This window comes from Arachnia rubra, from assembly GCF_019973735.1.
GTDB classification, from domain to species: Bacteria; Actinomycetota; Actinomycetes; order Propionibacteriales; family Propionibacteriaceae; genus Arachnia; species Arachnia rubra.
The window spans coordinates 967,402-1,022,070 of record NZ_AP024463.1; the positions used below are offsets into that span (position 1 = coordinate 967,402).

Annotated in this window: 57 protein-coding genes and 1 pseudogene (2 of these 58 cut by a window edge); 40 read left to right on the forward strand and 18 right to left on the reverse strand. The window is 63.0% G+C overall.

Annotated elements, in window-relative coordinates:
• Positions 1-260 carry the 5' end (the start) of an amino acid ABC transporter ATP-binding/permease protein gene (locus SK1NUM_RS04270; protein WP_212325760.1) on the reverse strand. It extends 1,405 nt beyond the left edge of the window, so 260 of the gene's 1,665 nt are visible here — the first part of the coding sequence; it begins with the start codon at positions 258-260; the stop codon falls past the left edge of the window.
• Positions 257-2,002 carry an ABC transporter ATP-binding protein/permease gene (locus SK1NUM_RS04275; protein ID WP_212325762.1) on the reverse strand — a complete coding sequence of 582 codons (1,746 nt, stop codon included), beginning with the start codon at positions 2,000-2,002 and terminating at the stop codon, positions 257-259. Before SK1NUM_RS04275 ends, SK1NUM_RS04270 begins: the two co-directional genes overlap by 4 nt.
• Before the next feature lie 290 nt (positions 2,003-2,292).
• Here SK1NUM_RS04275 and rplJ point away from each other — a divergent pair, with 290 nt between their 5' ends.
• Positions 2,293-2,904 (forward strand): 50S ribosomal protein L10, encoded by a 612-nt coding sequence (gene rplJ / locus SK1NUM_RS04280; RefSeq protein ID WP_212325764.1) that lies wholly within the window; start codon positions 2,293-2,295, stop codon positions 2,902-2,904.
• 74 nt (positions 2,905-2,978) lie between these two features.
• Positions 2,979-3,377 carry a 50S ribosomal protein L7/L12 gene (gene rplL, locus SK1NUM_RS04285; protein WP_212325766.1) on the forward strand — a complete coding sequence of 133 codons (399 nt, stop codon included), beginning with the start codon at positions 2,979-2,981 and terminating at the stop codon, positions 3,375-3,377.
• Positions 3,378-4,173: 796 nt separating this feature from the next.
• On the opposite strand, the gene SK1NUM_RS04290 is transcribed toward rplL, so the two are convergent.
• Complete coding sequence (locus SK1NUM_RS04290) at positions 4,174-4,440, reverse strand: transposase family protein (RefSeq protein ID WP_212325768.1); 267 nt, start codon at positions 4,438-4,440, stop codon at positions 4,174-4,176.
• A gap of 20 nt (positions 4,441-4,460) precedes the next feature.
• Positions 4,461-4,904, reverse strand: a complete 444-nt coding sequence (locus tag SK1NUM_RS04295; protein WP_212325771.1) for a transposase family protein — start codon at positions 4,902-4,904, stop codon at positions 4,461-4,463.
• 822 nt (positions 4,905-5,726) lie between these two features.
• Between SK1NUM_RS04295 and SK1NUM_RS15415 the strand changes: the two genes are divergently transcribed.
• Positions 5,727-6,260, forward strand: a complete 534-nt coding sequence (locus tag SK1NUM_RS15415; protein WP_223927940.1) for a YdcF family protein — start codon at positions 5,727-5,729, stop codon at positions 6,258-6,260.
• A gap of 225 nt (positions 6,261-6,485) precedes the next feature.
• Here the strand turns inward: SK1NUM_RS15415 and SK1NUM_RS15420 are convergent, their stop codons facing one another.
• Positions 6,486-7,388 carry an endonuclease domain-containing protein gene (locus SK1NUM_RS15420; RefSeq protein ID WP_396020928.1) on the reverse strand — a complete coding sequence of 301 codons (903 nt, stop codon included), beginning with the start codon at positions 7,386-7,388 and terminating at the stop codon, positions 6,486-6,488.
• Between the two features lie 1,488 nt (positions 7,389-8,876).
• On the opposite strand from SK1NUM_RS15420, the pseudogene rpoB reads away from it, so the two are divergent.
• The 5 genes and pseudogenes from rpoB to fusA all read left to right on the forward strand — a co-directional run bounded on the left by rpoB (position 8,877) and on the right by fusA (position 19,701).
• Positions 8,877-12,351, forward strand: a pseudogene (gene rpoB / locus SK1NUM_RS04310) (DNA-directed RNA polymerase subunit beta).
• Positions 12,352-12,442: 91 nt separating this feature from the next.
• Positions 12,443-16,393 (forward strand): DNA-directed RNA polymerase subunit beta', encoded by a 3,951-nt coding sequence (locus tag SK1NUM_RS04315; protein ID WP_212325783.1) that lies wholly within the window; start codon positions 12,443-12,445, stop codon positions 16,391-16,393.
• Between the two features lie 296 nt (positions 16,394-16,689).
• On the forward strand, positions 16,690-17,061 hold the full coding sequence (rpsL, locus tag SK1NUM_RS04320) for a 30S ribosomal protein S12 (RefSeq protein WP_014847273.1): 372 nt from the start codon (positions 16,690-16,692) through the stop codon (positions 17,059-17,061).
• Positions 17,061-17,531, forward strand: a complete 471-nt coding sequence (rpsG, locus tag SK1NUM_RS04325; RefSeq protein WP_014847272.1) for a 30S ribosomal protein S7 — start codon at positions 17,061-17,063, stop codon at positions 17,529-17,531. The genes rpsL and rpsG overlap by 1 nt, the downstream gene beginning before the upstream one ends.
• A gap of 70 nt (positions 17,532-17,601) precedes the next feature.
• Complete coding sequence (fusA, locus tag SK1NUM_RS04330) at positions 17,602-19,701, forward strand: elongation factor G (protein WP_212325785.1); 2,100 nt, start codon at positions 17,602-17,604, stop codon at positions 19,699-19,701.
• A gap of 197 nt (positions 19,702-19,898) precedes the next feature.
• On the opposite strand, the gene SK1NUM_RS04335 is transcribed toward fusA, so the two are convergent.
• A complete protein-coding gene (locus SK1NUM_RS04335; RefSeq protein ID WP_212325787.1) occupies positions 19,899-20,285 on the reverse strand; it encodes a tetratricopeptide repeat protein in 387 nt (128 codons plus the stop codon).
• A 234-nt stretch (positions 20,286-20,519) separates the two neighbouring features.
• Here SK1NUM_RS04335 and rpiB point away from each other — a divergent pair, with 234 nt between their 5' ends.
• A complete protein-coding gene (rpiB, locus tag SK1NUM_RS04340; RefSeq protein WP_212325789.1) occupies positions 20,520-20,990 on the forward strand; it encodes a ribose 5-phosphate isomerase B in 471 nt (156 codons plus the stop codon).
• A 175-nt stretch (positions 20,991-21,165) separates the two neighbouring features.
• Complete coding sequence (tuf, locus tag SK1NUM_RS04345) at positions 21,166-22,365, forward strand: elongation factor Tu (RefSeq protein ID WP_212325791.1); 1,200 nt, start codon at positions 21,166-21,168, stop codon at positions 22,363-22,365.
• Between the two features lie 63 nt (positions 22,366-22,428).
• Here the strand turns inward: tuf and SK1NUM_RS04350 are convergent, their stop codons facing one another.
• From SK1NUM_RS04350 to SK1NUM_RS04360, 3 genes are read right to left on the reverse strand one after another with little or no spacing between them, the layout of a single operon-like run.
• On the reverse strand, positions 22,429-23,688 hold the full coding sequence (locus SK1NUM_RS04350; RefSeq protein WP_212325799.1) for a mechanosensitive ion channel family protein: 1,260 nt from the start codon (positions 23,686-23,688) through the stop codon (positions 22,429-22,431).
• A gap of 38 nt (positions 23,689-23,726) precedes the next feature.
• A complete protein-coding gene (locus tag SK1NUM_RS04355) occupies positions 23,727-25,406 on the reverse strand; it encodes a glutamine--tRNA ligase/YqeY domain fusion protein (RefSeq protein ID WP_212325801.1) in 1,680 nt (559 codons plus the stop codon).
• A 13-nt stretch (positions 25,407-25,419) separates the two neighbouring features.
• Positions 25,420-25,944: a DUF4112 domain-containing protein gene (locus tag SK1NUM_RS04360; RefSeq protein WP_212325803.1), complete on the reverse strand. Its 525-nt coding sequence runs from the start codon at positions 25,942-25,944 to the stop codon at positions 25,420-25,422.
• Positions 25,945-26,106: 162 nt separating this feature from the next.
• On the opposite strand from SK1NUM_RS04360, the gene gltX reads away from it, so the two are divergent.
• Entirely contained in the window at positions 26,107-27,486 is a 1,380-nt protein-coding gene (gene gltX / locus SK1NUM_RS04365; protein WP_244980205.1) for a glutamate--tRNA ligase, read from the forward strand.
• A gap of 9 nt (positions 27,487-27,495) precedes the next feature.
• On the opposite strand, the gene SK1NUM_RS04370 is transcribed toward gltX, so the two are convergent.
• The 4 genes from SK1NUM_RS04370 to SK1NUM_RS04385 are packed head-to-tail and all read right to left on the reverse strand — an operon-like array spanning position 27,496 to position 30,487.
• Positions 27,496-28,254 carry an amino acid ABC transporter ATP-binding protein gene (locus SK1NUM_RS04370; RefSeq protein ID WP_280526537.1) on the reverse strand — a complete coding sequence of 253 codons (759 nt, stop codon included), beginning with the start codon at positions 28,252-28,254 and terminating at the stop codon, positions 27,496-27,498.
• A complete protein-coding gene (locus tag SK1NUM_RS04375; protein ID WP_212325807.1) occupies positions 28,251-28,931 on the reverse strand; it encodes an amino acid ABC transporter permease in 681 nt (226 codons plus the stop codon). Before SK1NUM_RS04375 ends, SK1NUM_RS04370 begins: the two co-directional genes overlap by 4 nt.
• Positions 28,912-29,571 carry an amino acid ABC transporter permease gene (locus tag SK1NUM_RS04380; protein ID WP_212325809.1) on the reverse strand — a complete coding sequence of 220 codons (660 nt, stop codon included), beginning with the start codon at positions 29,569-29,571 and terminating at the stop codon, positions 28,912-28,914. The genes SK1NUM_RS04375 and SK1NUM_RS04380 overlap by 20 nt, the downstream gene beginning before the upstream one ends.
• A gap of 28 nt (positions 29,572-29,599) precedes the next feature.
• Positions 29,600-30,487 (reverse strand): cysteine ABC transporter substrate-binding protein, encoded by an 888-nt coding sequence (locus SK1NUM_RS04385; RefSeq protein WP_212325811.1) that lies wholly within the window; start codon positions 30,485-30,487, stop codon positions 29,600-29,602.
• A 646-nt stretch (positions 30,488-31,133) separates the two neighbouring features.
• On the opposite strand from SK1NUM_RS04385, the gene SK1NUM_RS04390 reads away from it, so the two are divergent.
• On the forward strand, positions 31,134-31,619 hold the full coding sequence (locus SK1NUM_RS04390; RefSeq protein WP_212325813.1) for a hypothetical protein: 486 nt from the start codon (positions 31,134-31,136) through the stop codon (positions 31,617-31,619).
• Between the two features lie 347 nt (positions 31,620-31,966).
• A complete protein-coding gene (locus tag SK1NUM_RS04395; protein ID WP_223927810.1) occupies positions 31,967-32,563 on the forward strand; it encodes a hypothetical protein in 597 nt (198 codons plus the stop codon).
• A 219-nt stretch (positions 32,564-32,782) separates the two neighbouring features.
• Here the strand turns inward: SK1NUM_RS04395 and SK1NUM_RS04400 are convergent, their stop codons facing one another.
• Positions 32,783-33,295, reverse strand: coding sequence for a MarR family winged helix-turn-helix transcriptional regulator (locus tag SK1NUM_RS04400; RefSeq protein WP_223927812.1), 513 nt, complete (start codon positions 33,293-33,295; stop codon positions 32,783-32,785).
• A gap of 87 nt (positions 33,296-33,382) precedes the next feature.
• On the opposite strand from SK1NUM_RS04400, the gene SK1NUM_RS04405 reads away from it, so the two are divergent.
• Positions 33,383-34,378 (forward strand): NADP-dependent oxidoreductase, encoded by a 996-nt coding sequence (locus SK1NUM_RS04405; protein ID WP_212325817.1) that lies wholly within the window; start codon positions 33,383-33,385, stop codon positions 34,376-34,378.
• 100 nt (positions 34,379-34,478) lie between these two features.
• Here the strand turns inward: SK1NUM_RS04405 and SK1NUM_RS04410 are convergent, their stop codons facing one another.
• Both SK1NUM_RS04410 and SK1NUM_RS04415 read right to left on the reverse strand, forming a co-directional pair.
• On the reverse strand, positions 34,479-35,891 hold the full coding sequence (locus tag SK1NUM_RS04410) for an FtsX-like permease family protein (protein WP_212325819.1): 1,413 nt from the start codon (positions 35,889-35,891) through the stop codon (positions 34,479-34,481).
• Positions 35,888-36,598 (reverse strand): ABC transporter ATP-binding protein, encoded by a 711-nt coding sequence (locus SK1NUM_RS04415; RefSeq protein ID WP_126378901.1) that lies wholly within the window; start codon positions 36,596-36,598, stop codon positions 35,888-35,890. The genes SK1NUM_RS04410 and SK1NUM_RS04415 overlap by 4 nt, the downstream gene beginning before the upstream one ends.
• A 473-nt stretch (positions 36,599-37,071) precedes the next feature.
• Here SK1NUM_RS04415 and SK1NUM_RS04420 point away from each other — a divergent pair, with 473 nt between their 5' ends.
• The 13 genes from SK1NUM_RS04420 (at position 37,072) to rpsQ (ending at position 44,547) form a co-directional block, all read left to right on the forward strand.
• Positions 37,072-37,785 (forward strand): sensor histidine kinase, encoded by a 714-nt coding sequence (locus SK1NUM_RS04420; RefSeq protein WP_212325826.1) that lies wholly within the window; start codon positions 37,072-37,074, stop codon positions 37,783-37,785.
• Positions 37,782-38,453, forward strand: coding sequence for a response regulator transcription factor (locus tag SK1NUM_RS04425; RefSeq protein ID WP_212325833.1), 672 nt, complete (start codon positions 37,782-37,784; stop codon positions 38,451-38,453). The genes SK1NUM_RS04420 and SK1NUM_RS04425 overlap by 4 nt, the downstream gene beginning before the upstream one ends.
• A gap of 610 nt (positions 38,454-39,063) precedes the next feature.
• Entirely contained in the window at positions 39,064-39,375 is a 312-nt protein-coding gene (gene rpsJ, locus SK1NUM_RS04430; RefSeq protein WP_015071250.1) for a 30S ribosomal protein S10, read from the forward strand.
• An 8-nt stretch (positions 39,376-39,383) separates the two neighbouring features.
• On the forward strand, positions 39,384-40,046 hold the full coding sequence (gene rplC, locus SK1NUM_RS04435) for a 50S ribosomal protein L3 (protein WP_212325835.1): 663 nt from the start codon (positions 39,384-39,386) through the stop codon (positions 40,044-40,046).
• The gene (gene rplD, locus SK1NUM_RS04440; RefSeq protein ID WP_212325843.1) at positions 40,043-40,915 is read left to right on the forward strand and encodes a 50S ribosomal protein L4, sunset domain variant; all 873 of its coding nucleotides are present in this window, start codon (positions 40,043-40,045) and stop codon (positions 40,913-40,915) included. The genes rplC and rplD overlap by 4 nt, the downstream gene beginning before the upstream one ends.
• Positions 40,912-41,220 carry a 50S ribosomal protein L23 gene (gene rplW, locus SK1NUM_RS04445; protein ID WP_212325845.1) on the forward strand — a complete coding sequence of 103 codons (309 nt, stop codon included), beginning with the start codon at positions 40,912-40,914 and terminating at the stop codon, positions 41,218-41,220. Before rplD ends, rplW begins: the two co-directional genes overlap by 4 nt.
• A 17-nt stretch (positions 41,221-41,237) precedes the next feature.
• Positions 41,238-42,074 carry a 50S ribosomal protein L2 gene (gene rplB / locus SK1NUM_RS04450; RefSeq protein ID WP_212325847.1) on the forward strand — a complete coding sequence of 279 codons (837 nt, stop codon included), beginning with the start codon at positions 41,238-41,240 and terminating at the stop codon, positions 42,072-42,074.
• A gap of 18 nt (positions 42,075-42,092) precedes the next feature.
• Positions 42,093-42,374, forward strand: a complete 282-nt coding sequence (gene rpsS / locus SK1NUM_RS04455) for a 30S ribosomal protein S19 (RefSeq protein ID WP_130873482.1) — start codon at positions 42,093-42,095, stop codon at positions 42,372-42,374.
• Between the two features lie 25 nt (positions 42,375-42,399).
• Complete coding sequence (rplV, locus tag SK1NUM_RS04460; protein ID WP_212325849.1) at positions 42,400-42,801, forward strand: 50S ribosomal protein L22; 402 nt, start codon at positions 42,400-42,402, stop codon at positions 42,799-42,801.
• A 2-nt stretch (positions 42,802-42,803) separates the two neighbouring features.
• Complete coding sequence (rpsC, locus tag SK1NUM_RS04465) at positions 42,804-43,616, forward strand: 30S ribosomal protein S3 (RefSeq protein WP_212325851.1); 813 nt, start codon at positions 42,804-42,806, stop codon at positions 43,614-43,616.
• A 3-nt stretch (positions 43,617-43,619) separates the two neighbouring features.
• Entirely contained in the window at positions 43,620-44,039 is a 420-nt protein-coding gene (gene rplP, locus SK1NUM_RS04470; RefSeq protein WP_212325853.1) for a 50S ribosomal protein L16, read from the forward strand.
• Complete coding sequence (gene rpmC / locus SK1NUM_RS04475) at positions 44,039-44,272, forward strand: 50S ribosomal protein L29 (protein ID WP_212325855.1); 234 nt, start codon at positions 44,039-44,041, stop codon at positions 44,270-44,272. Before rplP ends, rpmC begins: the two co-directional genes overlap by 1 nt.
• 2 nt (positions 44,273-44,274) lie before the next feature.
• Complete coding sequence (rpsQ, locus tag SK1NUM_RS04480; RefSeq protein WP_212325857.1) at positions 44,275-44,547, forward strand: 30S ribosomal protein S17; 273 nt, start codon at positions 44,275-44,277, stop codon at positions 44,545-44,547.
• Between the two features lie 88 nt (positions 44,548-44,635).
• Here the strand turns inward: rpsQ and SK1NUM_RS04485 are convergent, their stop codons facing one another.
• Positions 44,636-45,139: a ferritin gene (locus SK1NUM_RS04485; protein WP_212325859.1), complete on the reverse strand. Its 504-nt coding sequence runs from the start codon at positions 45,137-45,139 to the stop codon at positions 44,636-44,638.
• Between the two features lie 199 nt (positions 45,140-45,338).
• Here SK1NUM_RS04485 and SK1NUM_RS04490 point away from each other — a divergent pair, with 199 nt between their 5' ends.
• From SK1NUM_RS04490 to rplO, 11 genes are all read left to right on the forward strand, one after another.
• On the forward strand, positions 45,339-46,790 hold the full coding sequence (locus SK1NUM_RS04490) for a PQQ-binding-like beta-propeller repeat protein (RefSeq protein WP_212325861.1): 1,452 nt from the start codon (positions 45,339-45,341) through the stop codon (positions 46,788-46,790).
• Positions 46,791-47,159: 369 nt separating this feature from the next.
• Positions 47,160-47,528 (forward strand): 50S ribosomal protein L14, encoded by a 369-nt coding sequence (rplN, locus tag SK1NUM_RS04495; protein ID WP_212325863.1) that lies wholly within the window; start codon positions 47,160-47,162, stop codon positions 47,526-47,528.
• Between the two features lie 2 nt (positions 47,529-47,530).
• Entirely contained in the window at positions 47,531-47,917 is a 387-nt protein-coding gene (gene rplX, locus SK1NUM_RS04500; protein ID WP_212325866.1) for a 50S ribosomal protein L24, read from the forward strand.
• On the forward strand, positions 47,917-48,537 hold the full coding sequence (rplE, locus tag SK1NUM_RS04505; RefSeq protein WP_212325873.1) for a 50S ribosomal protein L5: 621 nt from the start codon (positions 47,917-47,919) through the stop codon (positions 48,535-48,537). Before rplX ends, rplE begins: the two co-directional genes overlap by 1 nt.
• A gap of 9 nt (positions 48,538-48,546) precedes the next feature.
• Positions 48,547-48,732, forward strand: a complete 186-nt coding sequence (locus SK1NUM_RS04510; protein ID WP_130873492.1) for a type Z 30S ribosomal protein S14 — start codon at positions 48,547-48,549, stop codon at positions 48,730-48,732.
• A gap of 90 nt (positions 48,733-48,822) precedes the next feature.
• The gene (gene rpsH / locus SK1NUM_RS04515; RefSeq protein ID WP_014847226.1) at positions 48,823-49,227 is read left to right on the forward strand and encodes a 30S ribosomal protein S8; all 405 of its coding nucleotides are present in this window, start codon (positions 48,823-48,825) and stop codon (positions 49,225-49,227) included.
• A 28-nt stretch (positions 49,228-49,255) separates the two neighbouring features.
• A complete protein-coding gene (gene rplF / locus SK1NUM_RS04520; protein WP_212325878.1) occupies positions 49,256-49,798 on the forward strand; it encodes a 50S ribosomal protein L6 in 543 nt (180 codons plus the stop codon).
• Entirely contained in the window at positions 49,798-50,181 is a 384-nt protein-coding gene (rplR, locus tag SK1NUM_RS04525; RefSeq protein WP_212325880.1) for a 50S ribosomal protein L18, read from the forward strand. The genes rplF and rplR overlap by 1 nt, the downstream gene beginning before the upstream one ends.
• Positions 50,182-50,205: 24 nt before the next feature.
• Positions 50,206-50,811: a 30S ribosomal protein S5 gene (rpsE, locus tag SK1NUM_RS04530; protein ID WP_212325887.1), complete on the forward strand. Its 606-nt coding sequence runs from the start codon at positions 50,206-50,208 to the stop codon at positions 50,809-50,811.
• Positions 50,811-50,993, forward strand: a complete 183-nt coding sequence (rpmD, locus tag SK1NUM_RS04535; protein ID WP_212325889.1) for a 50S ribosomal protein L30 — start codon at positions 50,811-50,813, stop codon at positions 50,991-50,993. The genes rpsE and rpmD overlap by 1 nt, the downstream gene beginning before the upstream one ends.
• A complete protein-coding gene (gene rplO, locus SK1NUM_RS04540; protein ID WP_212325891.1) occupies positions 50,993-51,433 on the forward strand; it encodes a 50S ribosomal protein L15 in 441 nt (146 codons plus the stop codon). Before rpmD ends, rplO begins: the two co-directional genes overlap by 1 nt.
• 77 nt (positions 51,434-51,510) lie before the next feature.
• Here the strand turns inward: rplO and wecB are convergent, their stop codons facing one another.
• Positions 51,511-52,692, reverse strand: coding sequence for a non-hydrolyzing UDP-N-acetylglucosamine 2-epimerase (gene wecB / locus SK1NUM_RS04545; protein WP_244980187.1), 1,182 nt, complete (start codon positions 52,690-52,692; stop codon positions 51,511-51,513).
• 262 nt (positions 52,693-52,954) lie between these two features.
• On the opposite strand from wecB, the gene secY reads away from it, so the two are divergent.
• Entirely contained in the window at positions 52,955-54,256 is a 1,302-nt protein-coding gene (gene secY / locus SK1NUM_RS04550) for a preprotein translocase subunit SecY (protein WP_212325896.1), read from the forward strand.
• On the forward strand, positions 54,253-54,669 hold the 5' portion of the coding sequence (locus tag SK1NUM_RS04555; protein WP_212325898.1) for an adenylate kinase. Its footprint extends 156 nt past the window's final position; 417 of the gene's 573 nt are visible here — the first part of the coding sequence; the start codon lies at positions 54,253-54,255; its stop codon lies off the right edge, out of view. The genes secY and SK1NUM_RS04555 overlap by 4 nt, the downstream gene beginning before the upstream one ends.

Below are 54,669 nucleotides of genomic sequence, written 5' to 3' on the forward strand. Positions count from 1 at the left end.
GCGACGTAGTGGCCGGTGAACTGCTCCGCATAGTAGGCCAGCGCCTTTCCCACGGCGGCCACGATGATCCAGAGCATCAGGCCATTGAGAGGATGTCCGGACGCGGAGGACGCGACTATCGCACCGGTGAGACCGAACAGCACAAGCTCAAGACCGAGGTTGATGCAGCGCAGTATGGCAGAGATCAGAAGAGGGGTATGAACCGGGCGGGTGATGCCGGTCAGCCAGCGGATCAGGTCAGGGGTGCTGGGGGTTTTCATCGGGTGCCCGCCGTCTCGAGTGGAAGGAGAACGCCGTCGCGCAGCTGGTGGGCTGAATCGGCGACAGCCAGGAGCGAATGGCGATGAGTGACCACCAGCACCGTCCAGTTAGGGCCGATCTCCTTCAAGGCGTCGATGATGGCAGCCTCCGAGACTGCGTCGACCTGGCTGATCGGCTCGTCGAGCAGGAGGATTCGGCGGTCTGAGAGGAATGCCCGCGCCAGGGACAGGCGCTGTGCCTGCCCGCCCGAGATCAGCTGGCCCCGCTCGCCGACGTCGGAATCCAGTCCGCGAGGCATCCGCCTCACCTCTTCTGCCACGTGGGCGCGGCGTAGCGCCGTCCACAGCTCCTCCTCGCTAGCCTCGGGCTTCGCCATGCGGAGGTTGTCGGCGACGGTGCCTGAGAACAGCCATGTGGCCTGGGCGACGGATGCCGAGAGCTGACAGGCCTGCTCGGGTGTGATTGCGCCGAGGTCCTGGCCGTCGAGCACGATCGCTCCTTGCTGGATGGGCAGGGTCCCGCGCAGCAGAGACAGCAGCGTCGATTTTCCAGCCCCTGAGGACCCCATGATCGCGACCTTTGCTCCACGTGGTACGTCCAGATCGAGGCCTTTGAGGACAGGTCCCCGGCCGTGGTCGTGGTGGATTCCCTGAATGCTGATTGCTGCTTCGGTGGGTTTCGCCACGGCTGTGGCGGGGCGGTCCGCTGGGATACGCGACAGCTGCCGTGCGATGGCACGTTGCGACGCCTTGCCGCTCATACCAATGTAGAAAAAGCCCGCTACCTGCAACATAGGCTCTAGCATCAGGGTGAGTAGCAGGGCGACAGACATTGCCTCCCCCGGCGTGATTGCCCCGGCCGCCAGCCGGGAGCCGATGAGGTACACAGCCCAACAGATCAGCAGCAGCGAGAAGGCGCCGTCGAGGACAATGATTACCACCTGGTTGCCCGCCAGCAGACGCATGATGGCCCGGCGATTGGCTTCACCCTGAGCCCTCAGCCGGTCTTCGATCCGCTTGCCCGCCCCCAGCAGCCGGATCGGAATGAGATTGCGCAGCGCGTCCAAATACTGCACCGACAGGCGAGCCCGCTCTCTTCTGGAATTTGCCGAGACCTTGCGGAACAGGCGCATGAAAGCCCAGACGGCCAACGGCACCAGAGGGCAGGCCGCCATGATTCCTAGTCCCAGTAACGGATCTAGGAGGGCAACATAGCCGAGTGTGAGAAAAGGGACGCCTATCGCAGCGATGGTCGCGCCCAGATAGACCTGCCGGTACTCGGACATGCGCTCCACGTTGTCGGTCATCAGGGTCACCAGCTGACCAGACGAGGTCTTCTCTGAGGTAGCGTGGGAGTGCCCATGCCCCCGCTGGGCATTGGATGTTGCGTGGGCAGTTGGTGCTGCGACGGCACCAGGAGTCATGGGGCGGACGATCGTGCGGAAATACGCGTCGAGCAGCCGGGCTCTGAGGTGGCGTTCTTCCTGGCGGGCTGAATACCCGCCGAGCAGTATTTCGGCGAAGGCGCTGGCCCCGGCGATCAAGGCGGCGAGAACCAGCCACAACCAGTTTGCGCCATCTGGGGGAGTCTGTTCGAGCATCCCACCCCAGGTGTGTCCGAGTATCACGAGTACCACCCCGAGGAACGTCGCGGAACCCATCCGGAGGATGCCGACGAGCAGCATTGACCGCCTCCCGAATTCCGATACGGGTGCGTTGCTCATATTCTGCTTCTTAGGCATGATTAATCTCCTGCAACACAGTGTCTCAAAGATAGCTCATGTCGACGTCCGTGCCAATACCCACCCAGGCCGAGTGACCAACGGCGGATTTGTGGACGGCGACGTCGTCGCGTAGACTCTCACGAGCCGAAGACCGCAGGTGACCGAAGTCTCAATTCCCTCAAGCGGGGGAGCCCGCGCAGGTGATCGCAAGCCAACCGGGTGTGCCCGTTCTGGTCCCGCGCCACCGGCGTCGGGGCTTCTTTCATGTGCTGGGGTCGAAGGCGACAACAGTTATGGAAGGAGACCCAATGGCGAGGCCGGACAAGGCTGCCAAGGTTGCGGAGCTGGGGCACAAGTTCACCGACTCCGCTGCCGTGGTGCTGACCGAGTACCGCGGTCTCACCGTCAAGGACCTGCAGGAGCTGCGTCGGTCCTTCGGTGGAGAGGCCACCTACGCCGTTGCGAAGAACACCCTGGCCCTGCTCGCGGCCAGGGAAGCGGGTATCGAGGGCATCGATTCGACGCTCACGGGGCCGACCGCCTTCACCTTCATCACGGGCGATATCGCCAAGGTGACCAAAGGGCTGCGCGACTTCGCAAAGGCACATCCGTTCCTGGCTATCAAGGGTGGTGTTCTTGAGGGCAAGTTCCTCGACGCCAAGGCGGTCCTGAAGCTTGCTGACCTCGAATCCCGCGAGGTCCTGCTGTCCAAGATGGCTGGCGCCATGAAGGGCAGCCTTGCGAAGGCCGCTGGCACCCTGGCAGCTCCGCTGTCCAAGAGTGCGCGCCTGTTCGGTGCTCTGCAGAGTGCCGCCGAGGCGAACCCGGACCTGATCGGTGGAGTCGGCTCCGTGCCGGCCGCCGAGGCCACGAACGAGGACGCCGCCGCTGGCGACGTCACCCCGGCCGAAGAGGCCTGAGCAGCAGCCGCTGCGGAAAAGAAATCCGTCGCAGCTTGACTGCTTGCGATGCTTAACCGAAAGGAACGCCCATTATGGCGAAGCTCACCAAGGAAGAGCTCCTTGATGCCTTCAAGGAGATGACCCTCATCGAACTGTCCGAGTTCGTGAAGCTGTTCGAGGAGACCTTCGACGTCACCGCTGCTGCTCCGGTTGCCGCCGTGGTTCCCGGTGCCCCGGCTGCCGGTGGTGGTGACGCCGGCGCGGCTGAGGAGGCTGACTCCGGCAAGGTCGACGTCATCCTCACCTCGGGTGGCGACAAGAAGATCGCTGTCATCAAGGAGGTGCGCACCCTCACCAGCCTCGGCCTGAAGGACGCCAAGGATCTGGTGGAGTCCGCTCCGAAGCCTGTTCTCGAGCAGGTTGAGAAGGACGTCGCCGAGAAGGCCAAGGAAGCACTCGAGGCCGCCGGCGGCTCTGTCGAGATCAAGTGATTCCTGCCGGTCACCCGGAAGTCGCAGCTGGTCCGTCCCAAAGGGCGGGCCAGCTTGCTTTTACCTGGTGTCGCGTGCCGTGCGCCAGTTTCTGGCTCCAGATGCGGCATGCTGAGGTCCACCTCGCTGTGTTGCCTGCGTCCAGCTTGGCTGTCTCGGTCCAGCGTCTGTCCTGGAACCGCCCACTGAAGGACTTCCGGCACGAATTTCACGAGCGGCTTTTAGTCCAGCAGAATCCTTGTTAACGCAGCGTTGGTAAGGGATTTTGCTGCTCCCAGGCTTCCCTCGAATAATCCTCTTTGTTGTTTGGAAGCTTACTCATAGGGCGGCTGATAAACAGTAAAACTCCTTGCCAGAGTAGGTCGATTGCGGCTGTAAATAAGCCTCTTGGTGCTGGATGCTTCGTCTGTCTTGCGGTATAGAGCCGGCTCCAGCAGCCTTTGGATCCGTTCGCCCCAACAGTATTTGGTGAGTGATTTCCACGCCCCGGATGCGCACGAAACGCCCTGTCCGGTTGATTCCAAGGCATACGACGTCGTCTGATAGGCACAGGCCGGCGTTTCATGTCCGTGATCCACTACAACTTACCGTTTCCGGCGGTGTAGACGATGAATCCGGCGGACCTGGAGGCTTAATCACGGCTTGAATAACTTGGTCTGACAAGGAGGGTTACTCACAGTCAGCCCGCAGAATGATAAAACTCCTTGTCGGCACGAGTTTCTCGTGACCGTAAATAAGCCCTAAGGATTTCTGTCCCTTCGGGGGCTGCCTGTGATTAACTCTCCTAGAGGCTTATTCATGGGGTGTAGGTGAATATGATTCCGAGGACGGCGTTGATGGTGGTAGTGAAGGTTGCGTAGGGGCGGCGGTAGTCGGTGTGAAGGATGCGCCAGGTTTTCAATTGCGCGATACTTCGTTCTATGAGGTAGCGGATAGTGTTGATTTTCTTGTTGAACTCCTTTTCACTGTCGTATAATTCATGACCGGCTGGTTTCTTGACCGGGGTAATCATCCCGGCACCGGCATAGCCTTTATCACCAATATGGATGGTCTGATTAATCATGTCGAGGAGTCGGGAGTCTTTTAGTGCTGTAAGGTCATAGGGTGCTTGTCTGGGAAGGGGTGCGAGACCCAGGCAAGCCTTCCTGTCAGGGTGCAGGCCACCTGGATGGTGACTCCGGTGGTGTGGTGTTTACCTGAGTACAGCTCTGGATGCCGCCGCCAGGACCAGCAGGGCAGGAGAGTACCATCAATGATCAACTGCTGGGTCGGGTCAAGGTCCTCCACGGTAGGGATCTGGGCTTGAAGATTCCCGGCGATCAGTGGGACGTAGGCGTTGATAATCCTACTGACCGTGGGTTGAGAAATCTCAAAGATCTCCGCGAGGAGTTCTTGTGTGAGGTTATGGCGCAACGCTAAAAGTATGAGGCGGATACTGGTGAAGAGCCCGAGGGTTCGTGAGCCAGCCAGCAGGTAGCTGGCCTTTGGTGTGGGTGTGGATGCCTGCGCACAAGTCGAGGACTTCACTGGTGTCGAGTTTTGTGCTAGCATTCCCTACGGACGGCTTGTTCTTGTGATGATTTGTTTTCACACCCAATTATCTCAAAAGAGCAAGCCGTCCCTTACGTCTTCTAACGCGTGTCAACAAACCCCATGAATAAGCCTCCTAGAACCGGCACGTGAAAAACCGGCTGAGCGGGTGGCCACATCCTTGGTCTTTGAAGTGCGTCTGTATCTACGAGGGCAGCGCCGTGACCTGCGACTTCGTCATCAACGAGTAGCGACTCAACCTATGCCGAATCGCTGAAGCCACGTTCATGCATGCTGAGAGGATTAATCACAGGCACAGACAACTTGGCGTTGACGGCGAGTGTTGCCACAGTGGAAGCCGACTATGAATAACATCCTGACCCTGTGCTTACGATGCGTCGCTGAGGAAGCTATTCACAACCGTAAGCAATCCTGGACTGACAAGGTGCTTACCGGGCCGAAAATTCCTCGAGAATAGTCTCTTGAGTCGCGTTTGTGACTCAACGCTGACCCTGTGTTTGCGACGTACCAGCCCGCAGTTGCGATTGGCTGTATCGACATCTACGACCGTCCTGGTGCGCACGAAACGCCGTTTCTTGCAGAGGAGCGGGAGTGAGAAGAGGCATGGCGGTAGACGCACGGCGTTTCGTGCACGCGTTCGGTCCGGATTCAGCAATGCTATGGAGGTGCGCGTCAGCGGTCACGTACTGACGGGGGAGATCGGCAGGTAGTTTTGAAGATATGAAAAAGAGCCTCTGGATGGCTTTGCTGGGCGCCTGGGCTTTTGCCGAGTGCCTGGAAGCCGTCGCTTCTCGACTGATGACCCGGCGCTATGACGGAGTAGCGGTTACGGTGGTCGTACCTGGTTTCCGGAACTCAGATCCTCACCATCCCAATGCCGTGAATCGGTGGCGGGCTAGGACCGCGTATCGTACTGCTCAACGCTGCGGCACGCAGGCACGGATTCTTGCATGCGGGGGCGACCCTGCTGGTTCTGGAATACCGGAGGCTGACTTGCTGACGCGTGAACTGCGGCGTCTGGGGTTTCCAGGAACTATTGTCGTAGAGCGCGCGTCCCGGAGTACGTTTGAGAACGCATTGTATGCCGCCCCGCTGCTGGCTGACGCTGAACGGATCGCCATTGCATCAAATCCATTGCATGGTCTGAAACTCAGAATCTACCTGACGTGTGAGGACAAGTTGCTGCGGCATCGGTTCATTCCGTCACAGGACTTTCAACTGGGGGAGTGGGGGCTGCTCCGAATGCTCACTGCTATCGTCGGTACATTCGACTTGCTCCGTGTATTGTCTAGGGATTTCACCAAAAGACGCCGTTTAGATGGGAACAGCTAGGACTTTCGAAGGGTGACATATTGAACTCGTGTCCACGATGAGTCAGCGGAGCCAGGTGATGCAAGGGAGGCAGCAGCGTCAATCCCTGCTGGCCGGGTTCCTGATAGATTCCGCGGACAGGGGGCGTAGCCGATGCGAGCAGCAAGGTGAAGGAGAACGGATCCGTGCGTTGACGACGGTGGCGTCTCATGCTGCGACCTGGCTGATTCCTATCTAACAGTATTTCTACGGCCCAGTTCGCGACCATAAGTACTCGCGTGCCTGGCGCAACCATTGGCGGATAGAGCTAGGTGAGTCTTTTGTTCTGGGGTTCATCTGGGCAGCTGATTTTCGCAGGGATCTGCCTCTCGAGATTCTTTCGGGCGCTCGCAGATGTGTCCGGCATCGCACTAGGTCACGGATCAGGCCAAGCACGCTCGCCCAATCGTCCTGTAGCTGCCGCCAGGTCACTCTGATCACCACATACCCCAGCGAAAGTGCCATTTGGTCTCGTTTGCGGTCGTTTTCGAAGTGATCGGGATCATTATGAAATGCGGCTCCGTCAGCTTCTATGATCAAACGTCTTCCGATGAGGAAGTCAACTCGGCCGATCCCAGGGATCTTCACCTGGGAACGGGGATGGACGCCACGACGTTTAAGCCGGAGTCGCAGGACGCTTTCTAGGGGCGATTCACACCTTGAATCGGCTTCGGATAACAGCCTTTGAGCTCGACTGCTGATGCTCTGCATCACAGATGCCAGCTCTGCTCGGGTACGCAGGTGCTGGTGCAGAATGCTGTCGAGCGCCATGACGACAGCTTCGTCATCATGATTCCGGATCAGGCATTCCAGAGCGGTCTCCAGCGGGTCGATCGGGCGTCCGGCAGAGTTGTTAGGGATCCTGCACAGGAGTGTTCCGGACGGAAGCCCCCGAGTTCGCCGACAGTAGCGACGCTGCCTCATGTGGAGGGCTTTCCCGGGTGGAACCGCCACTCCCAGCTTCTGCAGTGCAGAGACACAGGTCAACGAGGCCCCAGCACGAGCTGCCTTAATGGCGTCAGGATCGGCATTGCGCTTGGCCAAACGACATCGGTCGATCTTGACCAAGTCGCCGGCCTGGACTGCGGCATCGATCTGACGACGTGTCATACCGGCCTGACGCAGATCCTTGCGTGATGTTACGCCGGCACCAGCCAGCGACTTGTAGATCCTCACGCCTTCATGCTGGGCAGGACGCGGTCATTATCTACCGACCTGCTGCCGCATACCCGTCGCTGTGGAAAACTTCAGGCTCTACCCATGGGGAATCGCTGACTTGTATCCCTAGCCACCCTCCCGGTTGCGGACCATCGTCAACGTACATGTACCCGCGTTTTGAGCAGGGTGCCTAGATGCCCCTCGCAGCATCTGCGCATCCGCCAGCTAACTCTCGGCACGAAACGCCGTCGCTTGTACTGACGCCGTACATGGACGTCACAGTCGATGCGATGCATGGCGTTTCGTGCCAGCTCGGGGGAGGGGGAGCGGCGCTAGAAGTCCGGGCCACCGGTCACCCGTCAGGTCACCGACTTTGTGTCTTCCTACGGAGCGACTCCAGAAAATTGTCTGCGGTTTCCCAGGAGGCTGTTCCGTGTCCTCTGAGACGGCGGTACGCCACGCCAGATGTTGAGTTTTGTGGCTGTTTGAAGCCGGAGCACCTGCCCAAGAGTGTGGAGCTCCCTGTTCTTGTGAGGTTCCTCTGCTGGTCCAGTCTCATGAAGCGGGATGCCTGGCGGCGACTAGGCCGGATGAAGCACCCACTTGCCTCGCAGTTTGCGGTTTTAGACCGGTACCGGCTGCTGAGACGGTTTCCTCCGTTGCCGTGGAGACAGCGGTCCGGGGCCAGCGGGAACAGGGTGAGGGAAGCCAGCAGCTCTGGGGCTTTGGAGCTCACGCCGTCGGCACGAAACGCCGCATCCAGGGCCCCAGGCGGAGCGCAGCGACGGCGTAAAGTTCCGCTTCGGCGTTTCGTGCACGGTGGGTGGAGCGGGGAAGGAGAGCAAAGGGTCCGGAGAGCAAAGAAGAACAAAGCAGTGTCTATCACCGCGACGGCCTTCAGCCATGCGGGAGAAGGACGTGGCTGCGTAGTTCCTGGGACGAGCGCCGTCAGGCTGGCCTTAGCACAGAGCCCTGCTGGAGTAGTGGAGTCTGCAAAGACTAGTGTATCCGTGCCATTAGTTCGCCGGTGTTTTCGGCCCCGGGTGCGGCGTCTCACTTCGTTCAACCCGGTAGCGCTTCACTTGGTTACCTTGGCGCACCATCCGCCCCGGAACCGCCTCCCTCTGAGGAACTCCGCACACACGACACCAGGTGTGTCCGGAGAATGTCGTTGCCTACGACGACCGGCTACTGAAGGAGTCTGCAGAGGCCAGCTGTGTAGTGAGGGTTGGGCGCCGTCAGTAGGGGCGGGACGCGCTCCCGTTGCGTCAGGGTTCAAGTCCGCTACCATGTTGACTGCTGGAACTTTGCATCGTGGCTTGCGTCTGGCATCTCCAGGGCCTATAGTGGTTTGTTGCCCTGCTCTGCAATCGTGCCCGTGATTTGACGCGGGTCCTTTGTTGTGCGACGAACCAGCCGCGTTCCCGGAAGGACCGAATCTTGGCCGCCTCGCGCTCTGCGTTGAAGAACACCAATGTTGTCTTGCCCAGTGGTCGGATCTCATTCGCGAAGATCCATGAGCCACTCGAGGTCCCCAATCTGCTCGATCTACAGATCAATTCCTACAACTGGCTTATCGGCAATGAGGCCTGGCGGGCCGATGTGGAGGAGCGTCTGGCCGCCGGCCGTACCGACGTGAACACGCGCTCCGGACTGGAGGAGATCTTCTCCGAGATTTCGCCCATCGAGGATTTCAACGAGACGATGTCGCTCTCCTTCCGCGACCATCGTTTCGAGGAGCCCAAGCACTCCATCGAGGAGTGCAAAGACCGTGACGTCACCTACGCTGCCCCCTTGTTCGTGACGGCGGAGTTCGTCAACAATGACACGGGCGAGATCAAGTCGCAGACCGTGTTCATCGGTGACTTCCCCCTGATGACTGACAAGGGCACCTTCATCATCAATGGTACTGAGCGCGTGGTTGTCTCCCAGCTCGTCCGTTCCCCTGGCGTCTACTTCGAGGTGACCCCCGACAAGGGCTCCGACAAGGACATCTACTCCTGCAAGGTGATCCCGTCGCGTGGCGCATGGCTGGAGTTCGAGATCGACAAGCGCGACATGGTCTTCGTGCGCCTCGACCGCAAGCGTAAGCAGAATGTCACCGTCCTGCTCAAGGCCCTCGGCTGGAGCGAGGACCGCATCCTTGAGGAGTTCGGGGAGTTCGAGTCCATGCGCATGACGTTGGAGAAGGACACCGTCAACACCCAGGACGAGGCTCTGCTCGACATCTACCGCAAGCTGCGTCCCGGCGAGCCTCCGGCCCGTGATGCCGCCCAGGCGCTACTGGAGAACTACTACTTCAATCCGAAGCGCTATGACCTAGCAAAGGTCGGCCGCTACAAGATCAACAAGAAGCTTGGCCTAGAGCTGCCATTCGACAGCCAGGTTCTCACCATGGAGGACATCGTTGCGGCCATCAAATACGTCGTCGCCCTCCATGAGCACAAGGAGGACCTGGATGGCCTGCCCATCGAGGCCGACGACATCGACCACTTCGGCAACCGCCGGCTCCGCACTGTCGGTGAGCTGATCCAAAACCAGTTGCGCACCGGCCTGGGGCGTATGGAGCGCGTCGTCCGCGACCGCATGACCACCCAGGACATCGAGGCGATCACCCCGCAGACCCTGATCAACATCCGTCCCGTGACAGCAGCGCTGAAGGAGTTCTTCGGCACCTCGCAGCTGTCGCAGTTCATGGACCAGAACAACCCCCTCGCGGGGCTGACCCACAAGCGGCGCCTCTCCGCGCTCGGTCCCGGCGGCCTCTCTCGTGACCGTGCGGGCATGGAGGTGCGTGACGTCCACAGCTCGCACTACGGGCGGATGTGCCCCATCGAGACCCCCGAGGGGCCGAACATCGGTCTCATCGGGTCCCTCGCGTCTTTCGCGCGCGTGAACGCCTTCGGCTTCATCGAGACCCCGTACCGACGCGTCATCGACGGCAAGGTGACCGACCAGATCGACTACCTGACCGCCGACGAGGAGGACCGCTTCTCCATCGCCCAGGCCAACGCAGCTATGGACTCCGAGGGCCGTCTGACCGAGGAACGCGTCCTGGTGCGCATCAAGCACGGCGACGTCGACACCATCCCGGCCGCGGACGTCGAGTACATGGACGTCTCCCCCCCGCCAGATGGTTTCGGTGGCCACCGCGCTGATCCCGTTCCTCGAGCACGACGACGCTTCCCGGGCTCTGATGGGTGCGAACATGCAGCGCCAGGCTGTGCCGCTGATCCGTAACGAGGCCCCGTTTGTCGGCACCGGCATGGAGTACCGCGCGGCCGTGGACGTCGGCGACGTGACGCTTGCGAAGAAGGCCGGCGTGGTCTCCTCCGTCACCGCGGACATCATCGAGGTCGCCAACGACGATGCCACCTACTCCTCGTACCGCCTGGAGAAGTTCGTGCGGTCCAACGCGGGAACCTGCATCAACCAGCGCCCGCTGGTGGCTGCTGGTGATCGTGTGGAGGTCGGAACTCCGCTTGCTGACGGGCCCTGCACCGATCAGGGTGAACTCGCCCTCGGCAAGAACCTCCTGGTGGCGTTCATGCCCTGGGAAGGCCTCAACTACGAGGACGCCATCATCCTGTCGCAGCGTCTTGTGCAGGACGACGTCCTCACCTCGATTCACATCGAGGAACACGAGGTCGATGCCCGTGACACCAAGCTTGGCGCGGAGGAGATCACCCGCGACATCCCGAACGTGTCCGACGAGATGCTGGCGGACCTCGACGAGCGCGGTATCGTCCGCATTGGCGCTGAGGTTTCCGCCGGCGACATCCTCGTCGGGAAGGTCACCCCGAAGGGTGAGACGGAGCTCACTCCCGAGGAGCGCCTGCTGCGCGCGATCTTTGGTGAGAAGGCCCGTGAGGTCCGTGACACCTCCCTGAAGGTGCCGCACGGTGAGTCGGGCACTGTCATCGGTGTGCGGGTCTTCGACATCCGCGACGACGACGAGCTGCCGCCTGGGGTCAATCAGCTGGTGCGGGTCCATGTTGCCCAGAAGCGCAAGATCAGCGATGGCGACAAGCTGGCCGGCCGGCACGGCAACAAGGGCGTCATCTCGAAGATCCTGCCCGTGGAGGACATGCCCTTCCTGGCAGACGGTACCCCGGTCGATATCGTCCTCAACCCCCTCGGCGTCCCGTCCCGGATGAACATCGGGCAGGTGCTGGAGAACCACCTTGGGTGGATTGCCAAGACCGGCTGGGACATCACGGGCATCGAAGAGGCCTGGGCGGACCGGCTGCGTGACGTGGGCCTTGGCCGTGTTGAGGCTGACTCGCGCGTCGCTACACCAGTCTTCGATGGCGCAGATGAGCACGAGATCACGGGCCTACTGGAGAATTCCCTGACCACCAGGGACGGGGAGCGGCTCATCGATGGTGGTGGCAAGACGCAGCTGTTCGACGGGCGCTCCGGCGAGCCCTATCCGGAGAAGACCGGTGTCGGCTACATGTACATGCTGAAGCTGCACCACCTCGTCGACGACAAGATCCACGCCCGCTCTACGGGCCCGTACTCGATGATCACCCAGCAGCCGCTGGGCGGTAAGGCGCAGTTCGGTGGCCAGCGTTTCGGCGAAATGGAGGTGTGGGCTCTTGAGGCCTACGGCGCTGCCTGGGCGCTCCAGGAACTGCTGACCATCAAGTCCGATGACGTTCCCGGCCGGGTGAAGGTCTATGAGGCCATCGTCAAGGGAGAGAACATTCCCGAGCCCGGCATCCCCGAGTCCTTCAAGGTGCTCGTCAAGGAGATGCAGTCGCTGTGTCTGAACGTCGAGGTCCTCTCCGGGGACGGGCGCGTCATCGACCTGCGGGACTCGGAGGACGACCTGCGCAACGCCGAGGACTTCGGCATCGATCTCGGACGGCGTCCCGGAGGCGACCACTTCCTTGACGTCAGCGAAGTCTGAGTCTGACTCAGTCACGCCGGTTGCCGGCACCAGTTAAAACCTCAGATTTCAGGCACAGGCACCCGCCGGGGCGGCGGGGGAAAGAGAACCAATGCTGGACGTGAACGTCTACGACAAGCTCTGCATCGGGCTGGCGAGCGCCGACCAGATCCGCGAGTGGAGTCATGGTGAGGTCAAGAAGCCCGAGACCATCAACTACCGGACCCTAAAGCCGGAGCGCGACGGCCTCTTCTGCGAGAAGATCTTCGGTCCTACCCGGGACTGGGAGTGCTACTGCGGCAAGTACAAGCGCGTGCGCTTCAAGGGAATTATCTGCGAGCGCTGCGGCGTCGAGGTGACCCGCTCCAACGTGCGCCGTGAGCGCATGGGGCACATCGAGCTGGCGGCGCCCGTCACCCACATCTGGTACTTCAAGGGCGTGCCATCGCGCCTCGGGTACCTGCTCGACATCGCGCCGAAGGACCTTGAGAAGGTCATCTACTTCGCCGCGCACATGATCACCGACGTGGATGAGGAGGCCCGTCACCGCGACCTTCCGAGCCTTCAGGCCCGTCACGAGACCTTCATCAAGCAGCTGGAGAAGAACCGGGACGCGGACATCGAGAGCCGGATGGCGAAGCTGGAGGAGGACCTCGCCCAGCTTGAGGCCGAGGGCGCCAAGGCGGACATCAAGCGTAAGGTCTCCGACGGTGCCCAGAAGGAGACTGGCCAGATCCGCAACCAGTACCAGCGCCGCATCGACCGTGCCCAGGCCGTCTGGGACCGGTTCAAGTCGCTGAAGGTACAGGACCTGGAGGGCGACGAGATCCTCTACCGGGACATGAAGCAGCGATACGGCAAGTACTTCACCGGGTACATGGGCGCGGAGGCCATCAAGAAGCGCCTGGAGACCTTCGATCTCCAGGCCGAGGCCGAGAAGCTTCGCGAGATCATCGCCAACGGCAAGGGGCAGCGCAAAACCCGTGCCCTGAAGCGTCTGAAGGTGGTCGCCGCCTTCCTGAGCGGTAACAACGACCCCTCGGGGATGGTGCTCGACGCGGTTCCGGTGATCCCGCCGGACCTGCGTCCCATGGTGCAACTCGACGGTGGCCGGTTCGCCACATCGGACCTCAACGACCTCTACCGGCGTGTCATCAACCGCAACAACCGCCTGAAGCGGCTCCTTGACCTCGGTGCCCCTGAGATCATCGTGAACAACGAGAAGCGCATGCTGCAGGAGGCCGTTGACTCGCTGTTCGACAACGGGCGCCGCGGACGTCCCGTCACCGGGCCGGGTAACCGTCCGCTGAAGTCGATCTCGGACATGCTCAAGGGCAAGCAGGGCCGGTTCCGTCAGAACCTGCTCGGCAAGCGCGTCGACTACTCAGGTCGTTCCGTGATCGTGGTTGGTCCCCAGCTGAAGCTGCACCAGTGCGGCCTACCCAAGGCGATGGCGCTGGAGCTGTTCAAGCCGTTTGTGATGAAGCGTCTCGACGACCTGAACCATGCTCAGAACATCAAGGCGGCCAAGCGTATGGTGGAGCGGCAGCGCCCCATCGTCTGGGATGTGCTCGAAGAGGTCATCGCCGAGCACCCGGTGCTGCTGAACCGTGCGCCAACGCTGCACCGTCTCGGCATCCAGGCTTTCGAGCCGCAGCTGATCGAGGGCAAGGCCATCCAGCTTCACCCGCTCGTCTGTGCGGCGTTCAACGCCGACTTCGACGGCGACCAGATGGCTGTCCATCTGCCGTTGTCCGCTGAGGCCCAGGCCGAGGCACGAGTGCTGATGCTCTCGACCAACAACATCCTCAAGCCGGCCGATGGACGTCCCGTCACCGTCCCCAGCCACGAGATGATCATCGGCATGTACTGGCTGACGATGCTCCAGGAGGGGCGGGAAGGCTCCGGCCATGCCTTCTCCTCCGTGGCGGAGGCGATCATGGCCCACGATCGTGGTGAACTGCACGTCGGGGCTCCCATCAAGCTGCGGCTGACCGGCATCGTGCCCCCTGCGGAGTACGCCGACAAGGTGCGCGCCGACGGGTCGGTCATCCTTGAGACCTCGCTTGGACGGGCACTGTTCAACGAGGCCTTGCCGGCGGACTTCCCGTTCGTCAATGAGCGGGTCGGTAAGAAGCAAATCGGCCAGATCGTCAACGACCTCGCCGAGCGTTACCCGTTGATTGACACTGTCCGCACCCTCGACGGACTGAAGGACCTCGGCTTCGAGTGGGGATCCCGTTCCGGCGTCACCGTCTCCATCGCCGACGTCCAGACCCCGCCGAGCAAGCCGGAGATCCTGGCCTCCTACGACGCCCGGGCCGCCAAGATCGACACCCTGTACGAGCGTGGTTCGGTCACGGAGGACGAGCGGCGCCAGGAGCTGATCGAGCTCTGGACCGACGCAACCGCGGAGCTGACGGATGCGATGAAGGAGAACTTCTCGCAGACCAACCCGATCTTCGTGATGGTCAACTCGGGTGCCCGTGGCAACATGACGCAGATGCGCCAGATCGCGGCCATGCGGGGCCTGGTGGCCAACCCGAAGGGTGACATCATCGCCCGGCCCATCAAGTCGAACTTCCGCGAGGGCCTGTCGGTGCTGGAGTACTTTATCTCCACCCACGGTGGCCGTAAGGGCCAGGCCGACACCGCACTGCGGACCGCCGACTCGGGTTACCTGACCCGGCGCCTGGTGGACGTCTCGCAGGACGTCATCATTCGTGAGGAGGACTGCCAGACCGAGCGCGGCCTGACCAAGACCATCGCGGTGTGGACCAAGATCGCCCAGGACGAGGAGGGCAAGAGGGTCCAGGTACCTGCCGAGCCTCTGGAGGAGGGGGCGGTGATGTCCATTGCCCCTGATGTGGAGACCGCCGTCTATGCGCGGACCGCGGCCACGGACATCACTGATGCCCAGGGCAATGTTCTCGTGCCCGCTGGCACTGACTTGGGCGATGCCGAGATCGAGCGGCTAGCCGCCGTCGGGGTTACCAAGGTCAAGGTGCGCTCGGTGCTGACCTGTGAGGCTGCCACCGGTACCTGTGCGATGTGTTACGGCCGGTCCCTGGCATCAGGCAAGACCGTCGATGTCGGTGAGGCCGTCGGCATCGTTGCTGCTCAGTCCATCGGTGAGCCCGGCACCCAGCTGACGATGCGCACCTTCCACACCGGTGGTGTGGCCGGTGATGACATCACGCAGGGTCTGCCGCGTGTCGTGGAACTGTTCGAGGCCCGGCAGCCGAAGGGCAAGGCGCCCATCGCCGAGGCTGATGGCGTCATCCGCATCGAGGATGGCGACCGCAGCCGCAAGATCATCATCGTGCGTGACGACGGCGGTGACGACCTCGAATACCCGGTGGCGCGGCGTACGCGCCTGGAGTTCGAGGATGCCAACGGGGTCCGGATGGCGATCCGCGACGGGGTGCATGTGACCATCGGTCAGCAGTTGACTGCCGGCCAGGTGGATCCGCAGGATGTGCTTCGCATCCGTGGTCTGCGCAAGGTGCAGGAGCATCTGGTGGACGAGGTGCAGCGCGTGTACCGCACGCAGGGCGCTCCGATCCACGACAAGCACATCGAGATCATCATCCGGCAGATGCTGCGCCGCGTCACCGTCATCGACTCGGGTGACACCCAGATGATGCCTGGCGAGCTGGTAGACCGGCAGGCCTACGAGGCGGCGAACCGCAAGGCCCTGACCGAGGGCGGGCGTCCCGCAGAGGGCCGCCCCGTGCTGATGGGCATCACCAAGGCCTCGCTTGCGACGGACTCGTGGCTATCGGCCGCGTCCTTCCAGGAGACGACGAAGGTGCTCACCGACGCCGCCATCCAGGGCAAGTCCGACACCCTCGTCGGTCTGAAGGAGAATGTGATCCTCGGCAAGCTGATCCCGGCCGGAACCGGGCTGGACCGCTACCGCAATATTCGTGTGGAGCCTACGGCGGATGCGCGGTCGCAGGCCTACACCGTCAGCTACGATCCGTACGATTACTCGTTCGGCTCCGACCTCGAAGTCCCCGGCGTGCCGCTGGATGACATCGATTTCGGCGATATCCGCTGACCCTCTCATGACGTGGGCCGGGTCGCTCGCACCCGGCCCACGTCTGTTCTCCCATCGCTTTGACCCGAGGTTTGGCCTCGGGTAAACTACGAAAGCGTGTCCGCCGTGTGCGGGCACCTTGTGCGTGCCCTGGCATGACCTTGTGGATCCTTGAGTTGCGAAGATGTCCCGGGTCTGTGCGGAGTTCGCACGGCAGCCGCGCCAGCGATGCTCACGGAAACGGTGACCCGGGAAGCTCCCTGGGGACGGTTGCGAGCCAGGGATACCCGTCCAGACAACGAAAGTGATACCAACAGGTGCCAACAATTCAGCAGCTGGTCCGCAAGGGCCGCACCGACAAGGTCAGCAAGAACAAGACGCCCGCTCTCAAGGGCTCCCCCCAGCGTCGTGGTGTTTGCACCCGCGTGTACACCACCACCCCGAAGAAGCCGAACTCCGCCCTGCGCAAGGTCGCGCGTGTCCGTCTGAGTTCCGGCATCGAAGTCACCGCCTACATTCCGGGCGTCGGCCACAACCTGCAGGAGCACTCGATGGTGCTCGTGCGTGGTGGCCGTGTGAAGGACTTGCCCGGCGTCCGTTACAAGATCATCCGCGGCGCCCTCGACACCCAGGGTGTCAAGGGCCGCAAGCAGGCCCGCAGCCGTTACGGCGCGAAGAAGGAGAAGTAATGCCTCGCAAGGGACCAGCGCCCAAGCGCCCCGTCATGGTCGATCCGGTCTACGGCTCCCCGCTGGTGAGCCAGCTCGTTAGCAAGATCCTGCTCGACGGCAAGAAGACCGTGGCCCAGTCCATCGTCTACAACGCCCTCGAGGGAACTCGCGCCAAGACCGGGCAGGACCCCGTCCAGACCCTGAAGCGGGCCCTCGATAACGTCAAGCCCTCCATCGAGGTCAAGTCCCGTCGCGTCGGCGGCGCCACCTACCAGGTGCCGATCGAAGTCAAACCGGGACGCCAGACCACGCTGGCCATGCGTTGGCTCGTCAGCTTCTCCCGCGCCCGTCGTGAGAAGACCATGACCGAGCGGCTCATGAACGAGATTCTGGACGCCTCCAACGGGCTCGGCGCTTCCGTGAAGCGCCGCGAAGATACCCACAAGATGGCCGAGGCCAACCGCGCCTTCGCCCATTACCGCTGGTGATTGCCTTGCCCCCGGGCTTTCGTCCGGGGGTTCTCACCGCTTCACAGACTTCTTCAGCAAAGGACTGAACGTGGCCAAGATCGACCTGTCCAAGGTTCGCAACATCGGCATCATGGCGCACATCGACGCCGGCAAGACCACCACAACCGAGCGCATCCTCTTCTACACCGGCAAGTCCTACAAGATCGGCGAGGTTCACGACGGCGCCGCCACCATGGACTGGATGGAGCAGGAGCAGGAACGCGGTATCACCATTACATCCGCTGCCACCACCGCCTTCTGGCACGACATCCAGATCAACATCCTCGACACCCCGGGACACGTCGACTTCACGGTCGAGGTGGAGCGCTCCCTGCGTGTGCTCGATGGGGCCGTGGCGGTGTTCGACGGCGTTGCAGGTGTGGAACCGCAGTCGCAGACCGTGTGGCGCCAGGCAACCAAGTATGGGGTGCCGCGCATCTGCTACATCAACAAGCTGGACCGCACGGGCGCATCCTTTGAGCACTGCGTCAAGACCATCCGTGAACGTCTCAATGCCACTCCGGTGCTGCTGCAGCTGCCGATCGGTGCGGAGGCCAACTTCCAGGGCCAGGTCGACCTGGTCACCATGAAGGCCAACATCTGGCCGATCGAGGTCACCAAACCGGGGCTTAAGGACTACGAGGTCAAGGAGATTCCCGCTGACATGGTCGAGGCAGCCGAGGTTGCCCGTGCCGAGATGCTGGAGACCATCGCCGAGCACGACGACGAGTTCATGGAGCTGTGGCTGGAGGATCCCGAAGCCATCACCGTTGAGCAGATCAAGGCCGCCATCCGCCGCGGTGTATTGTCCTCCGCCTTCACCGCGGTGGTGTGTGGTACCTCGTTCAAGAACAAGGGCGTGCAGCCGCTGCTGGATGCAGTCGTCGACTACCTGCCCTCACCGCTGGACGTGCCTGCCATCGAGGGTTTCAAACCGGGTGACGAATCCGTTGAGTTGTCCCGCAAACCATCCGAGGACGAGCCGCTGTCGATCCTGGCCTTCAAGATCGCCGCGGACCCGCATCTGGGCAAGCTGACCTTCATCCGCATCTACTCCGGTGTGCTGAAAGCCGGATCGCAGGTTCTGAATGCCACCAAGGGCAGGAAGGAACGCATCGGCAAGATCTACCAGATGCACGCCAACAAGCGTGAAGAGATCGAATCGATTGGCGCAGGCATGATCTGCGCCGTGATGGGTCTGAAGGACACCACCACCGGCGAGACCCTCTGCGATCCCGCGCACCCGATCATCCTGGAATCGATGGAGTTCCCGAACCCCGTCATCGAGCAGGCCATCGAGCCGAAGTCGAAATCGGACCAGGAGAAGCTGTCGGTGGCCATCCAACGGCTCGCCGAGGAGGACCCGACCTTCCGTGTCCACACCGACGAGGAGACCGGTCAGACCATCATCGCAGGCATGGGTGAGTTGCACCTCGAGGTGCTGATCGACCGCATGAAGCGCGAATTCAAGGTGGAAGCCAACATCGGTAAACCGCAGGTTGCCTACCGTGAGACGCTGCGCCGCAAGGTGGAGAAAGTGGAGTACACCCACAAGAAGCAGTCCGGTGGCTCGGGTCAGTTCGGTCGCGTCATCATCGACCTGGAACCCACCGAGGCCGGTTCGGGGTACGAGTTCGTCAACGCCGTCACGGGTGGGCGTATCCCGAAGGAGTACATCCCTGCGGTCGACGCCGGCATCAAGGAGGCAATGCAGTTTGGTGTGCTTGCCGGCTACCCGGTCGAGGACATCAAGGTCACTCTGACCGATGGCGCCTACCACGACGTCGACTCCTCGGAGCTGGCGTTCAAGCTGGCCGGCTCGATGGCCTTCAAGGAGGCTGCGAGAAAGGCAGATCCGGCGATCCTGGAGCCGATGATGGCCGTCGAGGTCACCACCCCCGAGGACTACCTCGGCACCGTGATTGGTGATCTGAACGCCCGGCGTGGCCACGTCCAGTCGATGGACGAACTGCATGGCAACCGCGTCGTGCGCGCCTTGGTTCCGCTGTCGGAGATGTTCGGATATGTCGGTGACCTGCGCTCGAAGACCTCGGGCCAGGCCTCCTACTCCATGGAGTTTGACTCCTACGCCGAGACCCCGAAGAACATTTCGGAGGAGATCGTCGCCAAGGCTCGCGGCGGCGAGTGACCTGATGGAAGGCTACTGGCCCGGGATCTCCTGATCCCGGGCCAGTATTTTCTTGGTGCCCCAGCCCTGCGCGGGCCCGTGGGTTATGAAGATGCAGCTCTAACTACTATGCCCGCGTAGGGCCAAAGGGCACCAAGGGCTATCTCGGTTCTATCGCAATTACGTGTTTCTGGTATCCCAGACTGGACTTCGGGTAGTCAGTCCACCAGGCTCATGTCGCCCAGGTGGTTCACCTCGCCGTGGGCTGGGAAACTCGTGCCAGCCAGAGCTTCGACGGCCCGGGGATCGCCCAAGTCAGCAGCTTTCTGCAGCCAGTTCCGGGCGACGTCGTGGTCTCCCTGCTCCTTGAGAATTCCGCTGAGGAGAAGCATGCCGTCGGTATTGCCGAGCAGGGCAGCCCGGAAGAACCACTGGGTGGCCTCCTCCCGGTCGTCTGGATTATCCGTCAGGAGGCCCAGGTTGACCATGGCGTCGGAGCGCCTCTGCGCCGCTGCCATCCGCCACCAGCGTGCCGCCTGTGTGTTGTCGCCTCGCCCGTAAGCCTTGAAACCGAGATCAATTAGTGTTTCGACGTCCTGTGACATGGCATGGAGACTAGCCCCGTGAAATGTCATGAGGCTATCAGGCAAGGACACTGAAAACGGGAGTCGTTTATGACGTACTTTGGGTCAGAACTGCTTGTCAAAGTCGATTTGGTTGATTTTTTAGTCACGGGGTGGGTGCGGTTTGGTCGGACAAAAAGAGGACGGGTTTCTGCGTATGTGCAATGCGACACGGGGTTGTGGAAGGAAGCCGGGCCGGGCCAGTAACGTTGACCTATGAGAATTGGGATCACCAGCGACCATGCTGCTCACAATCTGCGTATCGATCTGATTCCCCGCCTGAGAGAACTCGGCTACGACGTTGTAGACCGTGGGCCGGCCACCGATCAGCGCACGGACTATGCCAAGTGGGGGACGCGTCTGGCGCAGGAGGTGGCTTCCGGGCACCTTGATGTGGGAATCGCTCTCTGCGGGTCGGGTATCGGTATCTCGATTGCCGCCAACAAGGTAAAGGGGATACGTGCTGCCTGTGTCTCCGAGATCTATTCCGCCGAGATGAGCCGGCGCCACAACAACGCCAACATCCTCTGCTTCGGGTCCCGGGTGGTTGGTCCTGACGTGGCTCTGGCGATCTGTGAGGCCTTCCTCAAGGCCAGTTTCGAAGGCGGACGTCACGCCGACCGGGTAGGGCAGCTGCGTCAGCTGGACGCAGGCGACACCTCCTTCCTCCACGAAGATGCCGAATGACGGGGAGAATGAGGCGGCCCGAGTTTGACTTCCTCTGGCTGCCCGATAGCATTACTCAAGTATGCGTTCAGGTAACAAACCTGGACGTCGGACCCCTGGTGTGACCCATAGCTCAGGGGTGCACCAGATTAATGGCCACGCAGGGTGCGTGGTTGGACCCAAGAAGGAGCCCTAAGTGGCAAAGGCCAAGTTTGAGCGGACTAAGCCGCACTGCAACATCGGCACCATCGGACACGTCGACCACGGCAAGACCACTCTGACCGCGGCGATCACCAAGGTGCTCCACGACAAGTACCCGGATCTGAACGAGCTGTCGCCGTTCGACAGCATCGACAAGGCCCCCGAGGAGCGCCAGCGTGGTATCACCATCTCGATCGCTCACGTCGAGTACCAGACCGAGAAGCGTCACTACGCGCACGTTGACTGCCCCGGCCACGCCGACTACGTCAAGAACATGATCACCGGCGCCGCCCAGATGGACGGTGCGATCCTCGTCGTGGCCGCCACCGACGGTCCGATGGCCCAGACCCATGAGCACATCCTGCTCGCCCGCCAGGTCGGTGTGCCGGCCATTGTCGTGGCCCTCAACAAGTGCGACATGATCGCCGAGGAGGACGCCGACCTCATCGATCTGGTCGAGATGGAGCTCCGTGAGATCCTCTCCGCCCAGGAGTTCGACGGCGACAACCTCCCGATCGTGCGTGTCGCAGCCTTCCCGGCGCTGAATGGCGACGAGAAGTGGGCTGACAGCATCGTCGAGCTCATGGACGCGGTTGACGAGTACATCCCGCAGCCCGAGCGCGACACCGACAAGCCGTTCCTGATGCCGGTGGAGGATGTCTTCACCATCACCGGTCGTGGCACCGTCATCACTGGCCGTATCGAGCGCGGCATCGTCAAGACCGGCGACACCGTCGATCTCGTCGGCATCCGTCCCGAGAAGCAGACCACCACCGTCACCGGTGTGGAGATGTTCCGGAAGATCCTCGACGAGGGTCGCGCCGGTGAGAACGTCGGCCTGCTGCTGCGTGGCACGAAGAAGGAGGACGTGGAGCGCGGCATGGTCGTGATTAAGCCCGGTTCCACCACTCCGCACACAGATTTCGAGGCCACGGTCTACGTGCTCAACAAGGAGGAGGGTGGCCGTCACAAGCCGTTCTTCTCCAACTACTCCCCGCAGTTCTACTTCCGCACCACCGACGTCACCGGTGTGGTCCAGCTGCCGGAGGGTACCGACATGGTGATGCCCGGCGACAACACCGACATGACCGTCCACCTGAACAAGCCCATCGCCATGGAGGAGAACCTCAAGTTCGCCATCCGTGAGGGCGGCCGCACCGTCGGTGCCGGCAAGGTGACCAAGATCATCAAGTGATCCTCGCCTGACAGCATCTCAAGGGGCCCGCACCGTTGTGCGGGCCCCTTTTCATGCCCTGTGTCAGCCGAGGCTCCGGCGGAAGGCCTTCAACCAGCCGAGACGGCCGGAGCGTTGATGGCTCTCCTCTGGGGCGTGCTCCCCATCAGAGGGTGGCAGGAGCTGGGATTCCTTTTCGTCGGCCTGCTCCGCCTCCCAGTCGGCCTTGACCTGCTCGACGAAGTCCTCGCGTTCCTCCTGTGGGGGAGCGGTCGCGGTCTCTGGCTCCAGGCGGGTGCGTGGCAGGGCGTAGACCGCCTGAGTCTGCAGCCAGTTGATCAGCTGTTCGCGGATCAGGCAGCGCAGGTCGAAGAGTTTGCTGGAGTTCTCCGCCGAAACGACCGCCCGGACCCGCACTGACCCGCCCGTGGCGTCCGTGACCTGGAGCCCGGCGGTGCGGCCGTCCCACAGGTCGGTGGTCTTGACTAAGCGCAGCAGCTCGATCCGCATCGCCTCCACGGGGACCAGCCAGTCCAGGTCGAACTCGATGGTCCCCATCCGTTTGGGTTCTTCCCTGGTCCAGTTCTCGAAGGTTTTCGTGGTGAAAAGCGTTGAGGGGACGATCCAGCGCCGCTCATCCCATCCTTTGAGGACGATGTAGGTGAGGGTGATCTCCTCGATGGTGCCGTAGTTCTCATCGGCGACCACGATGTCGCCGACCTTGAGGGAACCGGTGAAGGCGATCTGGATTCCCGCGAAGATATTCGTGAGCGACGACTGTGCGGCGAGGCCGGCGACCAGCGAGGCCAGGCCTGCGGATGCCAGCAGCGAGGCCCCGATGGCCCGGAACTGGTCGAAGGTGAGGAGGGCCCCAGCGGCGGCGGCGATCCACACCACGCCGATCAGGACTCTCGTGATCACCTGCATCTGGGTCCGGATGCGCCGGAACTGGGGGGTCTCCCGGGCGTTTCGCTTGCGGGCGATGACGGCATCCTCGACGGTCTTGATGATCCCCGTCACTCCGTAGGCGGCCGCGAAGATCATCACGATGAGGAAGACCTGCTGGAAGTTGGCCCGCCAGGATGGAGCGGCCTGCCACGGGGTGGGGGCGCTGGCGATCAGCACACCCATGCCAGTGCCGAAGATTGTCAGAATGACCCGCTGTGGCAGGCGCAGGTTCCTACTGAGGAAGCTCAGGTTCTCATCACGCCTAGCCAGTTGTCTCATGATGATCGTGAGGACCACGGAGACCAGGATGCCGATCAGGAAGCCTGCGGCTGCGTGTCCGAGGACCGTCAACAGGTCCAGGGCAACTTCGGTAGCGGTGTCGTCGGCGGGCAGCATGCAGACAACCGTAGCCGCTGATGCCTGTGAGGTAGCTGTCAGCCTCGTTTCTGTATGCTGGCCCACTCGTCCCGCAGGCCAACGGTCCGGTGGAACAGCATTGGGGTCCGGTCGTCGGTGGCGAAATAGCCGAGCCGCTCGAATTGCACCACCTCGCCCGGGGCGGCATCGCCGAGGGCGGGTTCCACCTTCGCGCTGGTCAGGAGCTCGCGGGATTCGGGGTTGAGGTCGTCCAGGGGCTCCCCGGTGCGTTCGCCGGGGGCCTCGGTCGTGAACAGCCGGTCGTACAGGGCGACGGTGGCCTCCAGGGCATGCTGGGCTGACACCCAGTGCATCGTCGACTTCACCTTACGGCCGTCGGCGGGGGTGCCGCCGCGCGAGTCGGGGTCGAAGCTGCAACGAACCTCAACGACCCGCCCGTTCGCGTCTTTGACCACCTCACGTGCGGTCACCAGATAGGCGCCCCGCAGCCTCACCTCGCGGCCGGGAGAGAGACGGAAATACTTCGGGGGCGGCACCTCCTTGAAGTCGTCCTGTTCGATCCACAGCTCCCCGGTGAATGGGACCTGGCGTGTCCCGTCGGCCGGATTCTCCGGGTTATTGACCACCTCGAACCACTCGACTAGGGGTTTGCCTTCGGCGTCGGTGGGCCAGTCTTCAAGGACCAGCTTCAAAGGCCGGGTGACGGCCATGCGCCGCTGCGCCGTAGCGTTCAGCTCGCGGCGCACGTAGCTTTCTAGCTCCTCGATGGCCTTGCGGGAGTTGGTGCGGGTGGTGCCGACCTCGCGGCAGAAGGCCCGGATGGCCGCGGCCGGATAACCACGGCGCCGTAGTCCCCGGATGGTGGGCATGCGCGGATCGTCCCAGCCTTCCACGACGCCGTCCGTGACCAGCTTCGCCAAGCGTCGCTTGGAGGTGATGGTGTGGGTCAGCTCTAGGCGGGCGAACTCGTACTGGCGTGGGGGAGAAGCAACCTCCAGCTGCTCCAGGAACCAGTCGTAGAGGGGGCGGTGTGACTCGAACTCGAGGGTGCAGATCGAGTGGGTGACGCCCTCGATGGCGTCGGACTGGCCGTGTGCCCAGTCATAGGTGGGGTAGATAGACCAGGCCTCGCCTGTGCGGTGATGGGTGATATTGCGGATGCGGTACATCACGGGGTCACGTAACTGCATGTTCTCGTGCGCCATGTCGATCTTTGCACGCAGCACCCGCGACCCGTCGGGAAACTCCCCGGCGCGCATCCTCGCGAACAGGTCGAGGTTCTCCTCGACCCTGCGGTTGCGGAATGGTGAATCTGTGCCGGGTGTGCCGAAGGACCCCCGGGTCGCTGAGATTGTCTCGCCGTCCTGGTCGTCGACATAGGCCAGGCCCTTCTCGATGAGCTGGACAGCCCAGTCATGAAGGGTGTCGAAGTAGTCGGAGGCATGCCGGATCTGCGTGGGCTCGTATCCCAGCCACTCGATGTCTTCGACGATCGAGCTGACGAAAGCCTCCTCCTCGGTCTCCGGGTTGGTGTCGTCGAGGCGGAGCATGCAGGTGCCATCGAAGTCTTTGGCGGTGCCGAAGTCGACGACGATGGCTTTGGCGTGGCCGACGTGCAGGAAGCCGTTGGGTTCGGGTGGGAACCGGGTCTGGACCCTGCCGTCATAGGTGCCTGCCGCGTTGTCGCGGTGGACTGCCTCGGTGATGAAGTTGTTGGGGACGCCCGGTTCGCTCATGGTGGCGAAGGTATCACCTTCCAAGCCACAGGTTGAAGAACCAGAACAGCAACACAACGGGGATGATCAGCAGCAGCGCCGTGACGCCGAGCACCAGCGCCAAAGCCACCAGCCAGTAGCTGATGGACGCCCGGCGCACCTGCTCACGATTCTCGATCGTGCGGCGCAGCAAGGCAAGATTCTTGACGTTGGACCGCCACAGGGCATCGAAGAAAGAGCCGATCAGGGGCACGGAGCCGAGGAGCCAGTTGATCGCATAGTTGCCCAGCATTCTGAGGAGCACCGGGATGGGGGTGCGCAGGCGGACCGCGTCGAGGATCACGACCCCACCCAGAGCTGTCGCCACGACGTTACCGGCGGCTGGGAAGAAGGTCAGTAGCGGATCGAAACCGAACCGGATGCCGGTGCCGGGGACCCGGAACACATCATCCAGCCAGAACGTGAAGTGACGGCTGACCGGGGACGGGCCTTCCGTGGTTTCCGGTAGGGTCTCCGAGGCCGCCAGCGCTCGTGAGCGATCGGTTTTACGGCGGGGCATGAGGACAAGAATGCCATGGCGGAATCTCCAAGGTATTGGCTCGCTGGCTCGGCCTGTTTGCGATGGGCCCGTTACGCTTGGCTCACTATGACTGACCTGACTCCTGCCCGTACCCGCGTCGCCCCCTCTCCGACTGGAGACCCGCACGTCGGGACCGCTTTTATGGCGTTGTTCGACAAGGCCTGGGCGGCCAAGACCGGCGGGTCCTTCGTGTTGCGGATCGAGGACACCGATCAGAACCGGCTCGTCGAGGGTAGCGAGCAGCAGATCCACGACACCCTGGAATGGCTCGGGCTGGGTCCTGACGAGGGGCCAGGCAAGGGAGGTGACTTCGGCCCCTACCGGCAGTCGGAGCGTCTCGATGCCTACCGGCCCTTTGTGGAGCAGCTGATCGCCGACGGGCACGCCTACTACTGCTGGTGCTCCTCTGAGCGGCTGACTGCCCTGCGCAAGGAACAGGACCAGAGCAAAGCGGCGAAAACCGGCTACGACCGGCTGTGCCTCGGCAAGACCCGCGAGGAGCGCGCGAAACTTCCTGGTTTCACCGACACTCCTGTTGTGCGCATGCTCGTACCCGACGATGCGCCACTCACGTTCACCGACATCATCCGCGGCCAGGTGCGGGCTCCCTTCCCCGACGACCAGGTGATCCTCAAGGCCGACGGTTTCCCTACCTATCACCTGGCGGTGGTCGTCGATGACCACCTGATGGGCATCACGACGGTGGTGCGTGGTGAGGAGTGGATCAGCTCCACGCCGAAGCATCTGCTGCTCTACCGCTGGCTGGGATTCCCAGAACCGCAGTATGCGCACATGCCGCTGCTGCGCAATACCGATAAGTCGAAGATCTCGAAGCGCCGGAATCCGGCGGCCCGGCTGATGTGGTTCCGCGAGCAGGGCTACTTGCCGGAGGCGGTCCGGAACTTCCTGCAGCTGCTGGGCTATCCGCCGGCTGACGACGACTCCGAGGTTGCGACGTTCGCGGAGTTCGTCGAGCACTTTTCCTGGGACAAGGTCAACACCACGGGACCGGTCTTCGACGTCAAGAAACTCGACTGGCTGAACGGCCACTACATCCGGAGCCTCGGTGCCGGCGAGCTGACCGAGCGCATCATCGCCTTTCACAGGGAGCGTGGTGACTGGGACGAGTCGATCGATGCGGATGTCCTGCGTCAGGCTGTCCCGCTGGTCAGTGAGCGCATGACGCTGCTCGGGGATGCCCTGCCGAAGCTGGGTTTCCTGTTCGCCGACCAGGTGGAGATTGAGGATGCCGCCCGCGCCTCGCTGCCGGAGAATGCCGCAGAGGTTCTCGACGCCGGGATCGAGGTGCTGGAGACGGTTCCTTTCGACGCCGGATCGATTCAGGCCGCGTTGCGCGCCAGGCTGGTGGATGGGCTGGGTATCAAACCGAAGTTCGCCTTTGGGCCGCTGCGTGTCGCCCTGACGGGGGGGAAGGTGTCGCCGCCGCTGTTCGAATCCATGGAGATCCTGGGACGCGATGCCACCCTGGCGCGTCTGAGGTCCTTGCGGGAGACGCTCTGACGGCGAACCTCAGCTGCCAGGCCGGTGAACGGAGTCGAACTCAAAGGTTTTCAGGAAGGCCTTCGCCCGCTCCGTTTCAGGAGCGATGAAGAACTTCTCCGGCGGGGCGACCTCGACTATCCGTCCGGCATCCATGAGCACCACCCGGTCGGCGATGGCGCGCGCGAACGGCATCTCGTGGGTGACGATCAGCATGGTCATGCCGTCGGCGGCTAGCTCTAGCACCACGTCCAGGACCTCGCGGACGATCTCCGGGTCCAGGGATGCGGTGATCTCGTCGAGAAGCAGCATCTCCGGGTGCATCATCAGCGCCCGCACGATCGCGACCCGCTGTTTCTGGCCTCCAGACAACTCACGTGGCAGGGCCTTGGCCTTCTCCGCCAGACCGACACGTGTCAGGAGCCTTAGCGCCTCCTCCCCGGCCTGGTCCTGGTTTCTTTTCTGCACCAGGCGCGGTCCCAGCAGGAGGTTGTCCAGGACGTTGAGGTGCGGGAACAGCTCGTAGCTCTGGAAGACCATCCCGACACGTTGCCGTACCTCGGTCCAGCGTGTTCCAGGTCCGGTGATGACTGTGCCGTCCAGCTCAATTTGGCCGCCCGTGATCTCCTCCAGGCCGTTCAGGCACCGCAGCAGCGTCGACTTGCCGCAGCCGGACGGGCCGACTATGGCGATCACCTCGCCGGGCGCCACTTCTAGGTCGATTCCGTTCAGCGCCCGGACCTTCCCATAGTCTTTCTCCACACCGGAGAGCCGCAGCATCGGGGTCATGTGGTGGCCCACTTCCTCTCAAGACGCCGTGCCGCCCACGAGATGGGGAAGCAGACGACGAAATACATGATCAGCACGGTGCCGTAGATCCAGAGGGCACCGTCTGGGTAGTTGAAACGGTTGGAGTCGATGATCTGCTGACCCACCTTCAGCACCTCGACCACGCCGATCAGGGCAACCAGGGGAGTGGTCATGATCATCCGGTTGGTCAGGTTGATGGTGGTCGGCAGCAGGCGGCGGGCCGCCTGAGGCAGCACGACATGACGCTGTGTCTGCCACGGCGTCAAGCCCAGCGCCTGGGCGCTGGCGTACTGGTGCCGCGGGATCGAGGTGATGGCTGCGCGCACCAGATCACCCATCTCGGCCGTGCCCCACAGGGTGAAGACGACGATGGCGGCGGCCTGCCCGTCGAGGTTGATCCCGAGGTAGCGGGCCAGGTCGAAGAACACCAGGAACAGCAGCACGATCTGCGGCATGATCCGGATGACCTCCAGGTAGCTGCGGGTGAGCAGCGTGACCAGCCAGTTCCGTGAGGTCATGACGATCCCCAGGCCGATGCCGAGAACGATGGACAGAGCCATGGCGATCAGGGCGATGGACGCACTGACCCACAGTCCCCCGAGCAGACGGACGAGGTTCTGCCCCTGGAACAGCAGCTCAATTCCCGAACGTTGCACGTCGCAGCCTCCTTTCCAGGAAACCGGCGCCCAGCGAGACGGGCAGCAGGATGACCAGGTAGAAGACCACCAGCAGCAGCAGCGCCTCGGAGGTCTGGTAATACGAACCGATCTGCTCCTTCGCCTTGAACACTAGGTCGGGAAGGGCGATGATGCTCACCACCGAGGTCTCCTTCACCAGGAACACCAGGTTCGCTGTGATCCCGGGCATGCTGATCGCGACAGCCTGCGGGAACACCACCCTGCGCATCGCCTGCCAGGGCGTCAGCCCCAGGCTGAGGGAGGACTGCAGCTGGATCGGTTCCACCGAGTCCAGCCCGCTGCGCAGTGTCTCGGCCATGAAACTGCCGCCCAGGAACGCCAGCCCGATGATGGCGCAGAGCTCCTGGTCCAGCCTCACCCCGAGTTTCGGTAATCCGTAGTAGAGGAAGAAGAGCTGAACCAGCAGCGGGGTGTTGCGTGAGATCTCGATGTAAGCCGCGGCCACCTGACGGGCCACGGGAAGGCGGAAGTGCTGTGCGACGGCGCAGCACATTCCCACCAGCAGGGCTCCGGCGATGCCGAACAGCGCCACCCGGACCGTGAGCAGCGCTGCCTCTGCGTAGGTGGGCAGCGACCTGAAGACTATGCCCCAGTTCATGCCTGGTTCTCCTGGCCGATGCTCGTGTTCAGAGCTGGCCTCCCTCGACCACCAATTCGTCCACAGAGGCCGAGTCGCCATAGACAGGGCGCAGCGTCTGCTCGAAGTCGGTGTGGAAGAACTGCTCCTTGCCGAGAGTGATCAGCTGCTCGTTGAGCCAGGCCAGCAGCGTCTCGTTGCCCTTGGTAACGGCACCGGCGATGGAGTCGGGATCGCCGAGGTTCGTGATGCCCGCGGTGAACCCGTTGCTGGCGAGCGCCCAGGCCAGGGCCTCGGTGTTGTCGGTGACCCAGGCATCACCACGTCCGTCAGCGAGGGCGCTGGTGGCGTCGTTGTACTGCTCGTACTTGTCCAGTTCCAGCTCCGGATGGTTCTTGGTCAGCCAGGTCTCGGCTGTGGTGCCCTTGACCACGATGATTTTCTTGCCGGACAGCTGCGATGCCTCGCTGACCAGGGCAGAGTCGGGGGAGACGACACCGAGTGCCACCTTCATGTAGGGGTTGGCGAAATCCACCTTCTCCTTGCGCTCTGGTGTGACGGTGAAGTTCGCCAGGATGATGTCCACCTTCGCGGTCTGCAGGAACTCGACCCGGGAGGCAGCCTCGACGGGTACGTACTCCACCTGCGTCCCGAGGTCTTTGCCGATTCGTTCCGCATAGACCACGTCGTAGCCCGCGGGTTTGCCGTCGGTGTCGACGTAGCCGAAGGGGGCCTTGTCGCTGAAGACTCCGATCCGGACGGTCCCGGAGGACTTGATCTGCTCCAGGGTGCGGAACTGCCCGTTGCCGGCCGCGCCGGAACTGCCGTTCCCTGAACCCGCAGGGGATGGGTCTGGGGAGGCGCCGGAGCATGCCGTGAGAGCCAGGGACAGCGACGCGAGTGCGCCACCAAGGATGTGACGACGGGAGATGGACATGATTGCTCCTTGTCGAAGGGTTTGAGATCGCTGACCGAGGCGAGGCGTCGTAAGGAGGCAGTCCTCACGCAGGGACTTGCTGTGATCGGTGGGGACGCGGGACTGAACCGGTCCAGGGGTCAGGCGCGTCAGAGCTGCCAGGCCGCAGGGAGACACCGGCAGGCAGAGGCGGTGAAGTGCGCGCCAAGCTGCATCATGCGGGGGTGCTCCATGGCTCCCGACCATAGGTCGCGGGAATGCGCTGAGTCAACACGAGGTCCCTGCGTGGGTCTCGTCGAAGAGACAGCTGAGCGAACGTGGCTGTGGCCGGTGTTGCCAGATCTAGGCCGAGTCCCTGCCGTCCTTCCGCTGTTCTGAAATCACAGACCAGCAGGGTCAGGAAGGTGCAAATCAGGATTGCTGTCAGAAATTCCTGAAACCTCTGCCGTGGTGGGTGGTTTGTGTTTAGGATCATTCTCATGGCTCCTGTTTCGGGGGTGGGATGAGTTGTGGTGCGCCAATGGAGGTGTGGGTGATGGTTCGCTCGGGTATGCGGATTGTTGCGGCTGTGACGGTGATGGTCATGGTGTCAGGGTGTGGAAGTGATGGGTCTTCTGCTCCGAAGAGTCCCTTAACTTTCGGTAGGTCGTCGGTGGCATCGCCGACGATGGTGACGACGTCTGCGTTTCCTGGTCCGTCTCCTTCTAGTGCGTCGCCGCAGCCGTCGGAGACGTTCAGCCCGGAGCAGCAAGAGGCCGCTGCAACGATCATTGAGTATTTCCGCCGTAGTGATGAGATACAAAGCAATCTTGATCTGCCGGTTCAGCCGTTGGCGGATATCACCACGGGACAGACGCAGGATCTGGATCTGAGGGATGTCGACGAGTTTCGCAGTAAGGGCTGGGTACAGACCGGTGATGTCAAGGTGTATATCAAGGGTGCTGAAGAGCCAACTGACCTTGATGGTTCTCGGGTGGTGCAGGTACAGGTGTGCAGTGATAGTAGTGGTGCTGAGCTCATTGACTCGAAGACTGGTGAGAAGGTTCTTAACCCCACGCGGCCGCGTTTCCTGTTGTGGCAGATGCAGGTGATCAAGCCAGCGACGGTGTGGCTGGTCGGTGATGCCACCAATGAAGTCGTCGGTGGGTGCTAGTCATGAAGCGTCAACTTAGTCTTCTAACAGCATTTATTCTGATAGCGGTCAACTTGCCGGTTCAGCAGAGCCATGCTGATATCCGCTGCGGGCGAAACGGCAAACTTGGTTTCTGTCAGCTTGAGGTGGGGGCTCCGGGGAGTTCGGGTGGGTCGCGGCCGGGGGCTTCTGCTGCTCCTGGTGGTGGTTCGGGTGGGGAGCAGAGGTGTTATGGCCGGGATGGTAGTGAGATTAGTTGTGAGTCGAGTCGTGGGTTTACGTGGAATGCTGGGAAGAACTGTTACACGAATATCGCTAGCCCGCAGCCACCGAAAACGGATCCGATCTGGGCTGGTCATAGTGGTGGGGTGATTATGCGATGCTCCAATCTGCTGACGGGCTACAACTATTGGGCACCCGGAGCCGAAGAGGCTGCTGCGCCGGATCCCGCGGATTTGGCGAAGGTTGCGGTGGAGCGTATGGAGTTGCGGCCGGTGGGGATGGGGATGTGGCCGGACCAGATCCAGGGCTTCCCCGGCCGGCATACCCTGGTGGGGTGGCGTAACTGGATGTGGGTCACTGACCCGGCTCCTAACACGTGGGGGCCGATTGTCAAGACCGCGTCGCAGGACGGTTATAGCGTCACGGCGACGGCGAGTGTGACTCGTCTGGACTGGGATATGGGTGATGGCCACCACAAGATGTGTGGCAAGGGAATACCGCATCCGGCGAACAAGACTCGGGATGAGGCATCACCGTTCTGCGGCTACCAGTACCCCAAGCGCGGCACATACACCGTCACCGCCACCAGCTACTGGACTGTTGTCTGGTCCGGGATGGGGCAAACCGGCACCATCAACCTCGAACTGTCGTCCCAGCTGGAAGTGAATGTGATCGAAGCCCACGTCGTCACCATCCCCGACCGTAATAGCCGCCCCACCACCACACCCACCCGCCGACGATAAATGCCGACCGTCGAGATACGCCGGCTAGCTACGACCGGCTGAATAAGAGGTTCCGCGGGCAAGGGCGGTGAAGTGCGTGTCAAGCTGCATCATGCGGGGGTGCTCCATGGTTCCTATAGGTCGCGGGAATGCGCTGAGTCAACACGAGAACCCGGGAACTTCTGGTGTGCCGGGCGTCTCGCAGATGCGTGTGGAAAGACCTGCGGCGCTCTGCTGTTCTCACCTGTGCGTCTTTGATGCCACAGGCTCCTGGGCGATGTGGTCAGCACATTCAGTAACAATGCTGCTGGCATCTGTGAGGAAGTCGATCAACGTCTTCAGCTGATCGGGGTCCCAGGACCCTAAGAGACGGTTGAGTCTCTCATTGGCTCTCGCATATGTGTCAGTGAGACGATGTATTGCTATTGCATGAATCTGTACGGAGCGCCGGTCCGTGTTGGTGTGGCGTCGCTCGATCCAACCATCACGTTCTAGCCTCGCGAGAATCCCAGTCATCGTCGCGATGTGGGTCCGGGTCCGGCGGGCCAGCTCAGTAGGGGTCTGTGGGCCCTCCTGGTTGACGCAGTCGAGGATGGCTAAGTCGCTGTCCTTGATTCCAAGCTTTGCGCCCACTGCCCGGTTACTGGTTGCGAATGCAGCATTTAGCCGGCGTAGGGCCAAGATGGCTGCCTTCGTCGTCCGTTGGCCTACCGCATGCATGCCCATGAAAACCTCGATTGCGATGAAAATCATATAGTATGAGTTCCATAGTAATTGATACTGGCGCCGGCGGCATGCATGGCCAGTGTGTCGTGTAGGCGGTTCTGAGAGGAGGATCTGATGAGTCGAGCCGTCCAGTACCGGAAATTTGGTGGCCCTGGGATCCTGCAAATGGCTGAGGTCGCTGATCCGGCTCCGAGTGGCGGAGAAGTTCGTGTCGCTGTCAAGGCAGTGGGCCTCAACCCGGTGGATGCGAAGATATTTGGCGGAGACATACGTCTCAAAATTCTTGAATCTATCCAGTGCCTCACTCATCCGGTCCGCTGGTTCGGGTCTCCACGGTTTCCCCGCGGGGTGGCGCGCGATTTCGCCGGTTGCGTCGATGCTGTCGGGCCGTATGTACAAGGCTTCGAGATCGGTCAACCTGTTCTGGGGACATTGAGGAGTGCGCCAGGCCTTGGGAACACAAAGGGTGCACTGGCTGACAAGCTGATCGCTTCGGTCGATGACGTCGTGAACAAGCCTGAATCAATCAGTTTCGAGGTGGCCGCCTCTCTGGGTGTGGCCGCACAGACTGTCGGTGGGGCGTTCCGCCAGCTTGACCTAAACAATGGCGACGTCATTGTCATCAGCGCCGCATCGGGCGGGATGGGTTCTCTCGCGTCGCAGATCGCCATACACCGAGGTGCGACGGTGATCGGGATTGCTGGGAAACGCAATACTGATTACCTGCGTTCTCTAGGTGCTATTCCTGTTTCCTATGGCGAAGATTTGAAATCCCGGATTCTTGCCATGACGCCGCGTGCCGTCACCAAATTCCTGGATTGCTACGGAGGTGGATATGTCAAACTGGGGTTCGCCTTGGGCTTGCCTGGCCACGCCATCGGTACGCTGATTCCCTCGCCAGGTGCCATCATCAGGGGAGCCCAGTTCACAGGTTCGCGGCATGCTCAACCGGGTGATCTTCCTGAGATTACCGGCTTGGTTGCAGACGGCGCCGCAAAGGTGGCGCTGGCTCAGGTGTACCCCTTCACGATCGAGTCCGTGCGTGAGGCTTATACCGAGCTGAACGCGGGTCACGTACGGGGCAAGCTTGTGGTCTCCCTATCCAGATGAATCGAGAAAAGAGAGAATTGCGAGTTTTGTTTAGTTTGTGAGAGGTGTTGGGGCTGTTTCCATAGCAGCCCCAACACCTCAGTTGTTTCTTCTGCTTTCATTAGTCGTTGCGGCGACGGTGGGTTCCCAGGACATGCATCTGCAATGGGTGGGTGGCCACCAAGGCCAGGGCGGCGAGGACGAAGCCCGTCACGATCACCGTGATCACCACCACGACCCCGGTCGTGGGCAGCTGATACCCATGCTTCTCCACTATGTTCACCAACGGCTGTGCCATGCCGAATCCGAGCAGATAACCAGTGACGGTGACCAGCGCCAGCGGTCCCAGGTTCTCCAGCCACTGCACCCGAGCGTGGAAGGGCTCGGGGGTGCCGAGGCGGTGCAGCGCGATCGTGAGGTCGGAGCGTTCGAACACCGACGAGGCCTGACTGATGAGGATGGATGTGGCGGTCAGCAGCAGGGCGACGGCCAGGGTGATGACGACCCCCTTGGTGAAATCCCACGTGGCTTTTTCGGAGAAGGCCGTGAGGGCCTCGCTGTCCTTGCCGTTGAGCTCGATGGGCATCCTCCCGAGGTAGCCCGCGATCAGGGCCAGGATCCCCAGCCCGCCGATGCGGCGCCAGGCGCTTCGGGGATCGGCCAGGATCCGGCGCCCGGCCATCAGCACTGCGGGCCCGGGAAGCAGGAAGTACAAACGGGAGAAGCGCTGGAGCATCCACGGTCCGAAGAGGTTGTAGCCGAAGATCACGCAGCCGATGATCGCAGCGAACACCACGTAGCCCATGACCTCCCGGCCGGCCTGGAGGTGAGGAAGCACGGCGAATGCAGCCACCAGGATTCCGGCGAATACTGCAACCCGCTTCCAGGTCGTGGGGGGTTTCACGCCGCGGCGTGCGACGCCGAGCGGGGAGATCCGCACCTGCCGCAGACCCCACCAGGTGGCGATCAGCGCGATGACGATGTTCGCGGCGGCGACGGCCAGCGCCAGCCACCAGGGCAGTACCAGCGCCACCGGTTGGGTCTGGAACTCCAGTGCTCCCCAGGCGGGGGCGGTCACCAGGTAGAGCAGGCCGCCGAGGAGGGTGCCGATGCCCGCCTGGATGGCCGAGTCGATCAGTGACATGCGGGTCACGTCGCCGGAACTCAGGCCGAGCAACCGCAGGGCCGACAGCCGCTGCTCCCGGCCCCGTGCCCCCAGCACCGCAGCCGAGGCGGACAGCGAGATCATCGTGGGCACCAGCAGGGCCGTGGCGATCAGGGCCAGGACGAAGTAGAACATCAGGACCAGGTCGAAGGAGGAATCCTCCGCCTTGAGGGCGGCCAACAGGCCCGCGGGGTGGCGCCAGCGTTCGTGGAACATCATGGTTCCACCCGCGACGGTGAAAGCCAGGGCCGCGGATATGGTGTTCGCCAGCACCGAGGCGAAGAACAGCAGGGCCTCGCCTTGGCGAACCGCGAACCGTGCGCGGGTGAGTTGGAACGTGAGGCCGGTCAAACCGGTGGCGGTGCTCATCGTGCGACCTCCACGTCGAGGCGGCGGTCGGCATGGACCAGGCCGTCACGGATCTCTACCAGGCGCGAACACCAACGGGCGACCGCCGGGTCGTGGGTGACCATCACCAGTGACGCCCCGGCCTGGGCGGCGGTGGCGGTCAGCAGCTGCATCACCTCGTGGCCCGTGGCCTGGTCGAGGGCACCGCTCGGCTCGTCGGCGAACACCACCCGGGGGTTCGCCGCCAGCGCGCGGGCTATCGCGACTCGCTGCGCCTGCCCGCCGGACATGTCGGAGGGGCGGCGATCAGCCAGATCGGGAATACCGATCTTCGCCAGGACCTCGTCGGCCTTCGCCAGCGCGGTGCGACGCCGGGTGCCGGTGAGCAGCAGCGGCAGCGCCACGTTCTCGCGGGCCGGGAGCTCCGGGATCAGCTGGCCGTCCTGGAAGACGAAACCGAACTGGCTCAGGCGCAGGTGGGAGCGCTGCGCATCGGACATTTCGGTGAGGTCCTCGCCCGCGAACAGCACCCGACCGTCGTTCGGGACCAGCACCCCCGACAGGCAGTGCAGGAGGGTGGACTTGCCGGAACCGGAGGGCCCCATGATGGCGACGGACTCCCCGGAGGCGATGGTGAGGGAGACTCCGGCCAGTGCCTTGACCGTGCCGAAGCTCTTGGTGATGTCGTGGGTGGCCAGCAGGGCCGCTGAATAGGTGTCGTCGAACATGTTTCAATTCCATCGCCGGGAGCGGTCGTGCAACACAGGGTGCACTTCACATTCGGGGTGGTGCCAGCACTACCTATTCTCCTACACCGCATGTCCTCGAAGCTGCTTGAACCGGCCCGCGAACGTCCGTGAGTGGGTTGTATTGAAACCATGGTGGGGGTGTCTGGGGACCTGGGGCCGGGTTTGTTGTTCGACTGCCGGTGGTTTCGACTCGGGTCGCTCGTTCCTCGCGACCCGGCTCAACCGGCTTTGAGGGGTGGGAGTTGGTTGAACTGGCCTGCGAGCGTCAGCGAGTGGGCCGTGTCGAAACCATGGTGACCGTGGTCGGGTTCTGGCTACCGGTTGCAGGTGGTTTCGACTCAGCCGTTCGCTTCGCTCACGTGCTGACTCAACCGGCTTCGGAGAAGGAGCGTTCAGTTACCGGTTCAGCCCTTGAACGTGGGATTCGCGGGTGCGCGCGATAGATTCTTGTCATGCGTTGGGGAAGGAAACGGTGGGTCAGCCATGAGCAGGAGGCCGCCCAGCGGATCGCCGAGCTCACCGCTTCGCGGCGTGTCATCGTCGAGGCCTACGAGGTGGAGCGCCGTCGCATCGAACGCGATCTCCACGACGGCGCCCAGCAGTACCTCGTGGCCGCCGCCATGAAGGTGGGGGAGGCGCAGCTCTCCCCAGCGGTCGAGAACGACCCCGTCGCAGCGCAGCTCCTGGCCGAGGCCAACACCGCCATTCAGGAGGGCCTGGGGGCGCTGCGCCGGACGATCCGCGGTATCCATCCGCAGCTGCTCAGGCAGCAAGGGCTCGCGGCGTCGCTGGAGGAGGTAGCGGCGACCGCGGCCAACCGGGTCCGGATCGTTACTCCCCACCCGCTCCCGGAGCTTCCTGAGGCGGTGCTGGCGGTTGGGTACTTCTTTGCCTGCGAGGCCATCGGCAACGCGGCCAAGTATGCGCCCCGTGCGGAGGTGACCGTGCTGCTCGCCGCCGACCAGAATCTCCTGGTCTCCGTTGTGGACCGGGGGCCAGGCGGTGCGAGGGTCGTCTCGGGGCATGGGCTGGCCGGGATGCGGGAGCGCCTGGCAGCGGTGGGTGGCGAACTCACGATTTCCTCGCCGCCTGGCGGCCCGACACAATTGGCTGCGACCATTCCCCTGCTCCTGGAACGAGGCGAACCCGCGGTGGTGATCCGATGACGACAATCCTGATGGCTGACGACTCTGCACTGCTGCGGGAGGGGCTCGTCGGCCTCCTGGAGCGTCAGGGCTACCAGATCGTGGGGCAGGAGCATCGCGCGGATGCCCTGTTGTCCGCCATAGCTGGGCTGGCCGACCAGGGTGCACTGCCCGACGTCGTGATCACCGACGTGCGCATGCCGCCCACCATGACCAATGACGGGCTGAGCGCGGCCATCCGCATCAAAGAGGATCATCCTGAGGTGGCGGTGCTGGTACTGAGCCAGTACGTCTCGCCGCTGCACGCCCAAGAGCTCTTCGCCCTCCCGTCGCCGCCTGGCGCCGGTGGGTCGGGGTATCTGCTGAAGGACCGGGTGGCGCAGGTCGCGGACTTCATCGGCGCTCTGCGGATGGTGGCCAGCGGGGGAGTGGTGATTGACCCGGAGGTGGCGCGCGCCATGATGCAGGCCTCTCGTTCCGGGCTCGGAGACCTGACCTCGCGTGAGCTGGAGGTCCTGGAGCTCATGGCCCAGGGGCTTTCCAACAACCAGATCTCAGCCCGGCTTTTCCTCTCTGGCGCCGCTGTCGCGAAACATGTCTCCAGCATCTTCTCCAAACTCGGATTCGAGCCCGGTGATGAGAACCGCCGGGTGAGGGCCATCCTCGCCTTCCTCAACCGCAGCACCTGACCCCGGAAATCAAGCCGCTGAACCCCGGCCCGTTCCTATCCCTTGTCGTTCCGGCCGTTGCTCTCGGTCGTCTGTCGTCACTCTTGACCGCACTTGCCACTCTGACCGGCTCGTTCCTGACCGCAGGGGCTGTGCACGAAACGCCGTGGCTCTGCTTACTGGCGGCATGATGCCACGTGGGTTCTGCATCCTGCGGCGTTTCGTGCACCCGTGGTCTGAGGCCGGGGTGTTCGGGATGTGAGACGGCGCGGTCTGGCATGGGACGGTGGCACCGGCGCGGAGTGGGGGATCTCGTCGATGACATGCACCAAGGCCGCACAGATAGCGACGCCGCTGCCGGGGGCTGATTTGGCTCGTCGCCGAGGGCGTGCAAGAATATCCAGGTTGCTCCGCAAGGGGTGAGGTTTGTCGCGTGCGCGGTAAGGCCTATCTCTTGTCGAGGTCGAGCAAGTGGCCCAAGCGCAAGATGTGACCTCCGGGAAGCTGGAGGCAGGTCTTTCCTTGCGGCTTCGGGCCCGACACTCCCGACCTCGGGGGTCGGGGCAGCCAGGGGTCCAGGCCCCAAAAAGTTCATGAGAACTCCATCAGGGACGAGTAGAAGGAACGAACTGTGGCGGGACAAAAGATCCGCATCCGGTTGCGGGCGTATGACCATGAGGTCATCGACAGCTCGGCGCGCAAGATCGTCGACACCGTGACTCGCACCGGTGCCAAGGTGGCAGGCCCCGTGCCGCTGCCTACTGAGAAGAACGTGTTCTGTGTGATCCGTTCGCCCCACAAGTACAAGGACAGCCGCGAGCACTTCGAGATGCGCACCCACAAGCGGCTGATCGACATCCTCGACCCCACGCCGAAGACCGTCGACTCGCTGATGCGCCTCGACCTCCCGGCCGGTGTCGACATCGAAATCAAGCTTCCGTGAGGTCCGAGATGAGCAATAGCGAACGAGTCATCAAGGGCATCCTGGGCACCAAGCTCGGCATGACCCAGCTCTGGGATGAGAACAACAAGGTCGTCCCCGTCACCGTTATCCAGGCCGGACCCTGTGTCGTCACCCAGGTCCGCACCCCTGAGAAAGACGGCTACAACGCCGTCCAGCTTGGCTTCGGGGCCATCCCCTCCAGGAAGGTCACCAAGCCGGCCCAAGGCCATTTCGACAAGGCCGACGTCACTCCCCGCAGGCACCTCCTCGAGCTTCGCACCGCGAATGCCTCCGAATTCACCCTCGGCCAGGAGCTGACGGCGGAGGTCTTCGCCGGCGGAGAGTTCGTCGATGTGACCGGCACCACCAAGGGCAAGGGCACCGCGGGTGTCATGAAACGCCATGGCTTCGGTGGCCTCAAGGCCTCCCATGGTGTTCACCGCAAGCACCGCGCGCCCGGCTCCATCGGTGGCTGCGCCACCCCCGGCCGCGTTTTCAAGGGCCTTCGCATGGCAGGCCGTATGGGCAACACCAAGGTGACTGTCCAGAACCTCAAGATCCACGCCGTCGACGCCGAGCGTGGCCTGCTGCTGGTCCGCGGTGCGGTTCCCGGCAACAATGGGTCGCTCGTCGTCGTGCGTAGCGCAGCAAAGAAGGGTGAACAGGCATGAGTTCCATCACCGTCGACGTCCACGCCCCCGATGGCACGAAGGCAGGCAAGGCCGAGCTGCCTGGTGATCTCTTCGACGTCCAGACCAATGTCCCGCTGATCCATCAGGTCGTGGTGGCGCAGCTGGCCGCCGCACGCCAGGGGACGCACTCCACCAAGACCCGCGGCGAGGTCCGCGGCGGCGGCATCAAGCCCTGGCGCCAGAAGGGCACCGGCCGTGCCCGTCACGGCTCGCGGCGCTCCCCGATCTGGACTGGCGGTGGCACCGTCCATGGCCCGAAGCCGCGGAACTACGCGCAGCGCACCCCCAAGAAGATGATTGCCGCGGCCCTGCGCGGCGCCCTGTCTGATCGCGCCCGCGACGGTCAGGTCTTCGTGGTCTCCGACCTGGTGCCCAGCGAGGTTCCCTCCACCAAGACCGCTCTGGCGACACTCGCTCAGCTGGGTGAGTTCAAGAAGGCGCTCGTGGTCCTCGACCGCTTCGAGGAGGTCGCGTGGCTGAGCCTGCGCAACGTGCAGAACGTGCACGTGCTCGCCGTCGACCAGCTGAACGCCTACGACGTGCTGATCGCCGATACGGTTGTATTCACCTCTGCGGCCCTGGCTGCCTTTACTCATCGCGGCGCCGAGGCCATCGCCGCTGAGAGCGAGGCCGGAGAAAGCGTCAAGAAGGACTACGGCAAGGACTCCTACCGGGGCGACGAGCCGCCGGCCGGGTTCGACATCAAGGGTAATGAGGATTCCATGAAGTTCCACACCCCCGAGTCCCCCTGGTACTCCCGCACGATCGCGGAGGTGTGGTTCAACAGTCCCGAGGCTGCTGAGGCCGCTGGCTTCGTGAATGTCCTGGAAGGCAAGGAGAAGAAGTGAGCGAGCTGAAGATCCGCGACCACCGCGACATCATCTGGCGCCCCGTCGTCAGCGAGAAGAGCTACAACCTCCTCGACGAGAACAAGTACACGTTCATCGTGGCACCCCACGCCAACAAGACCGAGATCAAGATCGCGATCGAGAAGATCTTTGGGGTTCGCGTCATCGCCGTTAACACCCAGAACCGTCAGGGGAAGCGTCGGCGTACCCGCTTCGGCATCGGCAAGAGGGTCGACGTCAAGCGCGCCATCGTGACTGTCGCTGCGGGTGAGCACATCGACATCTTCGCCAGCCGGGGCGAGTGAAGAAGGACTGATTCGTCATGGGTATCCGTAAATACAAGCCAACGACGCCGGGACGTCGCGGCGCCAGCGTCTCCGACTTCGTCGAGCTGACCCGTTCGACCCCGGAGAAGTCGCTGCTCGCGCCAAAGCCGAAGACCGGCGGCCGCAACAACTCGGGTCGCATCACCACCCGCCACATCGGTGGCGGGCACAAGCAGGCCTACCGCATCATCGACTTCAAGCGCTACGACAAGGACGGTGTTCCGGCGAAGGTCGCTCACATCGAGTACGACCCCAACCGCACTGCCCGGATCGCGCTGCTGCACTACTACGACGGGGAGAAGCGGTACATCATCGCCCCCAACGGCCTGACCCAGGGCACCGTCGTGGTCTCCGGGCAGGGCTCCGACATCAAACCGGGCAACAACCTGGAGCTGCGCCAGATCCCCGTCGGCACCACCGTGCACGCCGTGGAGCTGCGTCCCGGCGGTGGGGCCAAGCTGGGTCGTTCCGCCGGTGCGGCCATCCAGCTGGTTGCCCGTGAGGGCAAATACGCCACGCTCCGCATGCCATCGGGTGAGATGCGCATGGTCGATGTTCGCTGCCGCGCCACCATCGGCACGGTCGGCAACGCCGAGCAGTCGAACATCAACTGGGGCAAGGCCGGACGCAACCGCTGGAAGGGCATCCGCCCGACCGTCCGTGGCGTCGTGATGAACCCCGTCGACCACCCGCACGGCGGTGGCGAGGGGCGTACCTCGGGTGGCCGCCACCCGGTGTCCCCGTGGGGCAAGCCCGAGGGCCGCACCCGCGACAAGAACAAGGCGAGCAGCCGTCTCATCGTGCGTCGCCGCAAGACCGGCAAGAAGCGCTGATAGGGAGCCTGAGAAAATATGCCACGCAGCCTGAAGAAGGGTCCCTTCGTCGACGACCACCTGATGAAGAAGGTGGACGCTCAGAACGAAAAGGGCACCAAGAACGTCATCAAGACCTGGTCACGCCGCTCGATGATCGTCCCGGACATGCTGGGTCATACCATCGCGGTGCACGACGGTCGTAAGCACGTCCCGGTGTTCATCACCGAGGCGATGATCGGTCACAAGCTGGGCGAATTCGCCCCCACGCGCACCTTCCGGGGGCACGTGAAGGAAGACAAGAAGGCCCGCCGCCGCTGAGGGGCGAGGATAGGACAACGAAACGATGAGCAATGAAAACGGCAACAGCGCCCGTCGCGAGGCCCTGCTCGGTGATCGTCCCGGCTCCTACGCCATCGCGCGTCACGTCCGGATGAGCCCGATGAAGGTACGTCGTGTGGTGGACCTGATCCGCGGCATGGACGTCTCCGAGGCCCTCACCGCCCTGAAGTTCGCCCCCCAGGCGGCTTCGGACCCCGTATACAAGGTGGTGGCCTCGGCCGCCGCCAATGCCGAGAACGTCGAGGACCTGGATCCCCAGGACCTGTACATCTCCAAGGCATTCGTCGACGAGGGAGTCACCCTGCGTCGTATCCGTCCCCGCGCCAAGGGATCCGCATCCCGGATCCTCAAGCGTGGTTCCCACATCACTGTGGTCGTCGAACCCCGAGAGTCGAAGGAGGCCTGAGCATGGGGCAGAAGATCAACCCGAACGGCTTCCGTCTCGGCATTACCACGGATCACGTCACCCGCTGGTATGCGGAGAAGAACTACGCGGACTACGTGGCCGAGGATGTGAAGATCCGCAACTACCTGACCAAATCGCTGGAGCGCGCCGGCATCTCCTCCATCGAGATCGAGCGGCGCTCCGAGCGGGTCACCATCTTCCTGCACGCCGCGCGTCCCGGGATCGTCATCGGCCGTAACGGCGCCGAGGCGGAACGGGTGCGGGCAGAGCTGGAGAAGCTGACCGGCAAGCAGGTCCAGCTGAACATCCTCGAGGTGAAGAACCCCGAGATCGACGCCCAGCTCGTCGCGCAGGGTGTCGCCGAGCAGCTGGGGGCCCGTGTGGCCTTCCGCCGTGCGATGCGCAAGGCCCAGCAGACTGCCATGCGTGCCGGTGCCAAGGGCATCCGGATCAAGTGCTCCGGACGTCTTGGTGGCGCTGAGATGTCGCGCTCCGAGGGGTATCGCGACGGTCAGGTGCCGCTGCACACCCTCCGGGCTGACATCGACTACGGCTTCTACGAGGCGCGCACCACCTTCGGGCGGATCGGCGTCAAGGTATGGATCTACAAGGGCGACGTCACCGGTACCCGCGCCGAGCGTGCTGCCCAGAAGGCCGCCCGCAACTCTGCGCCCTCCGGCCGCCAGCGTTCGGGCCGTCGCCCGGGCCGCGGTGAGGGCCGTGGAGATCGTCCCGAGCGTGGCGGCCGCCGTCGCGCCGAAGCAGCCCAGGCGCCAGCCGAGGCTGCTCCCGCAACCGAGAACGCAGGAGCGTGAGCCATGCTTATCCCTCGTCGCGTCAAGTTCCGTAAGCAGCACCACCCCAAGCGGGATGGTGTCGCCAAAGGCGCTACGAAGCTCGCCTTCGGCGAGTACGGCATCCAGGCACTCGAGTCGTCCTACCTGACGAACCGTCAGATCGAGGCTGCTCGTATTGCCATGACCCGCCACATCAAGCGTGGCGGCAAGGTCTGGATCAACGTCTACCCGGACCGTCCCCTGACCAAGAAACCGGCCGAGACCCGGATGGGTTCCGGTAAGGGTTCGCCCGAGTGGTGGGTGGCCAACGTCAAGCCCGGGCGGGTGCTCTTCGAGCTGTCCGGGGTGGGCGAGGACGTTGCCCGTGAGGCCATGCGTCTCGCCATCCACAAGTTGCCCTTCAAAGCCCGTTTCATCAAGCGCGAAGCAGGTGAGAACTGATGAGCAAGTCCCTGACTGCCAACGACCTGCGCGGCCTGTCCCGCGAGCAGCTCAACGCCAAGGTGGTGGAGTTGAAGGAGGAACTGTTCGGCCTCCGCTTTGCCGCAGCCACCGGCCAGCTGGAGTCGCATGGACGTTTGCGTGAGGTCCGCAAGGACATCGCCCGTGTCTACACAGTGCTGCAGGAGCGCAACCTCGGCATCGTCGATGAGCCCACGATTCAGGAGAACTGAGCATGCCAGAAGCCACCCCTAAACAGCGCGGCCGCCGCAAGGTGTTCCAGGGCGTCGTCGTCTCGGACAAGATGGACAAGACCATCGTCGTCCTGGTCGAGGACCGGGTGAAGCATCCACTGTACGGCAAGGTCATGACCAAGTCGTCGCGCATCAAGGCCCATGACGAGGAGAACAGCGCCGGCATCGGCGACCGCGTCCGCGTCATGGAGACCCGTCCGTTGTCCGCCCAGAAACGCTGGCGGCTGGTCGAGATCATCGAACGCGCCAAGTGATGAAACGCACAAACAGGCGGCCCGGTCCCCTCAGGGACCGGGCCGCCTCGCATCTGTGTTGCGCAGCGCCAGTGAGTGGCGCGGTCGATCAGCTCTCCGAGGAGTCGCGGCCACCGAGCTCTGCGTCGAGGCGGAGCAGGCCATTGCCGTCATCGCCGATCAGCTTGATCCGGCTGATGATGGTCGAGACTGTGGCCTCTTCCTCGATCTGCTCATCCACGAACCAGTTCAGCAGGGGAAAGGCGTCGATATCCCCGGTCGACTGGGCCAGGCGGTAAAGACCCCGGATCGCTTCGGAGACCTTCTTCTCGTGGGCGAGCGAGGCCTCGAAAGCATCGAGGACCGTGGTGACGTGCTGGGTTTGTGCCTCGATGTTCCCGAGCAGCGGAGTGGCGTCGCGGTCCAGCATGTGTGTGATGAATTTGTCGGCGTGCACTTCCTCCTCGGCGGACTGGGCCTTGAACCAGCTGGCGATTCCAGGCAGGTCGAGGGCCTCCATGTCGATGGACAACTGCCGGTAGACGACAGCGGCTTTCAGCTCCATGGTGACCTGAGTGTTGAAGGCGTCCTTGAGTTCTCCAGTGAGTTCCATAACAGGAAGACTAGCTGCCAGCACTGACTAATCCGCTCATTCTTTTAGGTTCGGCTATCAAAATCCTGGTGTTGGCCAAAATGACGACAGGAAGCGTTGTTTTTTGCCAGCTGACCTCTGGTATGCAGGTGCGCAAAGCCTCTTCCCCCAAGACATTCGATTTGCGAGAATCGGGCCACCGAGTCAATGAGGAGTCTGTATGAGCGAGCATCCCCCGCAGGAGGAACCCCTCACGCCAGTTCCGGAAGACACGGTCCCGCCGCCGAAGTCCGGGATGCCGCAGTTCCAGCCTCCGCCGGCAGTGTCCCCGCAGCCGGTGCAGGTGCCAGAGCCATCCCCGGGGCCACCGTCAGCGCCGGTGGTCAGGAGACGGAACCCTGCCAGGACCGTGCTGATCATCGCCCTGGCGACGCTGCTGCTCGCTGGAGCCGGAGCCGGGGTCTGGTGGTTCTTCTTTCGCGGGAATGGCGGGACAACCGGGCACGAGCTCCTCGAGGGATTGCGGGAAGAGCCGACGGTCGCCTGGGAGCAGAGGATCTCGCAGGAGACGGATATCGCCGGAGTGCCTGAAGGAATGCTCGTCGCCCCGGACCTTTCCAAGGGAGAAAGGGAACTGGTGATGCTCGACTGGGCTGACGGGTCCAGGAAATGGGCAGTCGATGTCAGCTCTGAGATCCGGGAATCAGCCTATGCCTATCTTGGAACGGAGCTCCCCGACGGGTTCGTCGGGGTGGTCATCGCTGCCGCTGAGGGGGAACGCTCGCTGCTGGTCTACCGGAGTTCTGACGGCCAGTTCGTCAAGCGGCTGGAGCTGGGGGAGGGAATGCTCCTGATGGGGGAGTCGGGAGCCCTCTACCAGTACGAACCATTGAGTTCTGCCATTGGCCAGGTCAAGATCAGCCGTGCGAAATCCATTGATGACTTCGACACCAAAGAGTGGAGCGTTGAGGTTGGGATAGAGCCCGGTGATGGCCAGGTCAAGGTGCTGGAAAGAAACGGGCATGCCGATTTCTGCCTGGTCGGGCAGTCCGGGGAACCCGGCCACTGCTTGCTCTCGCTGTCGACAAAGGACGGCAGCAAGCCTAGCTGGTATCAGGACAACAGCTCTTTCATAGAGGTGAACGGAGTCATCATCGCGTCGGATGCGGACAACAATCTCACCGCCTACGACGAGCAGGGACGCAGGCTGTGGGACCAGGCCAGGGCATCCGGTGCGCTGCACGTGATGGGCGATGCGCTCCTGGTCAGCGAGAACGAGGCGGCCGCGGTCGAACGTCTCGATCCCCGCACCGGGCAGAGCATGTGGCGGGCCGACTGGTATGCAGGTTATTTCACGGGGTTCCAGCAGGACGGCAAGACTGTCGTCGCCTATACGCACCCCGCGTTCCACGCCGGTGTCGCGGATCTGGCGACAGGTAGTGTCAATCTCACCGAGTATCCCGTTGAAGAGCCTCCCCGGACGATGTTCCGCACAGCGGATGGTGATCTCATCCTCGTCGACGGCAAGAGCGAGTCGGTCAAGCTGTCCTCGGTCAGGCCCGGAGAACCGGGAATTCGCTGGACCAAGGGCTTCGACGCATACCGGCAGGTGGAGCAGCGCGACAAGAGACTCGTGCTCCGCGACACCGACTTCCTCGCGGTCCTGAGATGACGCTCCTGGCGATACGACTCTCCTGCCCAGCAGGTCACGTGCGGTTGACTCACCTTGGCGGAAGGCGGAGAACAGGATGTGCTGCCTGAACGCCCCTGAGGGCGGTAAGACGCGGGAAAAGAGAGCCTGCCCGGTGGGCAGTTGTGATGCTGCGGTCTGCGGTCCGGTTTCGCCTGACATGACAGCTTGGGGTACGCTTGGCAAGTTGCCTTGAGTCTGTGCCCTCCGGATAACCGGGTGGGGACCTTTCTCGGGTGACGAAACCCCGTGTCTCAGGCCCGGGGCGCCTCCTGGCAAAATCCAGGGGGTTCACCATGTGAGTTCCGACCAGGCCCAATCCCTGGGAACCGGTCGGACGGAGGAGAACAAATGATCCAGCAGGAGTCGCGACTCAAGGTCGCCGACAACACTGGTGCCAAGGAGCTCTTGTGCATCCGCGTTCTCGGTGGCTCGAAGCGTCGTTACGCCTACGTCGGTGACACCATCGTTGCCACGGTCAAGGACGCGATCCCCGGCGGCAACGTCAAAAAGGGCGAAGTCGTCAAGGCCGTCGTAGTGCGTACAGTCAAAGAGCGTCGCCGTGGCGATGGCTCGTACATCAAGTTCGACGAGAATGCCGCCGTCATCCTGAAGAACGACGGGGAGCCCCGCGGCACCCGCATCTTCGGTCCGGTGGCCCGGGAACTGCGCGAGAAGAAATTCATGCGCATCGTCTCACTCGCCCCGGAGGTGATCTGAGGATGAACTCGCTTCATGTGAAGAAGGGTGACCGCGTCAAGGTCATCGCGGGCAAGGACAAGGGCAAGACCGGCGAGATCATCGCTGTCGACCCCCGCGCCCAGAGGGTGACCGTCGAGGGCGTCAATGTCGTCAAACGGCACAAGCGTGAGTCGCAGGGTGCGAACGGCCGCCGCATCGAGGGCGGCATCATCAGTTCCGAGGCCCCGATCCACGTCTCCAACGTCCAGCTCGTCACCAAGGTCAAAGACGAGAACGGCAAGGACAAGGAGGTCGTCACTCGCGTCGGCTACGAGCGCGTGGACGTCACCAAGAGGCGCTCGGACGGGTCCACCTACCAGGCTCAGCGCAGCGTGCGTATCGCCTCCAAGACCGGGAAGGAGATCTGATGAGCAACGACGTCGAGATCCCACGCCTGAAGAAGAAGTATCGCGAGGAGATCATCCCTGCGCTGCAGGAGGAGTTCAAGTACCCCAACGTCATGCAGATCCCCGGTCTCACCAAGATCGTGGTGAACATGGGCGTTGGCGAGGCTGCCCGCGACTCCAAGATCATCGACGGCGCCGTCCGCGATCTGACGGCGATCACCGGGCAGAAGCCGGCGATCACCAAGGCCCGCAAGTCCATCGCCCAGTTCAAGCTGCGCGAGGGGATGCCCATCGGCTGCCACGTCACTCTCCGCGGAGACCGGATGTGGGAGTTCGCCGACCGGCTTCTCACCCTGGCCCTGCCGCGTATCCGCGACTTCCGGGGCCTCAACGGACGCCAGTTCGACGGTAACGGCAACTACACCTTCGGGCTGAACGAGCAGGTCATGTTCCTGGAGATCGACCAGGACAAGATTGATCGTGTCCGCGGTATGGACATCACGTTCGTGACCTCGGCCACCAACGACCAGGAGGGGCGTGCGCTGCTGAAGCACCTTGGATTCCCCTTCAAGGCCGTTGACGACCCGAAGACGGTCAAAGGCGGCCGCGGCCCCGCGTTCCAGCCCAAGAAGAAGAAGTGAGCGTGAACCATGGCTAAGACAGCACTCAAGGTCAAGCAGTCCCGTAAGCCGAAGTTCGGCGTGCGCGCCTACACCCGCTGCAAGCGCTGCGGTCGTCCCAAGTCGGTGTACCGCAAGTTCGGTCTGTGCCGCGTCTGCCTGCGTGAGCTTGCTCATGCCGGCCAGCTCCCCGGCGTGACCAAGTCGTCCTGGTGACCCAGAGCGCCACGATAAGAACTTCCAATTTCGATTTGCCAAAGGTCCCCAGTCTGGGGGAAACCGGGGCGAGAAAGAAGCCACACAGCCATGACAATGACTGATCCCATCGCAGACATGCTCACGCGTCTGCGTAACGCCAATCAGGCGTACCAGGAATCGACGTCCATGCCGTCGTCGAAGATCAAGGTCGGCATCGCGGAGATTCTGAAGGCCGAGGGTTACATCTCGAACTTCGAGCTGACTGAGGTCGAAGGACAGGTGGGCAAGGTGCTCAAGGTCACCCTCAAATACGGTGATTCCCGCGAGCGCTCCATCGCAGGGCTCCGCCGCATCAGCAAGCCCGGTCTGCGCGTCTACGCGAAGGCCAACGCCCTACCGAAGGTGCTCGGCGGTCTGGGTATCGCGATCATCTCCACGTCCCAGGGCCTGCTGACCGACAAGCAAGCAAACGCCAAGTCCGTGGGCGGCGAAGTGCTCGCCTACGTCTGGTGACCCGACGAGACTGAAAAGGAGATAGAACATGTCACGAATTGGCAGGCTCCCGATCGCGGTCCCGTCCGGCGTCGAGGTCAAGATCGACGGCCAGGACCTGGCTGTCAAGGGCCCCAAGGGTGAACTGAAGTTCACGGTGCGCGAGCCCATCACCGTCGCGAAAAATGAGCAGGGTGAGCTGGAGGTGTCGCGTCCGGATGACGAGCGGCTGTCCCGTTCCCTGCACGGTCTGACCCGCACCCTCGTGTCGAACATGGTCACCGGGGTCACCCAGGGCTATGAGAAGAAGCTCGAGATCGTGGGCGTCGGCTACCGTGTCGTCGCGAAGGGTCCCGCGCAACTCGAGCTCGCGCTCGGGTTTTCCCACCCGGTGGTGGTCGACGCACCGGAGGGAATCACCTTCACGGTCGAAACCCAGACCAAGTTCACGGTGCACGGCATCGACAAGCAGCTTGTCGGTGAGACCGCCGCAAACATCCGCAAGATCCGCAAGCCTGAGCCCTATAAGGGCAAGGGTGTCCGCTACGCGGGCGAGCACGTCCGCCGCAAGGCCGGAAAGGCTGGTAAGTAATGGCTATCTCGCTTGGCATGCGCAAAGGCCTGGCGGCGAAGACCGCCTCACGCGCCCGCCGTCAGCTGCGTGGCCGCAAGAAGATCAACGGTACTGCCGAGCGGCCCCGCATGGTGGTCACCCGCTCCGCGCGGCACCTGTACGTGCAAGTGATCGACGACACCGTCGGCCGCACCCTGGTGTCAGCCTCCACCATGGAGGCTGACCTGCGGGCTGCGGAGGGCGACAAGTCCGCCAAGGCCCGCAAGGTGGGCGAGCTCATCGCCCAGCGTGCGAAGGAGGCCGGCGTGCAGAGCGTCGTCTTCGACCGTGCCGGTAACAAGTACCACGGCCGGATTGCCGCGCTTGCTGATGCGGCGCGCGAAGCCGGTCTCGGATTCTGATACGACGAGAGGATAGGGAACACGATGAGTGAAACCCAGCAGCGCGGCGACCGCCGCGGTGGGGAGCGTCGTGGCCGTGACGATCGTCGTGGCCAGGCTTCCAAGGAAGACAAGAACCAGTATCTTGAGCGCGTGGTTGCGATCAACCGCGTTGCCAAGGTCGTGCAGGGTGGGCGCCGCTTCAGCTTCACCGCACTGGTGGTCGTGGGTGACGGCGAGGGAACCGTCGGCGTCGGCTACGGCAAGGCCAAAGAGGTGCCGGCGGCCATCGCCAAGGGCGTGGAGGAGGCCAAGAAGCACTTCTTCCGGGTGCCTCTGATCCAGCGAACCATCCCGCATCCCGTGCAGGGCGAGAAGGCCGCTGGTGTGGTGCTCCTGCGCCCCGCCTCACCCGGTACCGGTGTCATCGCCGGCGGCTCTGCCCGCGCGGTGCTTGAGTGCGCCGGTGTGCAGGATGTGCTGGCCAAGTCGCTCGGCTCGGCTAACGCCATCAACGTCGTTCACGCGACGGTTGACGCCCTGCAGCAGCTTGAGGAGCCGGAGGCCGTCGCCAAGCGCCGCGGCCTGCCGGTGGAGGATGTCGCTCCCGCGGCTCTTCTCCGTGCTCGCAAGGAAGAGGTGGCTGGCTGATGGCTGAACTGAGGATCACCCAGACCAAATCGGGCGTCGGCGGCAAGGACTACCAAAGGGCCACGCTGCGCACCCTGGGGCTGAAGCGCATCGGCCAGAGCGTGGTGCGTGAGGATCGTCCTGAGGTGCTCGGCATGATCCGTACCGTCGCCCACCTCGTGGAAGTGGAAGAGGTCAAGTAATGGCTCTCAAGATTCATGACCTGCGCCCGGCACCGGGCGCAAACACCCCGAAAACCCGTGTGGGCCGCGGTGAAGGCTCCAAGGGTAAGACCGCTGGTCGCGGCACGAAGGGCACGGGCGCTCGCAAGAACGTCCCCGCGAACTTCGAGGGCGGCCAGATGCCGATGCACATGCGGATCCCGAAGCTCAAGGGCTTCAAGAACCCCTTCCGTGTGGAATACCAGGTCGTCAACGTCGGGCGTCTCGCTGAGCTGTTCCCCAAGGGGGGCGCGGTCACCGCTGAGGACCTCGTCGAGGCGGGTGCCGTGCGTGCCGGGGCGCTCGTGAAGGTGCTGGGCGGCGGCGATATCGACGTCGCCCTCAACGTGACGGCTGACGCGTTCTCGAACTCTGCCAAGGAGAAGCTGGCCGCGGCCGGCGGCTCTGCGGTGGAGGCCTGAGCAACAGGGCTGAAAGGGCTGGGTCCTGACCACGTGGTCAAGACCCAGCCCTTTGCTTTCGTCGCGGACGTCTGTAATCAGGCAGACTGATCGCCGCGAAGCACCAGCGGCCAGGGACGTGACGGGGTGTGGCTGGTGAAGTCCGGCAGCTGTTCGCCGATGCCCAGGAAGGCAGCGATCCCAGCCACTGCCCGCACAGCGGCGGCGCCGTCGCCGTAGGGGCTGACGGGATTGGCAGTCAGGGTGCTGCTGGCCGGCTCGCTGAGGATGCGGCTCACCTCTGCGTAGATGGTCTCTACGTCGGTCCCGACCAGGCGGGCTGCTCCGGCTGCGAGCGCCTCGGGACGGTCCGTGCTCTCCCGCAGCACCAGCACGGGTTTACCAAGGGCCGGGGCCTCCTCCTGGAGGCCGCCGGAGTCGGTGAGGATGATGTGCGAAGCCTTCATGATCTGGATGAACTCGCCGTAGGGGAGGGGATCACAGACCACGACATTCTCCAGCCCGCTGAGCGGAGACAGCAGGCAGTGCCGGACGATGGGGTTGAGGTGGGCTGGCAGGATCACCTGGAGATGTGGGTTACTCAGTGCGAGTTTGGCGATGGCATGGCCGATCCGTTCCATCGGACGTCCCCAGTTCTCGCGGCGGTGCGCTGTGACCAGCAGGACCGGCGCGCCAGAAGCGACCACGCGGCGGAGCCGTTCGTCCTCGATCGGCACTTCGGCCTCTACCGCCCGCATCAGGGCGTCGATGACGGTGTTCCCGGTCACGACGATGTTCTCGCCCCGTATCCCCTCTTGTTCCAGGTTGGTGCGGCATTGCTGGGTCGGAGCCAGGTGCAGGGAGCTGATCCGTGTCGCGATGCTGCGGTTGGCCTCCTCGGGGAATGGCGCTGCGATGTCACCGCTGCGCAGCCCGGCCTCGAGGTGCACCACTGGGATGTGCCGGTTGAAGCTGGCCAGGGCAGCCGCGGCCACGGTGGAGGTGTCGCCTTGGACCACGACCGCATCGGGTCGTTTCACCTCAAGGATCGGATCAAGCAGCGTGATGATGCGGGCCATGATCTCGTTGAGCGTCTGGCCTGGGGCAAAGACGTCCAGGTCGTGCGTCGGGGTGATTCCCAGCACCTCATTGACCTGGTCGAGCATCTCGCGATGCTGTCCGGTGACCACCGATATGCACTCGAAACGAGGGTCCTCCTCCAGACGGCGGATGACGGGTGCCATCTTGATGCCCTCGGGACGGGTCCCGTAAACAGTCATGACTTTTTTCATGAAGCCCCCCAGCTTGCGGCGATCCCACGCCGCTCAAACACTTGGGGCAAAGAATAAGAGGATTGGCCGGAAGTATGCAATACCTCTGGGACGGGTTGCTCATGGCGACGGTCCGAAAGGCCGGTGCCGGCGTCCTGGACAGTGCTGTTGAGGGCTCTGCGTTGGGGAATGTGGGTCCCCCTTGGTACGCTGCCTAAGTTGCCTAAGGTGGGTGACGGGTAATTTGCTGAGCAACTGAAAGAGGGGCCGGATGCTCTCCGCCTTCGCTAGCGCGTTCAAGACACCTGAGCTGCGCAAGAAGATCTTCTTCACGCTTGGGATCCTTCTGGTGTTCCGTCTCGGATCTAACATTCCGGCGCCGAACGTGAACATGCAGGCGCTCAACGCCTGCGTGGCTGCCGCCAACACGGGTTCGCAAGCCGGGATCTACTCCCTAATCAACCTGTTCTCGGGCGGTGCCCTACTCCACCTGACGATCTTCGCGCTGGGTGTCATGCCCTACATCACGTCCTCGATCATCCTGCAGTTGCTCGGTGTGGTCATCCCCAGGCTGGAGGCGCTCCGGAAGGAGGGCGCAGCGGGACAGGCCAAGATCACCCAATACACGCGCTACCTGACGCTGGTGCTCGCGCTGCTCCAGGCGACGGCGTTCGTCACCATGGCCCGCACCGGCCAGCTGCTGAACTGCCAGGGCATCCTCTACACGCAGGAGCTCTTCCCGATGATCACGATGGTCCTCACCATGACCGCCGGAACCGTCGTGATCATGTGGCTCGGTGAGCTCATCACCGACCGCGGCGTCGGCAACGGCATGTCAGTGCTGATCTTCACCCAGATCGCAGCCACTTTCCCGACCGGCCTGTGGACCATCAAGGAATCCCATCCCGGGCCCACAGGGTGGTTCCTGTTCCTGGCGGTCATCGCCATCGGCCTGCTGGTGATGCTCGGCATCCTTTTCATGGAGCAGGGACAGCGGCGCGTCCCAGTGCAGTACGCCAAGCGCATGGTCGGGCGGCGGCTCGTCGGCGGCTCCACCACCTACATCCCGCTGAAGGTGAACCAGTCCGGCGTCATCCCGGTGATCTTCGCGAGTTCCATCCTGTATCTTCCGATCCTCTACGCCACCTTCCGCCCACAGTCCGGCACGGGGCAGTGGATCGCAGCCAACTTCAACCACAACGGCTGGATCTACAGCAGCCTGCAGTTCCTGCTCATCATCGGCTTCTGCTACTTCTACGTCGCGATCAGCTTCAACTCCGAAGAGGTCTCGGACAACATGAAGAAGTATGGCGGCTTCATCCCCGGCATCCGGGCTGGCAAGCCGACGGAACGTTACCTGACCTATGTCCTGAACCGCCTGACCGCGCCCGGCTCGCTCTATCTGGCGGTCATCTCGATGATCCCGACCCTCGCGTTCATCGCCGTTGGCGCGAGCGACAACTTCCCCTTCGGTGGGACCTCCATCCTGATCATCGTCGGCGTTGCCCTCGACACCGTCAAACGGATCGAGAGCCAACTGCAGCAGCGCAACTATGAAGGATTCCTCCGGTGAGGATGCTCATCATGGGCGCTCCCGGGGCAGGCAAGGGCACTCAGGCGGCAGCGCTGGCCCAGGCCCACGGAGTGGCGGCAATCTCGACAGGGGACATCTTTCGCGCCAACATCCGTAACGCAACGGAGCTGGGCCTCAAGGTCAAAGCCTTGATCGACGCCGGTGAATATGTGCCCGACGACGTCACGGAGGCCATCGTCGCCGACCGGCTAGCCGAGCCTGACTGCTCCTCCGGGTTCCTGCTGGACGGATTTCCCCGCACCATGCACCAGGTCCACTTTCTGGACCGTTATCTCTCGCAGCGACGGCAACATCTGGACGCAGTGGTCTCTCTGCTGGTGGAGCCTGATGTGCTGGTCGCGCGCCTGCTCGACAGGGCCGCGAAGGAAGGCCGCACCGACGACAACGAGGAC

Bases quoted from the DNA above. Each gene is read 5' to 3' on its own strand.
- SK1NUM_RS04380 (WP_212325809.1), bottom strand. From the start codon at position 29,571: ATGAACTGGGGCATAGTCTTCAGGTCGCTGCCCACCTACGCAGAGGCA.
- rpmC (WP_212325855.1), top strand. From the start codon at position 44,039: ATGAGCAAGTCCCTGACTGCCAACGACCTGCGCGGCCTGTCCCGCGAG.
- SK1NUM_RS04420 (WP_212325826.1), top strand. From the start codon at position 37,072: ATGCGTTGGGGAAGGAAACGGTGGGTCAGCCATGAGCAGGAGGCCGCC.
- SK1NUM_RS04390 (WP_212325813.1), top strand. From the start codon at position 31,134: ATGGTGACGACGTCTGCGTTTCCTGGTCCGTCTCCTTCTAGTGCGTCG.
- rpsH (WP_014847226.1), top strand. From the start codon at position 48,823: ATGACAATGACTGATCCCATCGCAGACATGCTCACGCGTCTGCGTAAC.
- SK1NUM_RS04315 (WP_212325783.1), top strand. From the start codon at position 12,443: ATGCTGGACGTGAACGTCTACGACAAGCTCTGCATCGGGCTGGCGAGC.
- rplF (WP_212325878.1), top strand. From the start codon at position 49,256: ATGTCACGAATTGGCAGGCTCCCGATCGCGGTCCCGTCCGGCGTCGAG.
- rplE (WP_212325873.1), top strand. From the start codon at position 47,917: ATGAGCAACGACGTCGAGATCCCACGCCTGAAGAAGAAGTATCGCGAG.
- SK1NUM_RS04355 (WP_212325801.1), bottom strand. From the start codon at position 25,406: ATGAGCGAACCGGGCGTCCCCAACAACTTCATCACCGAGGCAGTCCAC.
- SK1NUM_RS04410 (WP_212325819.1), bottom strand. From the start codon at position 35,891: ATGAGCACCGCCACCGGTTTGACCGGCCTCACGTTCCAACTCACCCGC.
- SK1NUM_RS04290 (WP_212325768.1), bottom strand. From the start codon at position 4,440: ATGATTAATCAGACCATCCATATTGGTGATAAAGGCTATGCCGGTGCC.
- rplO (WP_212325891.1), top strand. From the start codon at position 50,993: ATGGCTCTCAAGATTCATGACCTGCGCCCGGCACCGGGCGCAAACACC.
- SK1NUM_RS04335 (WP_212325787.1), bottom strand. From the start codon at position 20,285: ATGTCACAGGACGTCGAAACACTAATTGATCTCGGTTTCAAGGCTTAC.
- rpmD (WP_212325889.1), top strand. From the start codon at position 50,811: ATGGCTGAACTGAGGATCACCCAGACCAAATCGGGCGTCGGCGGCAAG.
- rplX (WP_212325866.1), top strand. From the start codon at position 47,531: ATGAACTCGCTTCATGTGAAGAAGGGTGACCGCGTCAAGGTCATCGCG.
- rplB (WP_212325847.1), top strand. From the start codon at position 41,238: ATGGGTATCCGTAAATACAAGCCAACGACGCCGGGACGTCGCGGCGCC.
- SK1NUM_RS04415 (WP_126378901.1), bottom strand. From the start codon at position 36,598: ATGTTCGACGACACCTATTCAGCGGCCCTGCTGGCCACCCACGACATC.
- rplL (WP_212325766.1), top strand. From the start codon at position 2,979: ATGGCGAAGCTCACCAAGGAAGAGCTCCTTGATGCCTTCAAGGAGATG.
- SK1NUM_RS04385 (WP_212325811.1), bottom strand. From the start codon at position 30,487: ATGTCCATCTCCCGTCGTCACATCCTTGGTGGCGCACTCGCGTCGCTG.
- SK1NUM_RS15420 (WP_396020928.1), bottom strand. From the start codon at position 7,388: ATGACACGTCGTCAGATCGATGCCGCAGTCCAGGCCGGCGACTTGGTC.
- SK1NUM_RS04425 (WP_212325833.1), top strand. From the start codon at position 37,782: ATGACGACAATCCTGATGGCTGACGACTCTGCACTGCTGCGGGAGGGG.
- rpsG (WP_014847272.1), top strand. From the start codon at position 17,061: ATGCCTCGCAAGGGACCAGCGCCCAAGCGCCCCGTCATGGTCGATCCG.
- secY (WP_212325896.1), top strand. From the start codon at position 52,955: ATGCTCTCCGCCTTCGCTAGCGCGTTCAAGACACCTGAGCTGCGCAAG.
- SK1NUM_RS04370 (WP_280526537.1), bottom strand. From the start codon at position 28,254: ATGACCCCGATGCTGCGGCTCTCCGGTGTGGAGAAAGACTATGGGAAG.
- SK1NUM_RS04350 (WP_212325799.1), bottom strand. From the start codon at position 23,688: ATGCTGCCCGCCGACGACACCGCTACCGAAGTTGCCCTGGACCTGTTG.
- SK1NUM_RS04490 (WP_212325861.1), top strand. From the start codon at position 45,339: ATGAGCGAGCATCCCCCGCAGGAGGAACCCCTCACGCCAGTTCCGGAA.
- SK1NUM_RS04405 (WP_212325817.1), top strand. From the start codon at position 33,383: ATGAGTCGAGCCGTCCAGTACCGGAAATTTGGTGGCCCTGGGATCCTG.
- SK1NUM_RS04275 (WP_212325762.1), bottom strand. From the start codon at position 2,002: ATGCCTAAGAAGCAGAATATGAGCAACGCACCCGTATCGGAATTCGGG.
- rplC (WP_212325835.1), top strand. From the start codon at position 39,384: ATGAGCAATAGCGAACGAGTCATCAAGGGCATCCTGGGCACCAAGCTC.
- rplN (WP_212325863.1), top strand. From the start codon at position 47,160: ATGATCCAGCAGGAGTCGCGACTCAAGGTCGCCGACAACACTGGTGCC.
- rplJ (WP_212325764.1), top strand. From the start codon at position 2,293: ATGGCGAGGCCGGACAAGGCTGCCAAGGTTGCGGAGCTGGGGCACAAG.
- rplP (WP_212325853.1), top strand. From the start codon at position 43,620: ATGCTTATCCCTCGTCGCGTCAAGTTCCGTAAGCAGCACCACCCCAAG.
- SK1NUM_RS04485 (WP_212325859.1), bottom strand. From the start codon at position 45,139: ATGGAACTCACTGGAGAACTCAAGGACGCCTTCAACACTCAGGTCACC.
- rplV (WP_212325849.1), top strand. From the start codon at position 42,400: ATGAGCAATGAAAACGGCAACAGCGCCCGTCGCGAGGCCCTGCTCGGT.
- rplD (WP_212325843.1), top strand. From the start codon at position 40,043: ATGAGTTCCATCACCGTCGACGTCCACGCCCCCGATGGCACGAAGGCA.
- rplR (WP_212325880.1), top strand. From the start codon at position 49,798: ATGGCTATCTCGCTTGGCATGCGCAAAGGCCTGGCGGCGAAGACCGCC.
- gltX (WP_244980205.1), top strand. From the start codon at position 26,107: ATGGCGTTGTTCGACAAGGCCTGGGCGGCCAAGACCGGCGGGTCCTTC.
- rpsE (WP_212325887.1), top strand. From the start codon at position 50,206: ATGAGTGAAACCCAGCAGCGCGGCGACCGCCGCGGTGGGGAGCGTCGT.
- rpiB (WP_212325789.1), top strand. From the start codon at position 20,520: ATGAGAATTGGGATCACCAGCGACCATGCTGCTCACAATCTGCGTATC.
- wecB (WP_244980187.1), bottom strand. From the start codon at position 52,692: ATGACTGTTTACGGGACCCGTCCCGAGGGCATCAAGATGGCACCCGTC.
- rpsC (WP_212325851.1), top strand. From the start codon at position 42,804: ATGGGGCAGAAGATCAACCCGAACGGCTTCCGTCTCGGCATTACCACG.
- SK1NUM_RS15415 (WP_223927940.1), top strand. From the start codon at position 5,727: ATGACCCGGCGCTATGACGGAGTAGCGGTTACGGTGGTCGTACCTGGT.
- rpsQ (WP_212325857.1), top strand. From the start codon at position 44,275: ATGCCAGAAGCCACCCCTAAACAGCGCGGCCGCCGCAAGGTGTTCCAG.
- SK1NUM_RS04510 (WP_130873492.1), top strand. From the start codon at position 48,547: ATGGCTAAGACAGCACTCAAGGTCAAGCAGTCCCGTAAGCCGAAGTTC.
- rpsS (WP_130873482.1), top strand. From the start codon at position 42,093: ATGCCACGCAGCCTGAAGAAGGGTCCCTTCGTCGACGACCACCTGATG.
- SK1NUM_RS04360 (WP_212325803.1), bottom strand. From the start codon at position 25,944: ATGCCCCGCCGTAAAACCGATCGCTCACGAGCGCTGGCGGCCTCGGAG.
- SK1NUM_RS04400 (WP_223927812.1), bottom strand. From the start codon at position 33,295: ATGATTTTCATCGCAATCGAGGTTTTCATGGGCATGCATGCGGTAGGC.